Consider the following 51,145-nt stretch of genomic DNA (forward strand, 5'->3'; position numbering starts at 1 on the left):
CCGATGCAGGCGATGTCCCGATGGCCCAGCTCAAGCAGGTGGCGGGTCGCCAGGTAGGCGCCCTCCTCATGGTCGATACGCACCAGATCGACATCAATGCCGTCCAGCGCCCGGTCGACAATGACCATCGGCGTGCGCACCGCGCTCAAGCCGGCGGCAAGGCCACTGTCGTCGCCGCCCACCGAGGTCACGATCAGGCCATCGATGCGTTTCTCCAGCAACACGCGTAGATAGCTGCGTTGTTTTTCCGCGTTGTCATCGGAATTGCACAGGATCACGCAGTAGCCGTTACGCTCGCAGTAATCCTCGATGCCCCGCGCCAACTCCGCAAAATACGGGTTGAGGCTGTTGGGCACCAGCAGGCCGATGGTGGCCGTGGTCTTGGCCTTGAGCGAGCGCGCGACGGCGCTGGGTACGTAGTCGAGCTGCTTGATCGCCGCTTCGACCTTGATCCGTACCGGCTCGCTGACCGGCCGCGTCTTGTTCACCACATGCGACACCGTGGTGTAGGAAATACCTGCAAGCGCGGCCACATCCTTGATCGTTGCCATGGTTCAGGCCCGCCGACTGGCGCGCTGGCTGCGGTAGGTGTCGAGGACCACGGCGATCACGATCACGGCACCCGTGATGATGCGCTTGGTCGGTTCCGTCGCGCCGATCTGCGCCAGGCCGGCGGCCAATACCGAAATAATCAATACACCGAAGAACGTGCTGATCACCGAACCGCGCCCACCCATCAGGCTGGTGCCGCCGATCACCACGGCCGCAATCACTTGCAGCTCCAGGCCGGAGCCGGCGTTCGGGTCCGCCGCTTCCAGGCGCGAAATCTGGAACAGCGCCGCCACACCGGCGAGCAGCCCCATCAGGCTGAACACCAGGATTTTGTAGGGCTTGGGGTTGATCCCGGCGAGGCGCACGGCCTCTTCGTTGGTGCCGATGCCGATCAGGTAACGGCCGAACACGGTGCGGGTCAGCACCAACTGCGCGGCGATAATCACCAACAGGGCAATGATGAACGACGGCGAAATGCCGAAGGCAATCGGGTTAGACAGCCAGGCAAACGAATCACCGATATAGGCAGTGCGCGAGCCGGTCATTTGATACGCGACGCCACGGGCCATTTCCAGCACGCCCAGGGACACGATGAACGACGGAATCCGCCACGCCACGGTGATCGAGCCGGTAATGGTGCCGGCCAGCGCCGCGCAGCCCATGCCAAGCACAGCGGCCGGCAATACGCTCCAGCCCCAGCCGAGGATCGCCACGCTGACGGCCGAGGCCGCCAGCGCCAGCACCGAGCCCACCGACAGGTCGATGCCGCCGATGATCAGGATGAAGGTCATGCCCACCGCCAGCACCATCAGGTCCGGGATCTGGTTGGCCAGGGTACTGAACGTGTCATAGGACAAGAAGTGATCGCTGAGCACCGAGAACAGCGCAATCATCGCCAGCAGCGCGCCCGCCAGCCCCAGGTAGGTGCCCAGGCCGTAGAAGTTGCCGCCAGTTTTACCGGGGGAAGTTGTAGTTTTCATGGGGTATCCCTAAGCGCTGCGTCGTTGAGCAGCGCATCACGTTTCTGATAGCCGGCAAAGGCGGCGGCGAGCAATTCGTCCTGGGTCCAGCTGTCGCGCTCGAAGGTCTCGATCAGACGCCCGGCGGAAAGCACGCCGATGCGGTCGCAGATCAGCATGAGTTCACGCAGGTCGCTGGACACCACCACCAGCGCTTTGCCCTGGCGGGTCAATTCGCCGAGCAGTGCATAAATGTCGAACTTGGCGCCTACGTCGATGCCACGGGTGGGCTCGTCGAACAGCATCACTGAGCAATCACGCTCCAGCCAACGGCCGATCACCACTTTCTGCTGGTTGCCGCCGGACAGCTCCGACACCAATTGCGCCGGGCTGGAACTGCGGATGCGCATGGCGTCGATCTGACGCTTGGCCAAGGCCGTTTCGTCGCGACGGTTAACGACGCCGCCGCCGGAAATTTCCGGCATGTTGCCCAAGGCGATATTGGCGCTGATCGACTGGGTCAACAGCAAGCCTTCGCCCTTGCGGTCCTCGGTGATCAGCGCGATGCCATGACCGACTGCGTCCACCGGCGAGCGAATGCTCACCACCTTGGCCGGCGAGCCGAGCGCCACGGTGCCGCTGTCGGCCAGGTCGGCGCCGAAGATCAGGCGCAGCAATTCAGTGCGACCGGCGCCGATCAGGCCGGAGATGCCATAGATCTCACCGGCGCGCACTTGGAAGGACACGTCGCGAACCTTGTCCGAGCGGGTCAGGCCTGTCACCGTCAGGGCCGGGCCGCCAATGCTGCGCGGGCCGAGGTCCATGTGTTCGCCCAGCTCGCGGCCGACCATCAAGGTCACCAGTTGCTCGCTGTTGTAATTGGCCATCGGTTCGACGCAGACCAGCTTGCCGTCACGCAGTACCGCAATGCGTTGGGCAACACGAGCCAGCTCTTCGAGCCGGTGCGAAATATAAATGATCGCCACGCCCCGGGCCTGCAGGCGGGTGATTTGTTCAAAGAGCATCTCGACTTCACGGGCGGTGAGCATGGCCGTGGGTTCGTCGAGGATCAGTACGTGGCAGTCGCCGATCAGGTTGCGGGCAATCTCGACCATTTGCTGATGCCCGATACCGAGGCTGCCGACCAGGGTATCCGGGTCGATGGCGTCCAGGCCGACCTGGGCCATGGCCTCGATCGCAGCTTTGCGCAATTGCTTGCGGCTGATCCAGCCACCGTGGTTGGGCAGGTTATCCAGGAACAGGTTTTCGGCCACGGTCAGGGTTGGCAGCAGGTTCAGCTCTTGCATCACCATGCGCACGCCCAACTGCTCAGCCTGGGTGCGGCTGCCGGGGCGAAAGTCCTGGCCGTTGAACTGCATGTGCCCGGTAGTCGGCGTGACCAGCCCACCGATGATCTTCGACAAGGTACTTTTGCCGGCGCCGTTTTCTCCGGTAAGCGCCAGCACTTCCCCGCGATTGAGCGTCAGGGTGATGTCGGACAGAACCGGTTGGGCATAGGTCTTACCGATACCGCTGACCGAGAGGACAGCGTTCGGGGCGGAAGATGACATAGGAAAATCTCCAGGCGCCCGCCCAGGACGGGCGGACGCTGTTGGGTGCAGCCAGGATTACTTCTTGAGGACGAGTTCGACCGGGGTTTCGATCACGCCATCCTGGGCATCGACTTTCTCACCCTTGACCAGCTTGAGCGCGTTCTGGATACCGAACACCGCTTGCTGGGCGGCTGCCTGATCGGCGGTCGCGAGCACGCGGCCGTCCTGCAGCATTGGCTTGATCGCTTCGATGTTGTCGTAGCCCACCACCAGCACTTTGCCGGCCTTGCCTGCCGCACGCACGGCGGAGACAGCGCCCAGGGCCATGTTGTCGTTACCGGCCAACAATGCCTTGAGGTCCGGGTATTCGCTCAGCATGGCGGACGCGACTTTCTGGCCCTGGTCGATTTCCCAGTTGCCGGATTGGGTGGAGACGATCTTCATCCCGGCAGCATCCATCGCATCCTTGTAGCCTGCGGTGCGCTGCTGGGCATTGGTGGTGGTCGGGACGCCTTCGATGATGCCGACCTTGTCACCCGCAGCCAGCTGCTTGGCGAGGTAGTCACCCACCAGCTTGGAGCCTTTGCGGTTGTCGGGACCTACGAAGGGGATATCGAGGTTTTTGCTTTTCAGCACGCCAGGGTCCAGGCGGTTGTCGATGTTGACGACCTTGATGCCGGCATCGGAGGCTTTCTTCAACACGGTAACCAGCGCCTTGGAGTCGGCCGGGGCGATGACGATGGCGTTGACTTTGGCGAGGATCATCTGGTTGACGATATCAATCTGCGCGCTGGTATCGGTTTCGTTCTTGATCCCGTTGGTGATCATGTCGAAATCGGCGGCGTGGTCTTTCTGGTACGCCTTGGCACCGTCTTGCATGGTGACGAAAAATTCGTTGGCGAGGGATTTCATGACCAGGCCGACCTTGGGTTTGGCGGCCTCATCAGCAAATGCGGAAGAGAGAGGTAAAGCGGCGGATGCGGCAGCAAGCACAGCGACAGCAAGAAGACGTCCAGCGAATGGCAGCTTCATGGGTTCACTCCGATCTTATGATTATTGTGAGCAACGCTTGCGCTCGTGAAACATCTCGCAAACGTTTGCGTTAGCCAAACTATGAGAACCTTGCGGGGATTTGTCAACGGTAGAAAACAGCCTTTCATCCAAGCCCATCCCCCTCCTTGCGTGCAAGCCGTTACAGCGCCGTGATTAAACATCGCCCTTCCCCAGCCGTTCTTTAAAACGACAGGCTGCGAGGCGCTCCTCATGAGAATTCCGTAAGAGTTTTCGGACAACCGAACGCAAAACTACTCGCCTGTTCGGAAAGCCGGACGGAAACGTCGACGAACAGTTTATAAGCACATTTAAATTTGTTTTAAATCAACACGTTAATTCATAAACACCAACATCATGAGCTTGGTACAAATCCTGCTCTTTCTCAGCACCTCGAGCGTTCAGAACCGCCCGGGTGTTCTAGATGAACCTGCTACAGCACTCATCAAAAACCAGAGAGAAAAATAATGAAATCTGCACTGAAGACTTTTGTTCCGGGCGCGTTGGCCCTCCTGCTGCTGTTCCCCGTTGCCGCCCAGGCAAAGGACGTTGAAACCAAGACCAAACTGTCCAACGTGGTGATTCTCGCCACCGGCGGCACCATTGCCGGCGCCGGCGCCAGCGCGGCCAACAGCGCCACGTACCAGGCGGCCAAAGTCGGCATCGAACAATTGATTGCCGGTGTTCCTGAGCTTAGCCAGATCGCCAATGTCCGCGGTGAGCAAGTGATGCAAATTGCGTCCGAAAGCATCAACAACGACAACCTGCTGCAACTGGGCCGTCGCGTCGCCGAACTGGCCGACAGCAAGGATGTGGATGGCATCGTGATCACCCACGGTACCGATACCCTGGAAGAAACCGCCTACTTCCTGAACCTGGTGGAAAAGACCGACAAGCCCATCGTTGTCGTCGGCTCCATGCGCCCAGGCACCGCCATGTCGGCGGACGGCATGCTTAACCTGTACAACGCCGTGGCCGTGGCCGGCAGCAAAGACGCGCGCGGCAAGGGCGTGCTGGTGACCATGAACGACGAGATCCAGTCGGGTCGCGACGTCAGCAAGATGATCAACATCAAGACCGAAGCGTTCAAGAGCCCTTGGGGCCCGCTGGGCATGGTGGTTGAAGGCAAATCCTACTGGTTCCGCCTGCCAGCCAAGCGCCACACCATGGACTCCGAGTTCGACATCAAGAACATCAAGAGCCTGCCGGACGTCGAAATCGCCTACGGCTATGGCAACGTAAGTGACACTGCGTACAAGGCCCTCGCCCAGGCTGGCGCCAAAGCCATCATCCACGCTGGCACCGGCAATGGGTCGGTGTCGTCCAAGGTGGTCCCTGCCCTGGTGGAATTGCGTAAGCAAGGCGTGCAGATCATTCGCTCTTCCCACGTGAATGCCGGCGGCATGGTGCTGCGCAATGCCGAACAGCCTGACGACAAGTATGACTGGGTCGCCGCCCTCGACCTGAACCCACAGAAAGCCCGCATCCTGGCGATGGTCGCCCTGACCAAGACCCAGGACAGCAAAGAGCTGCAACGGATGTTCTGGGAATATTGATTCCTGGTGACATCTGGGCAGGGGCGGATTCATCCGCCTCTGCCCAGCGCGCAAAATCCTCCGACACACACGCCTTCGCCCTACACCAATCTGCCTCAAAAGCCGTCAGACGAACTTCTTGAAATTTAAGCAGTTGCGAAATCGCCCACAGTTAAATACTGTATGTGCGTACAGCTTATCAAGGAATACTCCGTGGCAAAGTCCTCTTCCGCAGCGCCAACCCCGCCTGATGCTTACGCACGCCTGGCTATCCGCGTGCAAAAGATCATCAACTCAACCAACGCCCAGAAGGCCAAGGCCGCCTTGATCTTCCGCTTGCCGGACGAACCGGAGGATGAATGGGCGCGCTTGCTGGAAGAAATCGCAGAGAACGATAACGTCACCCTCGCCTATCGGGACGACGGCGGCGTGCAGATTTTTTGGGTTGTACCGAAGGAAGACTGATGCGATGAGTGCCCGTTTTATCGCTGTGTGCTGTGTGTTTTTTGCCGTCACCGCACACGCCCAAGCGCCTCGCACATTCAGCGAAGCCAAGAAAGTTGCCTGGACGCTCTATGCCCCTCAGTCCACCGAGTTCTATTGCGGCTGCAAATACACCGGCAACCGCGTGGACCTCAAAGCCTGCGGCTACATCCCGCGCAAAAACGCCAGCCGGGCCGCGCGCATAGAGTGGGAGCACATTGTTCCGGCCTGGCAAATCGGGCATCAGCGCCAGTGCTGGCAGAACGGCGGGCGCAAGAACTGCACGCGCCATGATGACGTGTTCAAGCGCGCCGAAGCGGACCTGCACAATCTGGTACCGAGCATTGGCGAGGTCAATGGCGACCGTAATAACTTCAGTTTTGGCTGGCTGCCGGTGCAAAGCGGGCAGTACGGTTCATGCCTGACCCAGGTGGACTTCAAGGCCAAGAAGGTCATGCCGCGCCCGTCCATTCGTGGAATGATCGCGCGCACCTATTTTTACATGAGTAAACAGTACGGCTTGCGCCTGTCCAAGCAGGATCGCCAGTTGTATGAAGCCTGGAACAAGACCTACCCGGTGCAGACATGGGAGCGTCAGCGCAACCAGACCGTGGCGTGTGTGATGGGGCGCGGCAATGAATTTGTCGGCCCGGTGAACCTGAAAGCCTGCGGTTGAAAATGGGCGGAGCTGCCGCCCATCCAGCCCGTTACTGCGCGACGTTATGTTCGATGATCTCCGAGACGGTGTCGGTTTTCTTGGCTCGCGCCATTTTTTCGTTCAGCAATGCCTGCTTGGCCTCGGCCTCGGCCCTGGTTGCGAACGGCCCCAGCAGCACTTCGTCCTTGCCGTCCATTTTCACGATATAGAAATTGAAGCCATGCTCGAGCAGCCAGGCCGTGAGGTCGGTGATCGCCTGCAACTTGTGATCCGGTGGGCCGACCAGGATATCCCACTCTGGAGCCGCGATTGCGCCGGTTTGTGACTGGCTTTCGACCACGGCAGGCTTGGCCTTGGGGGCATCGACAGGCTTACCTTCACCGCAACCGGCCAACGCCAACACCACAATTGCCATTGCTACTTTACGCACAGCCCTGCTCCTTTAAGGATAAAGAGGCAACTTTATCATTCACTGTCTATTCTGGCCGTCATAAACGTTGGCTTAAACAATGCGAATGATGTATCGCAGACCTGTATGATGCCGCCATGGGAATTAATGTCGCCTCTATGCGTCCTAAAAGAGGCAGTCACAGGGAAGCGCTTAGCAGTAAGCTACACACATCCGACATCTGCCCTGTCTGAAACATGTGTCCTTAAAAGTAATCAAGGAGAAGTCCATGCTTATACTCACCCGCAAAGTCGGTGAAAGCATAAACATCGGTGATGACATCACGATCACCATCCTGGGCGTCAGCGGCCAGCAAGTACGAATCGGCATCAACGCACCCAAGGATGTTGCCGTGCATCGCGAGGAGATCTACCAGCGCATCCAGGCCGGCCTGACTGCTCCGGACAAAAACCAGACGCCTTGAAGCACCTCAGTAGCCAGCCCTTTCGTTCACTGTAACGGCTGGCGAAAACCCCTTCGCACTGCTCTTGTGCCTGTTGCGTGATCGACTTCACCCATGCGTTCATCTTCGCGGCAAGATGAAACTGTCTTCACGCTCGGAACTTGTCGCGCCATTCTCAGCCGAATCTCTGACTGACACCATGCCACCCGTGTGCGCTCAGGAGCACGTCGATGCGGCCCAGTACTGCGCAGCCATTTCTCTCCACGTCCTGGACCATCGCCCTGCTGATCGGTCTGGCCTTTGTGGGCCTGGAATATGGCCTCAGGCTTGAACTCGCAGGTGCTGATTCCGCGGATCCGCGTTCCTGGCTGGACCTGGCATTGTTACTGGCTGGCTACCTGTTCATGTTCTGTCTCAAGCCCATCCAGAAAGCCGTGCAGCGTAAGTTATGCCAGCACGCCACGCAGAAATCCGCACCGTGATGGCAAACCTTTGGCTATCAGATCGCCGGTATTTACAGGCCTATAACACGGCCTATGCTTTTCTCTGCACGGTCACTGAGAGGCGCTGAAGCAGATGGACACCCTGACCAAAACCCAAATCGAATCCGAACTGGCAGCCCGTCTGCCCAGCTATACGGTCAGTTGCACATTGCACGCCGACGGCACCCTTTCGGCCGTGCTCAGCGGCCCGGAAACCGACCATTTCGCAATCACCGGAATCGTCCGCGCGCATTATCGCGGCGCCGAGGCGATTGCCAGGCTGGCCAATGAAATCCTCAGGGAGATGGTGCTGTCGCGCCAGGGCATGAGGAATGATCGGATGCAGCCGCCGCCTGCCAGCGCAACCTGCGAACAAGGCTAGGACCGCTAGCGCTGCGTGTCAGCCCGCCTCGTTGTGCAAGGACAACCCACCATCAGCGGCGCGCTGCGCGCGTAGCCGCTCATACCCGTCAATCAATGGATGCTCGGTGAGCATGGGCTTGAGGTGTGTCGCGGTCACAACCATCACATCCGCCCCGGCCGCTTCACCGGCGCGAATCCCCACCGTCGCATCTTCAAACACCAGGCAGTCCTGCACCGCCACGCCCAGGCGCTGCGCGCCCAGTACATAACAGGCGGGGTCCGGTTTGCCGACGGCGACATCCTCAGCCGTGACCAGCACCGCCGGCGGCGCGATGCCGGCCGCTTGCAGCCGACGCAACGCCAGCTCCCTGGGTGCAGAGGTGACCAACGCCCATTGATCGCCCGGCAGGCTGTTCAGGAATGCGACCGCACCGGGAATCGCCACCACACCTTCGACATCATTCAGCTCGGCTTCGGTGATCCACTGCGCCTCAGCCTCAGGGTCGACGCCGGGCAGCGCCTGACGCCTGATGGTATCGATCGCACGGGCGCCGTGAATCGTCTTCAAGAAAGCCGCTACATCCAGGCCATGGCGTTCGGCCCAGATGCTCCATACCCGCTCGGCGGCAGCGATGGAGTTGAGCAGGGTCCCGTCCATATCGAACAGAAAGGCGCGGTAAGGGCGGGCAAAAACGGCTGAACCTCGGATGAACACTGCGTGGCTTCCTCGTGGGCGATAACAAATATTCGGCCCGATGCAATCTACGGATCACCTCGGTGCTTGTAAACGTTGCCGACTGCATTACAGCTTTGTAATCAAGCTGTCAGTCTGCAGAGCCCCCTCGCTTCATACAGTGGAGTCGTCAGTCAGCCACACCGGTTGACGCCACTTCCCACTGATGAAAAGGGTCCACCCATGAAACCTGCAAGCACACTCTGCCTGATCGCCGCCAGCCTGCTGATGCTCGGCACCGGCAGTGCCATGGCCGGCACCGTCGCCCCGGTCAAAGCCAATAACGTGGTACTGGTACACGGCTCCTGGGCAGACGGGTCGAGCTGGTCCGAGGTGATCACCCGCCTCCAGGCCGCCGGCCTGCACGTGACCGCCGTGCAAAACCCGCTGACCTCAGTCGCCGACGATGTCGCCGCCACCAATCGCGTACTGGATCAACAGAATGGCCCTACCGTGCTGGTCGGCCATTCCTACGCCGGCACCGTGGTAAGCGACGCCGGGGTCAACCCTAAAGTCAGTTCCCTGGTGTACGTGGCCGCCCGTGCGCCGGACGCCAATGAAGACTTTGTCGCGCTCTCCGCCAAATACCCGAGCATGCCTGTGCGTGCGGGAGTGGAAGACCACGACGGCTACCTCACCCTGAGCCAGGACGCGTTCCTCAAGTACTTCGCCGCCGATGTGCCCCATGCCAAGGCGCTGGAGCTGTACGCCGTGCAGCAACCCATCACCAAGACCCTGTTCAGCGGCCGCACCGTGAATGCCGCCTGGCACACCAAGCCATCCTGGTACGCCGTGTCGACCAACGACCAGACCATCAACCCGGACCTGGAACGCTTCCTCGCCAAGCGCATGAACGCCAGCACCATCGAGCTGCCATCGAGCCACTTGTCGCTGGTGTCCCACGCCAAGGAAATCACCGACCTGATCCTCGAAGCGTCCGGCCGCCAGCCTTAAACCCTGCATTACAAACTTGTCATCAACCTGTTGGTTGGCTGTTCGGGTCGCCTGGTTACCGTGGACTCACTGCCACGACCTGGCAGCCAACCCCTTCAAGAGAGATGCCGTCATGAAACTGTTTATCCTGGGCTTTGCCGCTTTGCTCGCCACCGGTTCCGTGTTTGCTGCCGAACCTGTGATCCACGACAAAACCGGCTTTTTCGTACACCTGGACGTCGCCAAGGTGCTGTCGAGTACCGACACCTACGGCCAATGCGGCATCGTTCCGGCGCAACTCAACTACCTCGACAGCCAGGGCCGCGAACACGTGCTGGACTACCAGGTGCAGGGCATGGGTTGCGCCAGTGACAATTGATCGGTCTACACTGGCGCCACGCATTGAGACAGGGCACTTCCCATGAACATCCTCGTAGTCGAAGACGAACCCAAGGCCGGCAATTACCTGCTTAACGGCCTGCAGGAACTGGGTTACTCCGTGAGCCTGGCCCGCGATGGCGTGGACGGGTTGCACCAGGCGCTGGAAACGCCGTTCGACGTGATCGTGCTGGACGTGATGATGCCGAAAATGGACGGATGGGAAGTCCTGCGCCGCCTGCGCAAGGAAGCCGACACGCCGGTGCTTTTTCTTACCGCCCGCGATGACATTGCCGACCGCATCAAGGGCCTGGAACTGGGCGCCGATGACTACCTGATCAAGCCCTTCTCGTTTGCCGAACTGGTCGCACGCTTGCGCACCCTGACCCGTCGCGGCCCCAGCCGGGAAGAGGAACAGCTGCAGATCGCCGACTTGCAGATCGACGTGCTCAAGCGCCGCGTCACCCGTGGCGGTACACGCATCACGCTGACCAACAAGGAGTTCGCCTTGCTGCACCTGTTCGCCACGCACCAGGACCAGGTGCTGTCCCGCTCGCTGATCGCCTCCCGGGTGTGGGACATGAACTTCGACAGCGACACCAACGTGGTAGACGTGGCCGTGCGGCGCCTGCGCCTGAAAATCGACGACCCGTTCCAACTCAAACTGATCCACAGCGTGCGGGGCATCGGCTACCGCTTCGATACGCAGCCATGAGCAACCGTCGCCACTATTCGCTGACCCTGCGCCTGGCGCTGATTTTCGCCTTGCTGGCATTCGCCCTGCTCGCCACCCTGGGCGTGGCGCTCTACCGCGAGCTGGAGCGCGAACTGATCAAACGGGATGACGCCGCGCTGATCTACCGCGCCGACCAGTTGCGCAACCTGCTCAACGACAGCAACACCCTGGACCTGATCAAGACCAAGCCGGAGCTGTTCCAGAACATGCTGGGCAACAGCGAATCAGTGCTGAGCATCGCCGCACCAGGGCAGAAGCCGTTGCTGCTGGTCAACCCTGGCAATATTGAAATGCCCGCCGTGTCGCCCGTCCCTAAAGACCACGCGCTGGGCTTTGCCGACGTGCACCATTTGCCTGGCATCAATGGCGTACCGTTCGCCACCATCGCCGCGTCCATCGACTCCGGCGACTTGGGCAGCCTGCAAGTCACCACCGGGCGCCTGATGACAGAACGCACCGCAATGCTCGCCAGCTATCGCCTGAGCGTGTTTTTCCTGGCCAGCATTGCGGCCGTCATCCTCGCTGTGGTCAGTTACCTGCTGGTGCACCGTGGCCTGGTGCCGCTGCGGCGCCTGGCCGCGCACACCCAAGGCATTGGCGTGGGCAACCTGGCGGAACGTCTCGACAGCCACGGCACACCCAAAGAGCTGCTGCCGATGATCGACTCGTTCAACACCATGCTCGAACGCCTGGCCAAGGGGTTTGTGCAACTGGGCCAAGTGTCCACCGACATGGCCCACGAACTGCGCACGCCGATCAATAACCTGCTGGGCGAAACCCAGGTCGCCCTGCAACAGCAGCGCAGCGTCGAGAGCTATCAACAACTGCTGGCGTCCAACGTCGAGGAGCTGGAGCGCCTGGCACGCATGCTCGACAACATGCTGTTCCTGGCCCGCACCGACCCCGCCAGCGCCTTGCGCCAACGCCAGGAACTCAGTGCCGCCGAGGAAGTGGAACGCATCGCCGATTACTTTGAAGGCTTGGCCGGCGATGTGGATATGCGCATTCAGGCCGAGGGCGAAGGCGTGATCTGGGCCGAACCGATGCTGTTGCGCCGGGCACTGGCGAACCTGTGTGCCAACGCCATTAAATATGGTGCACCGCGTTCAGAGCTGGTGATCCAGGCCATCCCCAATGCCGAGGGCATCCACCTGAGGGTCAGCAACCACGGCGAAACCATTGCAGCCGAGCATCTGCCACGCCTGTTCGAACGGTTTTACCGGGTGGATGAGTCGCGGGAACGCTCGGCCCAGTCCAATGGGTTGGGCCTGTCGATTGTGGCGACCATCATGCAGTTGCATAACGGGCGCTACGGCGTGAGCAGCGAGGCGGGGGTGACGTGTTTCGAGTTGTTCTTTCCCCGGCGTGAGGACTGAGCAACCTAAGCGCGGTGTTATTTTGCAAAGGTTTGCTTATGACTGCCGGCCCGCACTCGCACTATTCTGCCCCCTGAAGATCCGGCTCAAGGTAGAGGCGGCAGCGGTAATCAATCAGGGAGATTCGGGCATGGAAATACGGTTGGGTTCACTGGAAAAGGGGCTGGCTGAAATGAAAGAAAAGCTGATCACCGTTTCGAGCAAGGCAGACTCCATGGAAAAACACTTTGCAACCAAGGCGGACCTTACGACCACTGAAGCAAACCTGATCAAGTGGTATTTGGCGACGGCATTTGCCATGACCGGCCTGGGCGGCGCCATCACGTTCGGGCTTACCCGGTTGTTTGCGACCTGAGGCTGATCAGGCAGGTCAACTGACCTGCCCGCCCGCTTCAACGACATCCACGGATGTTTGCCACGCAGCCAGCATCGCTACCTTCAACGCCTCGACCACTGTGGCCACCGCCATCGAAGGCTGACCCGAAACAACCACCTGTTCCGGCAAGTAGGGCACATGGATAAACCCACTGCGCACTGCAGTGGCAGCGAGTGCATGTTGCAACAGGTAGAACACCTGGTTGCACACAAAGGTACCCGCCGTTTGCGAAACCGACGCTCCGATCCCCGCCTCGCGCACCGCCTTGACCATCGCCTTGATCGGCAGCGTCGTGAAGTACGCGGCCGGGCCGTCTGCCACGACGGGCGTATCGATCGGCTGCTCACCCAGGTTGTCGGGGATGCGCGCATCATTCACGTTTATCGCCACGCGCTCGAAGGAAATCACACTGCGCCCCGGGCCCAACCCGTTGGCAATCACCATGGCGGGTTGCAACGCGTCGATCAATTGGGTCAGGCACTCGCCCACCGTGGCAAAGGCACAGGGCAGTTGACGCGCAACCACCCGCACATCGACGGCCAGCTGCACGCCATCCAAGCGGCGCACAGCTTCCCACGAAGGGTTTACCAGGTCTTGATCAAAGGGCTCGAACCCCATCAGCAGTACAGTTTGCATCCTGGCCTCACATCAACAGGTAAAGCAGCACAATATTAACCACCAGCATCATCAACGCAGTCGGCAGTTGGGCCTTGATCACCGCGTTCTTGTCCGGCAACTCCAGCAGCGCCGCCGGCACAATATTGAAGTTGGCGGCCATCGGGGTCATCAGCGTACCGCAGTACCCGGAGAACATGCCGATCGCGGCCATCACCGCCGGGTTGCCGCCATAGATCCCGACCAGCACCGGCACCCCGACACCGCCGGTCATCACCGGGAACGCCGCGAAGCCGTTACCCATGATCACCGTGAACAGCGCCATGCCCAATACATAGACCATCACCGCAACCAGCTTGAAGTCCAGGTTGATGTAGGTGGTCGTGACGTGTGCCACGGCCGTGCCCACCCCGGCTTCGTTGAACAGCAGGCCCAACATCGCCAACATTTGCGGCAGCACCATGGCCCAGCCCAGGGCTTCAGTCAGGCGACGCGATTCACGCAAGGCTTGAACCGGCGTATCACGGGTCAACCAGCAGGCTAGACCAAGGGCGATCAGGCAACCGATGCCGAGGGAGACGAAGGTGGTGTTTTTCGGGTCCAGCAGCGGTACACCGCCGATTTCGGTGTGCTTGAGCAATACCGAGCCGATCACCGTGGTCAGCGGGATGGCCAGCGCCGGGATAAACAGCTTGTGCCCAAGGCGGCCGGCACTGGCACGCGAGTCCTTGTCATGCAGCTCGGCATGCGTGCCACGGCCGACGCCGCCAAAACCGGCGATCAACGCCATCACGACCACGCCCGCACCGATGACCACCGACGGCAGGCGCTCACCCACCAAAAACGGAATCGCGAACAGCAGCCAGAACAAGGCACTCGACCAGCGCTTGGGATGGGTGCGATCCAACACGATCATGCCCGCCGTGATCAGCAACAGAACGCCGGCCAGCCAGTACAAGTATTGAATGGAGATGATCATTGCGCGGCCTCCACAGCGGTGGCGACAGGCGTCATCTCGCGGGTCAACCTGCGGTCGAATCGATGCAGGCGAATGGCGTGGATGATAAACGCGCAGATCGCCGTAGGAATGCCCCACACCGCAATGTGCAACGGTTCCACATCAATCCCCGAGCCCAGCAGGAAGGTGTGCATCAGCGCAATCGCACCAAAGGCAACGAAAATATCCTCACCAAAAAACAGCCCGACGTTGTCGGTGGCCGCGCACATCGCCAGCACCTTGTGGCGCAGTTTGTCCGGCAGTTTGCCGTAGCGTTTTTCTGCCGCGCCCTCGGCCATCGGTGCCAGCAGCGGGCGCACCATCTGCGGGTGCCCACCCAGGCTGGTCAAGCCCATGGCGGCCGTGGACTCGCGCACAAACAGATACATGATCAGCAAGCGCCCTACCGTGGCGCGCTCGAACCGTGCGATCCAGTTCTGCGCATGCAGGCGCAAGCCATGGCGCTCCAGCAAACCGATGACCGCCAGGGGTAGCAACAGAATCAATTGCAGGGCGCGGGTCTGAAGGAAACCATCACCCATGGTCTCGAGTATTTTTTCCAGCGGGAAGTGGGCAGCAAACCCGGTAGCGATAGCGGCGGCGGTAACCACCAACAGCGGATTGAAGCGCAAAACAAAGCCAACCACGATCACAAGTACGCCGATCAACGGCCATAAGTTCACAACAGTTTGCATGGCACAAAGGTCCTTTAGTGCGCGCTGCGGCGCCATTACAGCAGGATGTGAACAAAGGGTTCACAGCAGAAGTGGCGTGCAGTCGGCTCGGTTTTTTATTGTTGACCCGGAAGGTCGAGCGTCAGTGGTGGCAACTGTGCTGCCTGGGGGCGGGAGGTGTCCAACAAGAAAAATTGTTGCTGCGGACCAATAAATTTTGTGGCTGATTGAGGGGAGAAACGTGAAATGCAAAAAGGGCCAACCGCTCGGTTGACCCTCCTGCCCCGTACCTGACCGCGTTAGAGGTGCCTGGCGGTCTGCTGCGACACTTCCTGAAGATTCTGCTCGGTGATTTTCTTCCAGTCTTTTTCCATCACCACCTGCATGCTCTGGTTTTGCAGGGTGACCACGTCGAACGTCTTGGCCCCCGGCATTTCGATACGCACAAGCGACTTGCTGCTGACGTCAACCATAAAGAAACCCGGAGTGAACCAGGACCAGAACTCGACGATATGCACCTTCACCTTAGTATCAGCAGCACTTGGCTCGGTCACGACTTCATAGCCCGCTTGCTGGTAGGCCGAGGCTACCGACTCATTGACCAATTGCGCAAGGGTGCGGCCGGAAGGCAACAATACGTCGCCGAGCGCCATGCCGTAACCATTACGCTTGCGAGCGATGGCGCGTTCAGTAATGGATTTATCGGTGACTTCGTCATTTTTCAGCGACGGCGTTGCCGGGTTACGCGGGCTTACCTGGAAGACGCGCTCATCCACCGTACTGATCAGCACCTTCTTGCCATTGCTCGCGTTAGCCTGCACGTTCGCCGGCGGCACAAAATTGACCGCAACCTCCGACCGGCTGGTGACACACCCCGACAGCACCAGCAACGCCGCAATCCCCACCGCTAACCGAACACTCATACACACCACTCCCTAGCGCCATCATGGCTTGACCGGATATCGGCCGAGGGCAATTGTACCTAGATGATGGCATTTCGGTATCGCTAACTATTTAATCAAAACGCCCGCCCCCGCACGTGTACGTTCCTGCCTTAGCCGGTATCTTCGAGGTCAGCGACCTTCACTGAACAAGGGGCAGTACCGGTGACCTCTCCCGCCACACCCACCGCCGAAACCGGCCTTAGCGTACAAACCCGCTTGATCGCCCTGGTGGTTGCCGTGACCTTCTTCATGGAGAACCTCGACGCTACGGTCATCGCCACAGCGCTGCCAACCATGGCGACGGCGTTTGGCGTCACCCCGGTCGACATGAACATCGGCATCACCGCCTATATCCTCGCCGTGGCGATCTTCATTCCGCTGTCCAGCTGGGTCGCCGACCGTTTTGGCGCACGCCGGGTATTTGCCGGCGCAATCATTGTCTTCACCCTCGCCTCGCTGCTCTGCGGGCTGAGCCAAAGTCTTGAGATGTTTGTGTTCGCGCGGATACTGCAAGGCATCGGCGGCGCGCTGATGGTGCCCGTGGGGCGCTTGGCCGTACTGCGTAATACAGACAAGAAAGACCTGGTAAAAATGATCGCGATCATTACCTGGCCCGGCCTGGTGGCGCCGATTCTCGGGCCACTGGCCGGCGGGTTGATCGTCACCCACGCCTCGTGGCCGTGGATCTTTTACGTGAACATTCCGCTTGGCCTGCTGGCGTTGGTCGCCGCCCTGTGGCTGGTGCCGGAAGGCCGCGAAGCGCAGGTGCGCAGGTTCGACGCCAAGGGCTTTGTATTGCTGGCAGGCGCCTGTGTGGCCTTGCTCGGCGGGCTGGAATGGCTGGGCAGCCAGAGCGGCGAAAGGCTCATCCCGGGCTTCGGGGTGGTCGTCGCGGGTTTGGTGCTGACAGTGTGGGCCGTGCACCATTGCCGGCATTACCCCGAGCCGTTGCTGCCGCTGGAAACCCTGCGCATCAATACCTTTCGCGTGAGCATCTATGGGGGCTCACTGTTCCGCCTGGCCATCAGCGCCCTGCCATTCCTGCTGCCGCTGCTGTTTCAAGTCGCCTTTGGCTTATCCCCGGTGGATGCAGGCTTGCTGGTGCTCGCGGTGTTTGCCGGCAACCTGGCGATGAAACCCTTCACCACCGCGATCATGCAGCGTTATGGGTTTCGCAAGGTGCTGCTGGTGAATGGGGTGATTGGCGTGGTGTCGATTGCCGCGTGTGCACTCTTTACCGCGCAGACGCCCTTTGCGCTGATTGCGACCGTGTTGTTCGTGGGCGGATTGTCACGCTCGATGCAATTCACCTGCTACAACTCCATCGGCTTCGCAGACGTGCCCAAACCGCGCATGAGCGAGGCATCGGCGCTGTTCAGCATGTCGTTCCAGCTGGCGATGGGCATGGGCGTGACGGTGGCGGCGCTGTTGCTGCGGGCGTCCATGAGCGTGCAAGGGCATGAGATTCAGGCGCAAGCGGCGGATTTTCGCGTGGCGTTTATCGGGGTCGCGTTACTGGGGATGTTGGCGCTGGTGGATGTGTATCGGTTGCCGGCGGGCGCCGGGGAGAGTGTGCTGACACGCGGCTGAGCGCAGCGCTCGATGCGTCAACACACTCATCGATGAATCAGGCGGTGGTGCTGACCAGAGAGCCCGTGCCGCTGTTGCCCTCATCAGTCACGGCTTTCAACAAGGCCGACGTTACCGTCTGCAAGGCCGCTGAAGTGCTCGCGATCTGCGATTGAGCCGCCGCTACCGCGACGGCCTTGGCGTCTGGGTCCTGGGTGCCAGACTGGGCTTTTTGCAACGCTTGTTGCTGCTGCTGAAGCAGTTGCTGCAACTGTTCAATCTGCTTTTTCAGCTGCTTGACAGTCTCGGAGTCCTGCTTGAGCGGCGCCTCGCCGCCGCCTACACCACCAGCACCTTCAGCACCGGCGTTCATATTGACCTTCAAGCCATCTGCGCTGCTGGTGCTATCGGTTGTTGTGGAATCAACCGGGGCGGCAACGCTTTGACTGCTGGATACAGCGGGAGGATTGCTAATATTGATGAGCATTGCCATAGGTCCGATGCCGAAAGAGTACTGACTGCATCGGCTTGACTGCCAGTTACTTTAGTCGGGGTTTTGCAAAAGCTTTTCAAATCGCGGACAACAAAAAAGGGCCCACCTTTCGGTGAGCCCTTCTAGACCGCCCAGCAGAGCGGATTTTGTTTGGTAGGCGCGATTGGACTCGAACCAACGACCCCCACCATGTCAAGGTGGTGCTCTAACCAACTGAGCTACGTGCCTGCTGTGAGGCGGCATTCTACGGAATTTCGAAGGGGTGTCAACCTCTTTTTTGCAGCTAACCCTATGAATATGCGAATTTTTTATTTTCGGCCGGCACATGCGCCTTTTGCAGGTGGCTGGCAGGCAATTTTCAACTCAGGTAGGATCGGCGCACTCGTAAAAAATATAAAACAGAGGTTCCAGGATGGCGAACACCCCCTACCCCCAGTCGTATTACGCCGCTTCCGCGAATGCCGTTCCGCCTCGCCCGATGCTGCAAGGCGAAGTCGAAACCGATGTGTGCGTGATTGGTGCCGGCTATACCGGCCTTTCCAGCGCGCTGTTTCTGCTGGAGAACGGTTTTCGCGTGACGGTGCTCGAAGCCGCCAAGGTGGGCTTTGGAGCCTCTGGCCGTAATGGCGGGCAAATCGTCAACAGCTATAGCCGCGATATCGACGTGATCGAGCGCAGTGTCGGCCCCCAGCAGGCACAGCTGCTCGGGCAGATGGCGTTTGAGGGCGGCAGGATCATCCGCGAGCGGGTTGCCAAGTATCAGATCCAGTGCGACTTGAAGGATGGCGGCGTGTTTGCTGCACTCAATAGCAAGCACATGGGCCACCTGGAATCGCAGAAGCGCTTGTGGGAGCGCTACGGCCATACGCAACTGGAGCTGCTGGACGAACGCCGTATCCGCGAAGTGGTGGCGTGCGACAACTACGTAGGCGGCCTGCTGGACATGAGCGGTGGCCACATTCACCCACTTAATCTGGCACTGGGCGAAGCGGCGGCCGTGGAGTCGCTGGGCGGCACGATCTACGAGCAATCGGCAGCGGTGCGTATCGAGCGCGGCGCCAACCCGGTGGTGCACACCGCCGAGGGCAAGGTCAGGGCCAAGTTCATCATCGTCGCCGGCAATGCCTACCTGGGCAACCTGGTGCCGGAGCTGGCGGCCAAATCAATGCCATGCGGGACACAGGTCATCACCACGGCGCCACTGGGCGATGAACTGGCCAAAACGCTGCTACCCCAGGATTACTGCGTCGAGGACTGCAACTACCTGCTCGACTACTACCGCCTCACAGGCGACAAACGCCTGATCTTTGGCGGCGGCGTGGTGTATGGCGCGCGCGACCCGGCCAACATCGAGGCGATCATTCGCCCAAAGATGCTCAAAGCGTTCCCGCAGCTCAAGGATGTGAAAATCGACTACGCCTGGACCGGCAACTTCCTGCTGACCCTGTCGCGCCTGCCACAGGTGGGTCGCCTCGGCGACAACATCTATTACTCCCAGGGCTGCAGCGGCCACGGCGTAACATACACGCACCTGGCAGGCAAGGTATTGGCAGAGGCCCTTCGAGGCCAGGCAGAGCGTTTTGATGCGTTTGCCGACCTGCCGCACTACCCGTTCCCGGGCGGCCAACTGTTGCGCACCCCATTTGCGGCGCTGGGTGCCTGGTATTACGGGTTGCGGGACAAGTTGGGGTTCTGACAACAGCGCAAGAGCCGGTGCGCCGGCTCTTTCAACGGTTTTGCCAAATCGCAGACACAAAAAACCCCGGTCTTTCGACCAGGGTATTTGCTATCGGATCAAAGTAGCCAGCGGCTTGCTTTGTGCTTCAAGGCGTTCAGTGGGCCTTGAGGCAGATATGGCGCAGCGGACGGGACTCGAACCCGCGACCCCCGGCGTGACAGGCCGGTATTCTAACCGACTGAACTACCGCTGCGTATCGCTTGACCGGCTGAGCGCAAAACCCTCAACCGTCTTTAAACATCTGATCAATCAGCCTTGGCTGTTCGATCTCAAGCCCGACGAGTCAGACCTGGAAAATATGGCGCAGCGGACGGGACTCGAACCCGCGACCCCCGGCGTGACAGGCCGGTATTCTAACCGACTGAACTACCGCTGCGCGTCGGTGCAACCTTTAACGTTGCGTCTTGCCCCAGGGCAAAACTCTCAAGAAGTGGTGGGTGATGACGGGATCGAACCGCCGACCCTCTGCTTGTAAGGCAGATGCTCTCCCAGCTGAGCTAATCACCCTTTGCTTCGTTGAGGCCGCGAAATTTACGCAGGTAACGAACCTAAGTCAATAGCCTGCTTGAAGTTTTTCTGAAAAAGACAAAATTGCTTCAAGACGGCCACCGGCCCTACTCGCTGTAAATCATCTTCTTGCTCATGCCACCGTCCACCACAAACTCTTGCCCGGTGACGAACCCCGCCTGGCGCGACAGCAACCACGCCACCATCGCTGCCACATCCTCCACCGTGCCCACCCTGCCCGCCGGGTGCTGGGCATGATCGGCATCGCTCAGCGGCTCGGCACGCCGCGCCGCAGGATCACGCGCATCGATCCAGCCCGGGCTCACGGCATTGACCCGCACCTCCGGCCCCAGGCTGATCGCCAACGCGTGTGTCAGGGCCAGCAGGCCGCCCTTGCTCGCCGCGTAGGCCTCGGTGTCGGGCTCCGATTGACCGGCCCGGGTCGACGCCAGGTTGACGATCGCCCCACCATGGGCGCGCAGGTACGGCGCACAGTGCTTGGCCAGCAACATAGGCCCGCTGAGGTTCACCGCCAACACACGGTTCCAGTACGCCAGGTCGAGACTTTCCAGGGTGGTATTGCGCGGGTCGGCCACCGCCGCGTTGCACACCAGCGCATCCAGGCGGCCAAACTGCCCCAGCACCTCGGCAACACCTTGGGCCACTTGTTTTTCGTCGGCCACGTCCATGCTGATAAACCAGGCGTTTTCGCCCAGCACCTTGGACACCTTGGAACCGCGCTCGCGGTCCAGGTCGGTCAACACCACCTGCCAGCCTTCGCTGATCAGCCACGCGGCAATCCCGAGGCCAATGCCCCGCGCCGCGCCTGTCACCAGTGCGACGCGCCCGTTACTGGCGGTTGCAGCTTCCATGGACCACTCGATCACAAGGCAGCCAACCCGCGAGCCAGGTCAGCCTGCAAATCGGCCACATCTTCCAGGCCGACCGCGATGCGGATCAGGCTGTCGCGGATACCGGCGGCTTCACGCTCCTGTGGCGCAAGGCGGCCGTGGGACGTAGTGCTCGGGTGAGTGATGGTGGTTTTGCTGTCACCCAGGTTGGCAGTGATGGAGATCAGGCGCGTCGCATCGATAAAGCGCCAGGCGCCCTCTTTACCACCCTTCACTTCAAAACTCACCACAGCACCAAAACCGCGCTGCTGGCGCTGGGCCAATTCGTGCTGCGGGTGGCTCTTGAGGCCGGCGTAATGCACCTTATCGATACCGCCCTGCTGCTCCAGCCACTCGGCCAGGGCCTGGGCATTGGCGCAATGGGCCTTCATGCGCAGGCTGAGGGTTTCCAGGCCTTTGAGGAAGATCCAGGCGTTGAACGGGCTCAGCGTCGGGCCGGCGGTGCGCAGGAAGCCGACGATTTCTTTCATCTGCTCGCTGCGGCCCGCGACCACACCGCCCATGCAACGGCCCTGGCCGTCGATGAACTTGGTCGCCGAGTGCACGACAATATCTGCGCCCAGCTTCAACGGCTGCTGCAACGCCGGGGTGCAGAAGCAGTTGTCGACCACCAGCATCGCGCCCTTGGCGTGGGCCACTTCGGACAACGCGGCGATGTCCACCAACTCGGCCAACGGGTTGGACGGCGACTCGACAAACAGCAACTTGGTATTGGCCTTGATCGCCGCATCCCAGCCAGACAGGTCCGCCAGGGGCACGTAGTCCACTTCGATGCCGAAGCGCTTGAAGTACTTCTCGAACAAGCTGATGGTCGAGCCGAACACGCTGCGCGACACCAGCACGTGGTCACCGGCGCTGCACAGGCTCATCACCACTGCCAGGATGGCCGCCATGCCAGTCGCCGTCGCTACCGCCTGCTCCGCGCCCTCCAGGGCCGCGATGCGTTCTTCGAAGGCACGCACGGTCGGGTTGGTATAACGCGAATACACGTTGCCCGGCACCTCACCGGCAAAACGCGCGGCGGCGTCGGCGGCGGTGCGGAACACATAGCTGGAAGTGAAGAACATCGGGTCACCGTGTTCGCCTTCCGGCGTGCGGTGCTGGCCGGCACGCACAGCCAGGGTATCGAAAGCTACGCCATCGAGGTCGCTGTCCAACCGACCGGCATCCCATTCCTGACTCATGCTGCCACTCCTTACTCAATTCTTTATTTAAGATACAAAACCGGCCCCTCAGGGCCGGTGTTTACTCAGTTGTTGTACAGGTCGATGATCGCGCTGACCGCCTGGGTCTTGATCTTCGAGGAGTCGTTACGCGCCTGCTCGATCTTGTTCAGGTAGGCCTCGTCGACATCCCCGGTCACATACTTGCCGTCGAACACGGCGCAGTCGAACTCGGCGATCTTGATCTTGCCACCGCCGACCGCTTCGATCAGGTCCGGCAGGTCCTGATAGATCAGCCAATCGGCGCCGATCAGGTCGGCAACGTCCTGGGTCGAACGGTTGTGGGCGATCAGTTCGTGGGCGCTCGGCATATCGATACCGTACACGTTCGGGTAACGCACGGCAGGCGCTGCGGAACAGAAGTACACGTTCTTCGCACCGGCCTCGCGGGCCATCTGGATGATCTGCTTGCAGGTGGTGCCACGCACGATGGAGTCATCCACCAGCATCACGTTCTTGCCACGAAATTCCAGCTCGATCGCATTGAGCTTCTGGCGCACCGACTTCTTGCGCGCAGCCTGGCCGGGCATGATGAAGGTCCGGCCGATGTAGCGGTTCTTCACGAAGCCTTCGCGGAACTTGACGCCCAGGTGGTTGGCCAGCTCCAGCGCGGCGGTGCGGCTGGTGTCCGGGATCGGGATGACCACGTCGATGTCGTGCTCAGGACGCTCGCGCAGGATCTTCTCGGCCAGCTTCTCGCCCATGCGCAGGCGTGCCTTGTACACCGAAACACCGTCGATGATCGAATCCGGACGCGCCAGGTAGACGTGTTCGAAGATGCACGGGGTGAGTTTCGGTGCTACGGCGCACTGACGGGTGTGCAGCTTGCCATCTTCGGTGATGTACACCGCTTCGCCCGGCGCGAGGTCGCGGATCAGGGTGAAGCCTAGCACGTCCAGGGACACGCTTTCGGAAGCGATCATGTACTCGACGCCTTCGTCGGTGTGGCGCTGGCCGAACACGATCGGACGGATGCCATGGGGGTCGCGGAAACCGACGATACCGTAGCCGGTGATCATCGCCACGACCGCGTAGCCACCGACGCAACGGTTGTGCACGTCGATCACGGCGGCGAACACGTCTTCTTCGGTCGGCTGCAGCTTGCCGCGCTGGGCCAGCTCGTGGGCGAACACGTTGAGCAACACTTCCGAGTCGGAACTAGTGTTGACGTGGCGCAGGTCAGATTCGTAAATCTCCTTGGCCAGCTGTTCAACGTTGGTCAGGTTACCGTTGTGCGCCAGGGTGATGCCGTAAGGCGAGTTGACGTAAAACGGTTGAGCTTCTGCCGAAGTCGAGCTACCGGCAGTCGGGTAACGCACATGGCCAATGCCCATGTGCCCGACCAGGCGCTGCATGTGACGCTGATGAAACACGTCACGTACCAGCCCATTGTCCTTGCGCAGGAATAACCGGCCGTCGTGGCTGGTCACAATACCGGCAGCGTCCTGGCCGCGGTGCTGGAGGACGGTTAGCGCGTCATACAGCGCCTGATTGACGTTCGACTTACCGACGATACCGACGATGCCACACATGCGACGCAACCCCTACTTAATGAATCTTGACTGAACACAGCTTACTGAGGCGTTTTGGCCGGTAAGAGGTGTTCCTTGAACGGAAGATCAGCGGGTACGCTGATTCCGCTGGCCAGCCACTGACTGCTCCACCCCAAAATGAGGTTTTTGGACCAATCTGCAACCAATAGAAATTTAGGCACGAGTACCGACTCCTGCCACCACGAATCCTGCTGTACCGGCCCCAGGCTCAACAGCCCGACCGCCACAACCACCAGCAACGCGCCACGCGCAGCGCCGAAGGCCATGCCGAGAAATCGATCGGTCCCGGAGAGGCCGGTGACACGTATCAACTCGCCAATAAGATAATTGACCATTGCCCCCACCAGCAGCGTGGCGATGAACATGATGGCGCAGCCCGCGATGACGCGAGCCGAAGGTGTCTCGATGTATCCGGCCAGGTAGACAGACAGTGAACCACCGAACATCCAGGCTACGACTCCTGCGATGATCCAGGTCAGCAACGACAGTGCTTCTTTTACGAAGCCGCGGCTTAGACTGATCAAAGCGGAGATGGCGACGATTGCAACAATCGCCCAATCAACCCAGGTAAATGGCACGTTTGAGCCTACGGACAGATAAGGCGGCGCATTTTAGCAGAGCGCCGGGCTATCGGTAAGCGGTGATTACGACCGCTTTGCAAATCAGTAGTTTGTGGCGAGCGAACCCGATTTCAACCCCACCACAAACCAATGTGGGAGGGGGCAAGCCCCCTCCCACATTCGATTGCATTCCAGGCTGAAACCCTGCGAACTCAGCCGCGCTCAGGCTGGAATCGGGTCACGAAACCCTTGAGGTTCTGCTGGCGATCCAGCAAGTCCCGCAGGCGATCCGCCTCGGCGCGCTCGATCAGCGGCCCGATAAAGACGCGATTCTTGCCATCGGCGCTGCGGATATAGGCGTTGTAACCCTGGCTACGCAGCTTTTTCTGCAGCGCGTCCGCCCCCTCACGGCTGCCCAGGCTAGCGACTTGAATCGACCAACTGATCGGCAGCCCATTCGGATCGATTCGGCTTTGACCCACATCCGGCTTGCCCGGTGCGGCAGGCTGTGGCGCCACCGGCTTGGGCGCCGGTGCTGGCGCAACGGGCTTGGCAGCCGCGACTGGCGCAGTCGGAGCCGGCTTGACCACCGGCACGCTTGGCTGCACCGGCATCGACGGTGCCTGCTGCGCAGCCACTTCGTCGTCGCTCGGCACAGGCTCTTCTTCCGGCAGGGCCTGGGGCTCGGGCACCACCACTGGCTCAACCTGCACTTGCGGCACTGCTGGCGCCTGGGGCGCAGCCGGTGCTTCAACCACTACCTGGCGCTCTTCATCCTGACGAGAGAACAGCATCGGCAGAAAAATCACCGCCAATGCCACCAGAACCAGGGCTCCGACCATTCGCTGCTTATATGCGCTATCCAGTAATGCCATGTGCAGCTTCCTCCGTGGAGCGCCGGGCCAACCATTCGAGCGCCTCGGCAACACAATAAAATGATCCGAACAACAGAATCTCGTCGTCGGCCGTTGCCACCGCACACTGTGCCTCAAGGGCAGCCGTTACGCTTGCATACGACGCCACCGGCGCACCAAGGTTCTGCAAGGCCACGTCCAACTCGGCGGCCGGGCGGCTGCGCGGCGAATCCAGGGGGGCCACTGCCCACGCCTGGACGCTGCCCAGCAACGGTGCGACCACGCCCTCCAGATCCTTGTCCGCGAGCAGGCCGAATACCGCAAGGCGACGACCGACCGGCGGCGTGCGCGCCAGGCGCTTGGCCAGGTACTCGGCCGCATGTGGGTTGTGGCCCACGTCCAGCAGCAGGTTCAGGCGCTTGCCTTGCCATTCGAATGCACGACGATCCAGGCGCCCGACCACGCGGGTTGCCAGCAATGTCGCCGCAATCTGGTCGGCATCCCACGGCAGATCCAGCAACAGGTAGGCCTGCAGCGCCAGCGCGGCGTTTTCCATCGGCAGGTTCAACAGCGGCAGGTCGCGCAGCTCCACGGCCTGACCGTGCGCATCACGCCCGCGCCACTGCCAGTGCTGGTCACCGATATCGAGGCTGAATTCACGACCGCGAAGGTAGAACGGGCAACCCAGCTCGCGCACCTTGTCCAGCAGGGTGTGCGGCGGGTCGATATCGCCGCAGAGGGCAGGCTTGCCCTGGCGGAAAATCCCGGCCTTTTCGTAGGCCACGGATTCGCGGGTGTCACCCAGGTAGTCGGCATGGTCCACGCCGATGCTGGTCACCAGCGCCAGATCGGCATCCACTACATTGACCGTGTCCAGACGCCCACCCAGGCCCACTTCCAGAACGACCACATCCAGCTGCGCGCGCTCAAACAGCCAGAACGCCGCCAGGGTGCCCATCTCGAAGTAAGTCAGGGAAATCTCGCCCCGGCCCGCATCCAGTGCGGCGAAGGCTTCGCAGAGCTGCTCGTCAGTGGCTTCGACGCCATTGAGTTGCACCCGCTCGTTATAGCGCAGCAGGTGCGGCGAGTTGTACACGCCCACCTTCAGCCCCTGGGCCTGCAGCAGCGCCGCGACAAAGGCACAGGTAGAGCCTTTGCCGTTAGTGCCGGTCACCGTGACGACGCGCGGTGCCGGACGCCCCAACCCAAGGCGGGCCACTACCTGTTGCGAGCGCTCCAGGCCCATGTCGATGGCTGACGGATGCAACTGCTCAAGGTAGGCGAGCCATTCGCCAAGGGTACGTTGGGTCATAGGTTTGCAGGCACCGGCGGCACGACGATCGGCTCGACTTTAGGTGCAACGTACACCGGCGTCGGCAGGCCCATCATTTGCGCCAGCAGGTTACCCAGGCGTGGGCGCAGTTCGCCGCGTGGCACGATCAGGTCGATCGCGCCATGCTCCAGCAGGAACTCGCTGCGCTGGAAGCCTTCCGGCAGTTTTTCGCGCACGGTCTGCTCGATCACGCGCGGGCCGGCAAAGCCGATCAGGGCTTTTGGCTCACCGACGATCACATCACCCAGCATTGCCAGGCTGGCGGAAACGCCGCCGTAGACCGGGTCGGTCAGCACGGAGATGAACGGGATACCCTCTTCACGCAGACGCGCCAGTACCGCAGAAGTCTTGGCCATTTGCATCAGGGAGATCAGGGCTTCCTGCATACGCGCACCACCGGAGGCGGCGAAGCAGATCATCGGGCAACGGTTTTCCAGGGCGTAGTTGGCGGCGCGCACAAAGCGCTCGCCGACGATGGCCCCCATGGAACCGCCCATGAAGGAGAACTCGAACGCCGAGACAACAACCGGCATACCCAGCAGCTTGCCGCTGACGCTAATCAGTGCGTCTTTCTCACCGGTCTGCTTCTGGGCGCCGACCAGGCGGTCCTTGTACTTCTTGCTGTCGCGGAACTTGAGACGGTCAACCGGCTCCAGGTCTGCGCCCAGCTCGTTGCGGCCGTCGGCGTCGAGGAAGATGTCGATGCGGGCGCGAGCGCCGATACGCATGTGGTGGTTGCACTTGGGGCAAACATCCAGGGTCTTTTCCAGCTCGGGGCGGTACAGCACCGCGTCGCAGGATGGGCACTTGTGCCACAGACCTTCAGGAACCGAGCTTTTTTTCACCTCGGAACGCATGATCGAAGGGATCAGTTTGTCTACTAACCAGTTGCTCATGCTTTCTTTCTCCAGTACCGGTGGCTTGAACTCAGCCCCGCGTATGCCCTTGAGCTAAATTCATATGTGGCGATGACGCATGCTGGACGGGGTCAGACGTTCGACCGGCCATTTCCCGCATGCCTCCTCAGCCTTCCAGACAACCTGCCAGTGCAGGGTTGCCACTTCGTTTCCAGGCCACCCACAGGCGGCGCCGGGCTGTTTTACACAGTGGTAGTTATGGACGGCGGCAGACTGCCAGCCGTCACATCACGCGCACAGCCTGCATAAATGCGCGAATCTTGTCGTGATCCTTGATGCCCTTGCCTTGCTCCACTCCGCCGCTGACATCCACGGCATACGGCCGAACCTGCTGGATCGCCGCCGCGACATTTGCGGGGTTGAGGCCACCGGCCAGGATGATGGGCTTGCTCAGCCCCTCGGGAATCAGCGACCAATCGAACGCCTCACCGGTACCACCGGGCACGCCTTCGACATACGTATCCAACAGAACCCCCCGCGCACCACTATAAGCGGCGCATGCAGCGGCGATGTCGTCACCGGCCTTGACCCGCAACGCCTTGATGTACGGGCGCTGGTAGCTTTCGCATTCGTCCGGGGTTTCATCACCGTGAAACTGCAGCATATCCAGCGGCACGGCATCCAGGGTTTCGTTGAGTTCACAACGGCTGGCGTTGACGAACAGGCCCACGGTGGTCACGAACGGCGGCAACGCGGCAATGATCGCCCGAGCCTGCAACACATTCACCGCCCGTGGACTCTTGGCGTAAAACACGAAACCGATGGCATCGGCCCCCGCCTCGACTGCCGCCAGCGCGTCTTCTATGCGGGTAATCCCGCAAATCTTGCTGCGAACGGCTGGCATATCGTAGAAACCTCAGGGGTTGAACCGAGAAAGTCCCGGATGGTAACAAAAGCTTTTCCGGGCGTCAGCCGCCAAGTTCGCTGAAACCTGTGAGGAAGTGTGGCCCGATGAACCGCTCGGGCAGTTCGAACTCATCGCGATACTCCACATCCACCAGGTACAGGCCGAACGGATGCGCCGTCACCCCGCCGGTACGGCGTACGCGACTTTCCAGCACTTCCTTGGCCCATTCGACCGGACGCTCACCGGTGCCGATGGTCATCAGCACGCCGGCAATGTTTCGTACCATATGGTGCAGGAATGCCCCGGCGCGGATATCCAGCACGATCATCTTGCCGTGGCGGGTTACACGCAGGTGGTGGACTTCCTTGATCGGCGACTTGGCCTGGCACTGGCCGGCACGGAAAGCACTGAAATCATGCACGCCGACCAGATGTTGCGCGGCCTCGGCCATGCGCTCGGCATCCAGCGGGCGGTGGTTCCAGGTGATTTCTTGGTTGAGGTGCGCCGGGCGGATCTGGTCGTTGTAGATCACATAGCGGTAACGCCGGGCGATGGCCTTGAAGCGCGCATGAAAATGCGCAGGCATGACCTTGGCCCAACTGACGCTGACGTCATGGGGCAAATTGATATTGGCGCCCATCACCCAGGCTTTCATGGTGCGCTCGGCCTGGGTGTCGAAGTGCACCACTTGACCACAGGCATGCACGCCGGCGTCAGTGCGCCCGGCGCACATCAGCGACACCGGTGAGTCGGCGACTTTCGACAGGGCCTTCTCCAGGGTTTCCTGCACCGTCAGCACGCCAGACGCCTGACGCTGCCAGCCGCGATAGCGCGAGCCTTTGTATTCCACGCCGAGGGCGATGCGATAAAAGCCTGCGGCCGCCATTTCGGCGGCCGCGTTATCTATATTTGCCAAGAACTGAGAGCCTGATGAGTTGCGCAAAGGCGGCCATTATAAAGGCGGCGACTGCATGGCGGGCGCTTTTGTTAAGGATTGATGCGATGCAAATGTGGGAGGGGGCTTGCCCCCGATTGCGGTTTGCCAGTCGACACATCATTGACTGTGCTGCCGTCATCGGGGGCAAGGCGAATCGTCGCACCGCCCCTCCCACACTGGTCCTGCAATGCGCATCAAATGCGGCCGAGCATTTCCTTGGCTTCGCCGCGCTGTACCTCGTTACCTTCGGTCAGCACTTCGGAGAGGATATCCCGCGCACCGTCACTGTCGCCCATGTCGATATAGGCCTGGGCCAGGTCGAGCTTGGTGGCGACTTCGTCGGTGCCCGAGAGGAAGTCGAATTCCGGCTCATCGCCGCCCATCGCTGCGTCTTCAGCGGTGAACGACGGCTCGATAGGCGGATGCTCCAGGCTCTGGGACAGACGATCCAGCTCGGCATTCACATCGTCCAGCTCCGACGCAAAGGCGTCAGGCTCGGCGGCGGTTTGCGGCTCGTCGGCCAGGGACAGATCGAAATCCTCCGGCAGCTCGAAGTCATCGGGTGCCGCAGGCGTCAGGGTCGGTGGCTCGGCCGCCGGCACGTCCTTCATCTGGTCTTCAAGACCCGAGAGGAAGTCGTCGTCGGACTGCGAAGACGTCGGCGCATCCAGCTGCAAGTCCAGGTCGAAGTCCGACAGCTCATCCGGGGTGGCCTTGGCTTCGGTCTGTTCCTGCAGCAGCGACTCGAACGTCGGCTGATCGTCCTTGACCTCGGCTGGTGACGCCGCTTCCAGATCATCCAGGCTCAAATCAAAATCGGTGTCGAACGCATCCGGCTCAGCGGCAGCCGGCTTGTCTTCGAGCAAGTCCTTCACGTACTGGGCGTCGAGGGCAGCCGCGGCGACGGCGGCACTGACACCCGCCGCCAGCACGGCCATGGCTGGGAAGCGGCTCTTGAGCTGCTCGACCTGGGCATGGTTTTCACCATTGGCCACCAGTTGACGCTCCTGGGTGACGAAGCCGTCCTTATCGTTTTGCAGACCGTAGACTTCCATCAGCTTCAAACGCAGGTCGCTGCGCTTGGGCTCATGCTTGATCGCCTGCTCCAACACGTCTGCGGCCTGGTTCAAATGGCCACGGTCGATAAGCGACTGCGCTTGCGCCAGCGCATCGTTGGCGTTTTGCGGCGCAACGGCGACAGCCAGCGGCGCGAGCACGGAAGCAACGGTCGGCACCACCACTGCCGGCTCAATCACCGGTGCCGGCGACGGTGCGGCAGCCAGCTTGACGCTCGGCGGCGGCACTTCCAGGCCTTCAAAGCTGTCTGGCGGCAGGTCGTGGTCGATATTCGAGGTGAACACCGGCTCTTCCGCCAGCGCCCGCGCCATGCGCAGGTGTTTTTCTTCCTCGCGGCGGGCATTGCGATGGCGCGCCCACAACAGCAGGAGCAACAGCACCAGCAGGCCTGCGGCACCACCCACCACACCCAGTACGACTGGATTGGTCAGCAGGTCGTTGAATTTACCTTCAGTGGCAGCAGGTGCGGCGTCCGGCTTGATCGGCTCCGGCGCGGGGGCGGCTGCAGCCGGTGCAGTTTCGGGCGCTGCCGGAGTGCTCGTTGCAGGTGCGCCAGCCAATTGAGCGGGCATTGCCGCTGTGGCCTGCCCAGCAGGGTCAACTTTTTCCGCTTGCAGACGGGCCAGTTGATCGTTTTTCAGTTGAATCAGTTTTTGCAGTTTGTCCAACTGGCTTTGCAGGTCGGCCGCGCGGCTTTTCAGCTCGGCGTTGTCACGGCGAGTGGTGTCGAGTTCTTCCTGGGTCATTGCCAGCTTGTCGCTCAGGGCCTGGCTGTCGCCGGCATTGCCCTTCGCGCCCTTCTTGGCCGCTTGTGCCGAGACCAGGCTCAGGTTGTCCTTGGCATTGGTAGTGGCCGGTGCATTGCCGGCCTCGGTGCGCCGGGTGGCGTCGAGTTGCTGCTTGCCCGCCACTTGGTTGGTCGCCGTGCGCCGGCCCTGACGCCAGGCGGCGTTCTGCGCGGAGACTTCGGCAATCGCCTCGGGTTGCGGCAGGCTGGTGGCTTGTACGCGATCGGGGAGACGCAGCACCTGACCGGTTTTCAGGCGGTTGATATTGCCGTCGATAAAGGCATCCGGGTTAAGCGCCTGGATAGCCAGCATGGTTTGCTGGACCGACGCACCGTTGCGATTCTTTTCAGCAATTTCCCACAAGGTATCCCGAGCAGTCGTGGTGTGCTGGGCAGGTTTGGCGGCGGCCGGCGCAGTCAAACGCGGTGCCGGCGCCGAAGCGCTGGCGGCAGGAGTGGGTGCCGATGCAGGTGCCGACTGATCAAACTTGGCCGGATCAAGCAGCACGCTGTAGTCGCGCATCAGGCGGCCATTGGGCCATTGCACCTGCAGCAGGAAACGCACATAGGAATCGGGGAGAGGCTTGCTGGAGGTGACGCGCACCACGCTACGGCCGCTGGGGTTGACCACCGGTGTAAACGTCAAGTCATTGAGAAACGCCTGGCGGTCCACACCTGCATCCACAAAGGCCTGGGAGGACGCCAGGCTCGGCGTGATCTCGGCAGCCGTGAGGCCACCGACATCGAGCAATTCGATCTCCACCGACAACGGCTGGTTCAACTTCGACTTGAGGGTCATCTCCCCCAGCTGCAGCGCCTGCGCCATACCGGAGGACAGCGCCGAGGCGGCCGCTATTGCTAACACCAGTTTGCGAACTTGAACCATAGCCTCATCCTTTGTTTGAACACTCCCCGGCCTGCGAGAAGGTTGGTAACCGCTGCCATAAGGCATGGCGAGCCGATAGGTCACCGACACGCTTCTGTTCCGCTTCCGGCCAAGCATAGCGCCTGGCTAGAATCAATCTACAAATTGCCGCCAAGTATCTTTTACGCAAGGTCTTTTATCAACAACTGCGCCAGCTGCACAGCATTAAGGGCTGCACCCTTGCGTACGTTATCTGACGTCAGCCACAGATTTAGTTCCGCCGGGTCATCCACGCCTGCGCGCACCCGGCCAACATAGACTACATCCTGGCCGACCGCATCGCCCACGGCGGTGGGGTAATCACCCTCCTCCACCCGTTCGATACCCGGCGCTGCATCAAGTACACGGTTGACGGCGACCAGGTCGACCGCCTGGCCCAATTGCAATGACACAGTCAGGCTATCGCCAAAAAACACCGGGGCTTGAACGCAAGTTGCGGAAATCTTTAGCAAAGGAGTTTCCAGCACCGCGCGCAGTTCGTGAATCAGACGTTTCTCAAGAGAGGTATGGCCTTGGGCATCTGGCGTACCGACTTGGGCCAACAAGTTGAAGGCCATCTGCCGATCGAAAAATTGCGGCTCCAGCGGACGCACATTCAGCAACTCGGCCGTTTGCCGGGCCAGTTCACTGACTGCTTCACGGCCTTGGGCCGACACCGCCAGGTTGGCGGTGACGCTGACGCGCTGGATATCCAGCAAGCCGCGCAAGGGCGCCAGGACCACCGCCAGGTTGGTGGCGGACGGGCTTGGGCTGCTGAGCTGGAACGGTTTTTTCAGACCTTTGAGCACGTGCGCGTTGGCTTCCGGCACCACCTGGGGTGCCTGTTCGGCAGGCAAGGCGCCAGACAGGTCGATCACCGAACAACCCGCTGCGGTGGCACGCGGCGCGAAGCTCAAGGTCACCGCCGGGCCGGCGGCGAAAAACGCCAGCTGCACTTTGCTGAAGTCGAACTCATCGACTTCCTTGACCCGCACGTTCTTGCCGCGAAATGGCACCGACGCGCCGGCGGAGTTGTTGCCGGCCAGCAGGTACAGGGTGCCCACCGGGAACGCCAGCTCTTCGAGAATCTGCACCAGGGTTTCACCGACGGTGCCGGTGGCGCCGATCACGGCGATTTCAAAGGTCTGGGTCATGGGAGCTGCCTCGGGCATTGCGGGGGGAGCGGCACTTTACCGGGTGGTTGGGGGTGAGGCAATTAAGCTGGGTTTTGTGGTGGGGCTGAGGGCCCTATCGGGGGCAAGCCCCCTCCCACACTTGAAGGTATTTACAATTCAAAATGTGGGAGGGGCGGTGCGACGATTCGACTTGCCCCCGATGAGGGCCTCAAGGGCAATAAAAAACCCCATGCCTGTCACCAGAGCACGGGGTTCTTCAAAACCTGGCAGCGATCAACGCTCCAGCAAAATCCGCAGCATGCGACGCAACGGCTCAGCCGCGCCCCACAGCAGTTGGTCACCCACGGTGAACGCACCGAGGAACTGGCTGCCCATGTTCAGCTTGCGCAGACGGCCAACTGGCACATTCAGGGTACCGGTGACCTTGGTCGGGCTCAGCTCCTGCATGCTGATATCGCGGTTGTTCGGCACCAGCTTGACCCATGGGTTGTGCTGGCTGATCAGCCCTTCGATATCGGCGATCGGCACGTCTTTGTTGAGCTTGATGGTGAGCGCCTGGCTGTGGCAACGCATGGCGCCGATGCGCACGCAGATGCCATCCACCGGGATCGGGCTCTTGAAGCGACCGAGAATCTTGTTGGTCTCGGCCTGGGCCTTCCACTCTTCGCGGCTCTGGCCGTTCGGCAGTTCTTTGTCGATCCACGGGATCAGGCTGCCGGCCAATGGCACGCCGAAGTTCTCGGTCGGGTAGGCGTCGCTGCGCATGGCTTCGGCCACGCGACGGTCGATGTCGAGGATCGCGCTGGCCGGATCGGCCAGTTGATCGGCGACAGCGGCGTGGGTCGCGCCCATCTGCTTGATCAGCTCACGCATGTTCTGCGCGCCGGCACCGGAAGCTGCCTGATAGGTCATGGCGCTCATCCACTCGACCAGGCCGGCTTCGAACAAGCCGCCCAGGCCCATCAGCATCAGGCTGACAGTGCAGTTGCCGCCGACGTAGTTCTTGGTGCCAGCATCCAGCTGCTGGTCGATGACCTTGCGGTTCACCGGGTCGAGGATGATCACCGCGTCGTCCTGCATGCGCAGGCTCGAGGCGGCGTCGATCCAGTAACCCTGCCAGCCGGCTTCGCGCAGCTTGGGGAAGACTTCGCTGGTGTAGTCGCCACCCTGGCAGGTCACGATCACGTCGAGGGTCTTGAGCTCGTCAATGCTGTAGGCATCCTTGAGCGGAGCAATGTCCTTGCCCACGGACGGCCCTTGGCCACCCACGTTCGACGTGGTGAAAAACACCGGCTCAATAAGATCGAAATCCTGCTCTTCCAGCATCCGCTGCATGAGCACGGAACCGACCATACCGCGCCAACCGATCAGACCTACACGTTTCATCGCAACTACACCTTGTTAAAAAGTGGGCCGCCTTGCAGCAACATCTGCAAGCGGGCCCGAGAGATTACAGATTCCGCAGCGCGGCGACTACTGCGTCGCCCATTTCTTGCGTACCCACCTTGGTGCAACCCTGCGACCAGATGTCGCCGGTGCGCAAACCCTGGTCCAGCACCAGGCTCACGGCCTTCTCGATGGCGTCGGCCGCTTCGCTCAGGTTGAAGCTGTAACGCAGCATCATCGACACCGACAAAATCGTCGCCAGCGGATTGGCAATGCCTTGGCCCGCGATGTCCGGCGCCGAACCGTGGCAAGGCTCGTACATGCCCTTGTTGTGGGTGTCCAGGGACGCCGACGGCAGCATGCCGATGGAGCCGGTGAGCATCGAGGCCTGGTCGGACAGGATGTCGCCGAACAGGTTGTCGGTGACGATCACGTCGAACTGCTTGGGCGCACGCACCAGTTGCATGGCGGCGTTGTCGACGTACATGTGGCTCAGCTCGACGTCCGGGTAGTCCTTGGCGACTTCTTCAACGATCTCGCGCCACAGTTGGCTGGAGGCCAGTACGTTGGCTTTATCCACCGAGCAGACTTTCTTGCCACGCACGCGCGCCATGTCGAAACCGACACGGGCGATACGGCGGATTTCGCTCTCGCTGTACGGCAGGGTGTCGTAGGCCTGGCGTTCACCATTCTCCAACTCGCGCACGCCACGTGGCGAGCCGAAGTAGATACCGCCGGTCAGCTCACGCACGATGAGGATATCCAGGCCCGCGACCACTTCCGGCTTGAGGCTCGAAGCATCAGCCAGTTGCGGATAGAGGATCGCCGGGCGCAGGTTGCCGAACAGGCCCAGTTGCGCGCGGATTTTCAGCAGGCCGCGCTCAGGGCGGATGTCACGTTCGATCTTGTCCCACTTCGGGCCACCCACGGCGCCGAGCAGCACGGCGTCGGCCGCACGGGCGCGGTCCAGGGTTTCGTCGGCCAGGGGCACGCCGTGCTTGTCGATGGCCGCGCCACCGATAACGTCGTGGCTCAGTTCGAAGCCCAGGCTGTACTTGCTGTTGGCGAGTTCCAGGACCTTGACCGCCTCGGCCATGATTTCCGGACCAATACCGTCGCCAGGGAGAATCAGAATCTGCTTGCTCATGGGTTCCTCATTTCATCAAGCGACCCGCCCGTGGGCAGGCCGGAAAAATTGATCAGCGCTCAGCGAAGACCACCAGCACGTCGGTGCTGAAGGTGCCGTCGGCCTGAATTTCGTAGTAGTCGCGTACTTCCTGGCCCATCGCCTTTTGCAGCTCGAGGATTGCTGCGCGCAATACCTCGGGCGTACGCATGCGCTCGACCCAAGAGGTGTATTCCAGGCGCAGGCGCTGACGACTGCTGGTGCGCACATGCAAGCCGGATTCGCTGAGCTGCTGCATCCATTCGGCGGCTGAGTAATCGCGCACGTGGCTGGTGTCGCGCAGCACTTCGACGGTTTGCAGGTAAGTGTCCAACAACGGGCTGCCCGGTGACAACACGTCGACGAAGGCCGCCACGCCGCCCGGCTTGAGTACCCGGCGCACTTCACGCAGGGCCAGGCCGAGGTCGCTCCAGTGGTGGGCCGAGTAGCGGCTGAACACGAAGTCGAACTCGCCATCGGCAAACGGCAGGCGTTCGGCGGCGCCGTTCACGGTGCTGATGTTGGTGAAGCCGCGATCCTGTGCAGCCCCAGCCACTACGTCGAGCATCTGCTGGGACAGGTCGTAGGCCACCACTTCTTTAACCAGCGGCGCGACGTGAAAGCTGACATGCCCGGCGCCGCAGCCCAGATCCAGTAGCCGTGCACCGCTCTGCCCGGCCAGTTCGGCCTGGAGCAGCGCGAATTCGGTGCCTTGGGCGTGCACGGCACTGCTCAGGTAGGCCGAGGCTTGCTCGCCGAATTGCTTTTGCACGACTTGGGTGTGGGCGGTGGTGGTCATGGTGGTTTTCCTTGGGTTTTGTGTTGTTAACACTGGCCTCATCGGGGGCAAGCCCCCTCCCACAGGAGAGCGCATTTCAACTGTGGGAGGGGGCTTGCCCCCGATAGCGGCCGTCCTGCCTACATCAATCGCGAAACAACCAAGGCTGGCTAGCCCGGTGCCTGGTTTCAAACGCAGCAATCGCATCGCCGTCCTGCAAGGTCAGGCCAATATCATCCAGGCCATTGATCAGGCAGTGCTTACGGAACGCATCCACTTCAAAGTGATACACCTTGCCATCCGGACGGGTCACGGTTTGCGCGGCCAGGTCGACGGTCAGCTGGTAGCCCACATCGGCTTCCACCTGCTTGAACAGTTCATCGACTTCTGCGTCGGTCAAGATGATCGGCAGCAAGCCGTTCTTGAAGCTGTTGTTGAAGAAGATGTCGGCGTAGCTCGGCGCGATGATGCTGCGAAAGCCATATTCTTCCAGGGCCCACGGCGCGTGTTCACGGCTGGAGCCGCAGCCGAAGTTTTCCCGCGCCAGCAACACGCTGGCGCCTTGGTAGCGCTCGGCGTTGAGCACGAAATCCTTGTTCAGCGGGCGCTTGGAGTTGTCCTGATAGGCGTAGCCCACGTCCAGGTAGCGCCACTCGTCGAACAGGTTCGGGCCGAAGCCGGTGCGCTTGATCGACTTCAAGAACTGCTTGGGGATGATCTGGTCGGTGTCCACGTTGGCACGGTCCAACGGCGCGACAAGACCTGTGTGTTGGGTAAAAGCTCTCATCGGGTATTCCTCAGATCAATTCGCGAACGTCGATGAAACGACCGTTGACGGCAGCCGCAGCGGCCATGGCCGGGCTGACCAGGTGGGTACGGCCACCGGCGCCCTGACGCCCTTCGAAGTTACGGTTGGAGGTGGACGCGCAATGCTCGCCCGACTCCAAACGGTCCGGGTTCATCGCCAGGCACATGGAGCAACCCGGCTCGCGCCATTCAAAACCGGCTTCGAGGAAGATCTTGTCCAGGCCTTCTGCTTCGGCTTGCGCCTTGACCAGGCCCGAGCCCGGCACCACGATGGCTTGCTTGATGGTCGAGGCCACCTTGCGACCCTTGGCGATGACGGCTGCGGCGCGCAAGTCTTCGATCCGCGAGTTGGTGCAGGAACCGATGAACACGCGGTCCAGCTGAATATCGGTGATCGCCTGGTTGGCTTTGAGGCCCATGTACTTCAAGGCGCGCTCGATGGAACCGCGCTTGACCAAATCAGCCTCTTTGGCTGGGTCCGGCACGTTCTGGTCCACCGCCAAGACCATTTCCGGGGACGTGCCCCAGCTGACTTGCGGCTTGATCTGCGCGGCGTCCAGCTCAACCACGGTGTCAAACACCGCGTCGGCGTCGGAGACCAGGTCTTTCCAGGCTTCAACGGCGGCATCCCAATCGGCGCCAGCCGGTGCGAATGGGCGACCTTTTACGTATTCAACGGTTTTCTCATCCGCCGCGACCATGCCCACGCGGGCACCGGCTTCGATGGACATGTTGCAGATGGTCATGCGGCCTTCGATGGACAGGTCGCGAATCGCGCTGCCGGCGAACTCGATGGCATGGCCGTTACCGCCGGCGGTGCCGATCTTGCCGATCACGGCGAGCACGATGTCCTTGGCGGTCACGCCAAAGGGCAACTTGCCTTCGACTTTAACCAACATGTTTTTCATTTTCTTGGCGACCAGGCACTGCGTGGCGAACACGTGTTCAACCTCGGAGGTACCGATGCCGTGGGCCAGGGCACCAAAGGCGCCATGGGTGGAGGTGTGGGAGTCGCCGCAGACCACGGTCATGCCCGGCAAGGTTGCGCCCTGCTCCGGGCCGATCACGTGGACGATGCCTTGACGCACGTCATTCATCTTGAATTCGGTGATGCCATATTCGTCGCAGTAATCGTCGAGGGTCTGCACCTGCAAACGCGACACGGTGTCGACAATGGCGTCGATCCCGCCCTTGCGCTCCGGGGTGGTCGGCACGTTGTGGTCCGGGGTGGCGATGATCGAGTCGACGCGCCAAGGCTTGCGCCCGGCCAGTCGCAGGCCTTCGAACGCTTGGGGCGAGGTCACTTCATGGATGATGTGACGGTCGATATAGATCAGCGACGACCCATCATCGCGCCGTTTCACTTCATGGGAATCCCAAAGCTTGTCGTAAAGCGTTTTGCCGGCCATCAGTCGGTCCTCATCAGCGGTATTTCATGCGCCGGGCTTTTCAATAACCCTTTGGCTTGTGAGGCTGATGGTATGGCGCTACATTAAATAACTCAAATTCATATTTTTTATGCTTTGGATTACCAACTGGAATACCACCATGGACCTGGCCAACCTTAATGCCTTTATCGCCATCGCCGAGACCGGCAGCTTCTCCGGCGCCGGTGAGCGCCTGCACCTGACCCAGCCGGCGATAAGCAAACGCATCGCCGGCCTGGAGCAACAATTGAAGGTACGCCTGTTCGACCGCCTGGGCCGCGAAGTGGGCTTGACCGAGGCCGGCCGTGCCCTGCTGCCGCGTGCCTATCAGATCCTCAACGTGCTGGATGACACCCGCCGCGCCCTCACCAACCTCACCGGCGAAGTCAGCGGCCGCCTCACCCTGGCCACCAGCCACCATATCGGCCTGCATCGCCTGCCGCCGGTGCTACGTACCTTTACCCGGGAATACCCGAATGTGGCGCTGGATATTCAGTTTCTCGATTCGGAAGTGGCCTACGAAGAAATCCTCCATGGCCGCGCCGAGGTGGCCGTGATTACCCTGGCACCCGACCCGCACCATCTGGTGCGGGCAACCCCGGTGTGGGACGACCCGCTGGATTTCGTGGTGGCGCCGGAACACAGCCTGACCCTCAATGGCCGCATCAGTCTGGCCGACATTGCCGGCCACCCGGCGGTTTTCCCGGGGGGCAACACCTTTACCCACCATATTGTGAGCAAATTGTTCGAGGCTCAGGGCCTGACGCCGAACATCGCGATGAGCACTAACTACCTGGAAACTATCAAGATGATGGTGTCCATCGGCCTGGCCTGGAGCGTTTTGCCGCGCACCATGCTCGATGACCAGGTGGCAAGTATCGCTTTGCCGGGCATACAACTCAGTCGCCAGCTAGGCTATATCGTGCACACCGAAAGGACGCTGTCGAACGCTGCGCGGGCCTTCATGAGCCTATTGGATGCACAGGTCGATCTGCCAGGGATACCGGCATGAAGCTGTGCGGCCTCAAGTTCTGAATAAAACCGCGCCGAACGCCCATTGAGCGAAGGCCCTTTGATAATGCGCAACCCCGTCGATTCCGTCCCACCCTTGCCCCGCATTTACGCCCTTGACCCCCAAGAGGCGGAGCAAAGCTGGGACAGCGCCCCGCAGCTGCTGGCCGCCCTGAATGCTGCCCGGCTGGGCGCCTGGTGCTGGGAAATCGACAGTGGACGCATCAGTTGGTCACGGGGTACCCAGGCGTTGTTCGGCTACGACCCGCGCCAGCCGCTGCCCAAGGACCTCGACTACCTCGACCTGCTCGCACCGCAGGACCGCGCCCGCGTGGTGCGGGCCTTTCACGCCGTGCTGGCGGGTGAGCCGTTCGAGCAGGCCATGCATCACCATATCCAGTGGCCGGACGGCACTCATCACTGGCTGGAAATCAACGGCAGCCTGGCGCCGGACAAGGCCGGCCGGCGCCGCATGATCGGCGTGATCCGCGAAACCACGCGCCAGCGCGAGCGCGAGCACGCCCTCAGCCACTCGGAAAAACGCTTCGCCACGCTGTTTCACCTGTGCCCCAACATGGTCCTGTTGACGCGCCAGTCCGACGGGCTGATCAGCGAAGCCAACCAGTATTTCGAGATGCTCTTCGGCTGGCCGCTGGCCGATGCCATCGGCCGCACCACCCTGGACCTGGGCCTGTGGCGCCACCCCGAGCAGCGCGCGCAACTGGTCAAGGCCACCCAGCGCAAGGGCCAGCCCATCACCATGGAGGTGCAGTTTTGCGCCAGTAACGGGCAGATCCACGATGGCACCCTCAGCGCGCAAAAGGTCGAGCTGGAGGGCCAGGCGTATTTGCTCAGCACTTTCCTCGACACCACTGAACGCAAAAACGCCGAGCAGGCCCTCAAGGACAGCCAGGAGCGCCTCGACCTGGCCCTGGACTCCGCGCAACTGGGCACCTGGGACTGGCACATCCCCAGCGGCATGCTCTACGGCTCGGCCCGCGCCGCCCAATTGCATGGCTTGCCCGCCGAGCCCTTCCACGAATCCTTCGAGGCGTTTTTCGAGGGCATGCCCAATGAAGAGCGCGAAAACATGCGCAACGCCTATCGCACCCTGCGCGAAGGCCCGGCCGGCAACTACCAACTGACGTACCGCGTGCAAATGGAAGATGGCGCCTCGCGCTATCTGGAAAGCCGCGCCCGCCTCTATCGCGACGACCAGGGCGTGCCGCTGCGCATGGCCGGCACCCTGCTGGACATCACCGACCAGGTCGAGCGCGAACAACGCCTGAGCGCCTCCGAAGAGAAATTCGCCAGCCTGTTCCAGGCCAGCCCCGATCCGATCTGCGTGACCTGCCTGGGCAGCGGCGAATTTATCGAGATCAACCCCGCCTTTACCCAGACCTTCGGCTGGACGGCCGCCGAGGTGATCGACAAGAGCGCCGAGCAGATCGGCCTCTGGGACGAGTCCAGCAAACGCCTGCAACGCATCGAACGGGTGATTCGCGAACAGGCGCTCGCCAATGTCGCCATCGTGGTGCATCACAAGGACGGCCAGGCGCTGACCTGCGTGATCTCCAGCAGAATGATAAAAGTGGGCGACCAGCCCTGCATCGTCACCACCCTGCGCGATATCACCCAGCAACAGCGCTCGGAGGCGGCGCTGAAGGCCAGCGAAGAGAAATTCGCCAAGGCCTTCCATTCCAGCCCCGACGCAATTTCCATCACCGAGCGCGACACGGGCCGCTACGTGGAGGTCAACGACGGCTTCTGCCGCCTGACCGGCTACCGCGCCGACGAAGCCATCGGCCTCACGCTCTACCAGATCGGCATCTGGGCCGACGAAAACCAACGCTCGGCGCTGCTGGCCGAACTGCAGATCAAGGGCCGCATTCATCACCTGGAAATGCTCTGGCACAACAAACGTGGCGACGTGCTGGCGGTGGAGGTCTCGGTGGAGCCCATCACCCTCAACGAAACCCCATGCCTGCTGCTGACCGCACGGGACGTGAGCCTGCTGAAAAACGCCCAGGCGCAGATCCGCCACCTGGCCTACCACGACCCGCTGACCAACCTGCCCAACCGCGCGCTGTTGATGGACCGCCTGAGCCAGCAGATCGCCTTGCTCAAGCGCCACAACCTGCGCGGCGCCCTGCTGTTTCTCGACCTTGACCACTTTAAACACATCAACGACTCCCTCGGGCACCCGGTGGGCGACAGCGTGCTGAAAATCGTCACCGCGCGCCTGGAAGCCAGCGTGCGCATGGAGGACACCGTGGCGCGCCTGGGCGGCGACGAGTTCGTGGTCCTGCTCAGCGGCCTGGACGGCACACGCACCGAGGTCAGCCACCAGGTGCAGGAACTCGCCGATACCCTGCGCGAGCTGCTCTCGGAGCCGATGTTCCTCGATGGCCACCGCCTGCAAGTCACACCGAGTATTGGCGTGGCCTTGATTCCGGACCATGGCTCAACCCCGGCCGACCTGCTCAAGCGCGCCGACATCGCCCTGTACCGCGCCAAGGACTCGGGGCGCAACACCACGCAGATGTTCCACAACAGCATGCAAAAAACCGCCAGCGAACGGCTGCGCATGGAAACCGACCTGCGCCTGGCCCTGGCGCGCGGCGAGTTCAGCGCGCATTACCAGCCACAGGTGGATGCACGCGGCAATCGGATCGTTGGCGCCGAAGCCCTGGTGCGCTGGCAGCACCCACAGCTGGGCGCGCAGTCGCCGACTGAATTTATCAAGGTGCTGGAGGACAGCGGGCTGATACTGGAGGTGGGCACCTGGATACTCGACGAGGCCTGCGCCACCTTCGCCCAGCTGATCGCCGATGGCCTGGTGGACCCGCTGAATTTCAGCCTGTGCGTCAACATCAGCCCCCGGCAGTTTCGCCAGAACGACTTCGTCGAACGGGTGGAACGCAGCTTGCGCACGCACCACTTGCCCTTCAGCCTGTTAAAGCTGGAGATCACCGAAGGCATCGTGATTCAGAACCTGGACGACACCATCAGCAAAATGCGCCGCCTGAAAAAGCTCGGCATCAGTTTTGCCATGGATGATTTCGGCACCGGTTATTCGTCACTGACCTACCTCAAGCGCCTGCCGGTGGATGCACTGAAGATCGACCAATCGTTCGTACGTGACGCGACGCACGACCCGAACGACGCGGAAATTATCCGCGCCATCGTGGCCATGGCCCGCAGCCTGAACCTTGAGGTGATTGCCGAAGGCGTCGAGACGCTGGAGCAACTCGCCTTTCTGCAGGGGCTTGGTTGCCATTTGTATCAAGGGTATTTGCACAGCCGGCCGTTGCCTGTGGAAGGTTTCAGGCGGCTACTGGTATAGCGCCTCCCACCAGTTTTATCGCCCGGTAGCCGGAGTTGTTCCACTGCGACGCCGCCAGCGCCATTTTGTCGCCATATAAGTCAAGTTTGCCGTTGATCACCGCCACCGAGTGTTCGCTGCTTGCCAAGGTGCCCAACGCACCGTCGGCCAGCTCCTGGGCGGTACTCGGCCGAGTGAAGGCATATAACCCCAGGCGCCGAAAGGCCTCCCCCGGATACTCGCCATTGTTGAGCGTCTCCATCGCCACCTCAAAACTCTCTTGGGCACGGAACTCGTGATTCTCCCGCTGGGCCCGCTTGGCACTCACGGCATACAAGAAGTTCGCATCCTTGATCAGCTGTTCGTCAGAGCCTTTGAAGTTGGAACCTTGCTCGGCTTGTTTCAGCTCATCGTGAGTCAGACGCAGCGAGTAGCCATCACGCATGGTCACTTCGTAGCCGTCGGCGGTCTCGCGGATGTGTTTATAAATACTGGTCGGGTTCTGCCCGAACTTCATCATCGCCGCCTTGATCGCCGATATGGTCACGCAATTGCCTTCGAACCCCTGATAGAAGCCAACCCAGATATCCGTTGGCGGGACACCCACCGCCACCCCGGATACGCTGACGCTGCCGGGCGCAATCGAGCGGTCATCATCGACAACATCATCCCCTGTGAGCATGTAACCGTAAGTGCGCCCCAGCAGCTCGGGCTTCCCGCGGTCATGCTTGACCCCCTCCAACACCAGCGCGGCGGCGAAGCTTTGGGTATCAACCACGCCCACCGCGCCTTTGGCGCGCATCTGGTCGGAGCCGACGTGCTGCATGAAACCCACCATGCCCATGCCCTTGAGGACTCGCTGGGGCGTTTCACCCTCAAGTGTCTTGGCCAGGGCCGCATCGAAACCATTGCTCATCGAGGGGCGAGGCCCTTCCAGCTGCTTGCGCTTGACGAACGCGGCGAAGATAAAATTGGCGTCATTTATCGCAGCAGGGTCATCGCCGTCGAACCTTGAGGCTCCCGTTGCAAGCTCTAGCTCATCTTGAGTCAGATGCACTTTGAAACCGTCCTTCATGATCACCTCATACCCTCCCGCAACAGGCGTGACGTGATCAAATACATCCACTGGGCTTTGACCGAACCTGAGCATCATCATCTTGATAACTGCCGCGTGGGTACTGACATCAAAATACTCGCCAAAACGGCGTTCAGTGGCGGTAAATGCATTAATGATGCCTTCGGGGTATTCCCTGTTTCCGCGAGCAGAAGCATGCAGCGCCAGAACATTCCCATTGGGACAATTTGCCCCACCAACACCCGGGTTGTTATCAGTCGATAGCGAGCCTTCGGTATTTATTATTTTTATTACAGGCGCAAGGCCGGCTGAAATAGAACTCATCATTTCCAATACTCTTACGTAAAAGTTAATGAACACACACCCGCGACGGGTATTACTTCAATGCAATGGCTTCACCGCGCCTCGGCGCCCTGCCCTTTTTTCCATAAATCTCTTCAACACCGTCGATCACAGCCACTGAATGACCCAGCCGATTGACCATACCCACCATTCCTTTGGCTAAAGTACCCACAGGAACTCGGGTTATGTGCTGCTTTAATCCCAATCGCAATAAACCTTCACCGTTGCGATATTCATCTTCACCGTCGTTCAGGCTATGCAGTGCAGCCCGGAAACCAGTCCTCGCATAACCGTCGTTATTTTCCAACTGGGCTCGTTTGGCGCTTACAGCAAACAAAAAATGCGCGTCCTTGAGCATTTCTTGATCACGGCTGACAAACTTCGAACTTCGCGCGCCTTCGGCCAACTCGCGACGGCTTAAATGCAGGGTGACCCCGTCGCGCATAACGACCCGATAACCATCCCCCTCTTTCTTAACCTCCTTAAAGATATCCGTCGGACTTTGACCAAACTTCGCCATGGAAGCCTTAATGGCTGAAACCGTCACGCAGTTACCATTCGGGCCCTGGCGAAAACCTTTCCAAATGTCATCGGGCTTGGCGCCATTACGCTTGCTCGAGAGATCGGGAAGATCGCTTTCCTGGGGATCCGTTTTTGGCAGGCTGGCTGGCAGTGTCTGCACCGTTGGGCTGGGTACAGGGGAAACCTGAGGCTCGACGCATGACTCTCGGCCTCCCCACACACTCCGCAGCCAGGTAAAAATCGGAGTGAGGCGGTGAAAAAAGCTCTGGAACACAGTCAAAATGTCCGCGCCGCCAGCAGCGCCGGCGTGTACCTGAGGCGCATTGTTGCCGGTTGATATATTGACCTCCCCGGGGGCACGCTTAACTGTTATCGCGGGGCAGGCATCAAGTGGTTGATAGCCGTGACCGCTCACTGATCCACTATTAATCGTCAGACCGGACATACACTCCTCCTTATAAAGTCCCCCCTCGACAATGGCTGCCAAAAGGGGACCTGATCAAGACCTGGCCAACTTAAGCCGGAGTCCGGCGACCGCGGCTGGAACGCTCGAACGTGTCGAACCTGTTGCGGTTGCGACTATTGAAAACATCGTTCGAACTGTCATCGGCAGGCCCGGGGGATGTCAGGTCGCGCTTGGGGCGAGTGCCTGGCGTTACATCAGGCTGTGGGGTTGCAGGCGTGGTATCCACCTCAGGCGTAACCGGCGAGCGTGACGCTAGCGGGGTTTTGCTCTCGGGTTTTGGCGTATCCGGCGTGTTTGGCACGATCGCTGGTTGGCTGCCGGCCTTGGATTTATCCGGCGTGCTCACCACCAACGTGGGTTGGCCGTCGGTCTTGGGTTTATCCGGCGTGCTCACTACCAACGAGGGTTGGCCGTCAGTCTTGGCTTTGTCCGGCGTGCTCACCACCAACGAGGGTTGGCCGTCGGTCTTGGGTTTATCCGGTGTGCTCACTACTAACGTGGGTTGGCCGTCAGTCTTGGCTTTATCCGGCGTCCTCACCACCAACGAGGGTTGGCCGTCGGTCTTGGGTTTATCCGGCGTGCTCACCACCAACGTGGGCTGGCCGTCAGTCTTGGCTTTGTCCGGCGTGCTCACCACCAACGAGGGTTGGCCGTCGGTCTTGGGTTTATCCGGCGTGCTCACCACCAACGTGGGCTGGCCGTCGGCAGTGTGTTTGTGCCGAGTCACATTCACCTCAGGATGATGCAAACCACAATTAATCACCTGGACCGTCATATTAATGTCGGACTTCTGTTCGTTCCGCCGCCCAGCATCCTGAGTTATTCCTGGCACGTCGCGGGGCGATGTTTTTGTCGCCCTGGCGTCCTCTGGACGCAGTGTGAGGTCGTTGCGTGGGACATCCGCCGATTGAGGCTTGGCCCCTGGCAACACCTTCGGCAGCGCACCTGCCGGCGAAAGCACTGTGGATTTAATTTCCGCCGGCCGCTTCAGGTCAGGCTTAGTCTCCGTCGCGACCTTCGGCAACACCGGGGCTGTCGTCGCGGCTTTTTCCGGCGTCGCCGTTTCTGGCAATGTCGCACCAGGCTTGCCCGCCAACGAAGCCTTCGGCTGCTTACCCGCATCGGTGGGCAGGCTCGACACAATATCCTTGCGTAACTGCGCTTTAACCTCGGCTTTTGGCGCGCCTTTCAATTGCCCATCGGCTTCTGGAAGTTTTTTTGCCGCAGGGTCTGAAGCCAATGTCGAAGCAGGGCTGGCTGCAGGCGTCGATTTAGACAAAGCCCCCGCGTCAGGCATCGGCTGGGGCAGTGCACCCTGGCCCGTCCAATAGCGTCGGAGCGCCCGGAAAACCGACTCAATCATGTCGAACAACTGATTCAGTGCCTCCCTGCTCACCACAACCTTGCCATCTTTCGAGCCGTCGCCTTTATCAATAATCAGTGTATTGGCAAATGCCTGGGCCAATAGCGGGTCCCGCGCCTTATCAACTATGGGCTTCTCCTGAGCCTGAGCCTGGGGCAGATAGTTAGGGTTCATGGAAACGGAATTATTAATGGGCAGATTAGACATACAGTTTTCCTTACTAAGTGTCTCTCCAAGCCGGCGAACGACCTGAGAAACTTCGACGCCATAGGGATTTAAAAACAAGTACGAGTGTTCGTACTCCCTACTTTCGTGGGCCCTCAGGACTTTGAGTTCCGACAATTCCACTTCACATCAGGAAACCAATACAGAACCCGGGAAACCTTCCTTATGAACAAGCGCTAAAAACCCGGAACCGCCTTGCTGCGCGAACAAGCATCGACGATATAACAAGTAACACTCAGCTAGAACGAAATTTACTGAAACCAGTAAAACCCAATAACCCAACACACCTATGTTAGTTATCGCGTGCGCACATAGCGCATTCCGACACACACTTAAAAACCCATAAAACTCTTGCATCAGTAAAACCGCTACAACACCATTTATTACACACACGAAGAAACCACTCAACCCTCAAGCAACGCCGAACAGCTTATTCCAGACATGAAAAAGGGCGCCTAAGGCGCCCTTTAAGTTAAGCATTGAAACGTAGGTATATATAAAGTAAGTATTACGACGTAAGCGCTTCGGGTTGTTGAGCATCCAACCCCAACAAACGTCCTACCTGCATCAAGTCCGTTTCGCGGCGCATCGCAGTAAACAACTCCACCGCCTCGGGATAATTACGCGTCAACATCGCCAACCACTGCTTCAACCGGCCAGGCGCTTGTCGCTCCGTCAGTTGCTCCACTGACTGGCGCCAGAACTCTTGAAGCATCGGCTGCATCTGCGCCCACGTCATCTCCACGACTTCTTCCCCAGCCCGGGCCGCAGCGATCTGCCGGGCCAGGTCCGGGCGCGCCACCAGGCCGCGACCGAGCATGATGTCTTCGACACCACTGATCTCACGGCAGCGTCGCCAGTCTTCAACGCTCCAGATATCACCGTTGGCGAACACCGGCACCTTGACCACCTCCTGCACGCGCGGGATCCACTCCCAGTGCGCCGGCGGCTTGTAGCCATCGGCCTTGGTGCGCGCATGCACCACAATATGCGCCGCGCCACCTTCGGCCAGGGCCGTGGCGCACACCAGCGCACCGTCAGGGCTGTCGAAGCCCAGGCGCATCTTGGCGGTCACCGGAATATGCGCCGGCACCGCACGGCGAACATGCTCGACGATCTGGTTGAGCAGCTCCGGCTCCTTGAGCAGCACTGCACCGCCCCGGGACTTGTTGACGGTCTTGGCCGGGCAGCCGAAGTTCAGGTCGACCACCTGGGAGCCCAGCTCGCAGGCCAGCGCGGCGTTTTCCGCCAGGCACACCGGGTCGGAACCGAGCAACTGCACGCGCAGCGGCACGCCGGCAGCGGTTTTGGCACCGTGCAGCAATTCCGGGGCGAGCTTGTGGAAGTAGGCAGGCGTCAGCAAGCGGTCGTTGACACGGATGAACTCGGTCACGCACCAGTCGATACCGCCCACGCGGGTCAACACGTCCCGCAGGATGTTGTCGACCAACCCCTCCATGGGCGCCAAAGCAATTTGCATGGAAAACACTCAACAAAAATCGTGGCGCAGTTTACTGGGTTTCCTACGGCAACCGTTAACCCCCTGTCAGGGCGGGGCCGTAACCGTCGAGAAACTCTGCGGGCATGCGCTTGGGTTTGCCGGAGGACAGTTCGATGCAGACGAAGGTGGTTTGCGCGCGTAGCAGGGTCACGCCGTCACGCGGTCGCACCAACTGGAAACGGCGGGTCATCTTCAGGCGCTGGTCCCAGTCGACGATCCAGGTGGCCAGTTGCAGCTCGTCGCCTTCGTAGCCCGCCGCCAGGTAGTCGATCTCATGGCGCACCACGGCCATGGCACGGTCCAGGCGACGGTATTCGGTGAGGTCCAGCCCCAGGCGCTGGGAGTGGCGCCAGGCGCAGCGCTCCAGCCAGGACACGTACACCGCGTTGTTGGCGTGCCCCAGCCCGTCGATGTCTTCAGGGGCGACCTGCAGATCGATGATAAACGGCGTTGCCAAATCCCAGCCCATGCGGTGCTCCCAGTCGATTAATGTCGGCGGGGGGCAGTGTATCAGGCGGTTTGCCGCGCCTGTAGACGACAACCGGCCAACAGCACAAGCACAGCGTCGATCACTCGCGGGTCGGCCAGTACTTTCTGGTGCCCGCCCTGCTCCAGGCGCAGCAGGCGGCTGTCGAACCAGGCGTCGTGAATGGCCTGGGAGGCCTTGACTGGCACGAAGGTATCGTCTTCGGCATGCACGATCAGGCCGGGGATGTTCATTTGGTAGTGCGCCACGTCCAGGTGCTTGAGCGGCATGCCGAAGGTGTGTTCCACCTCCTGGATAAACGCCGAGCGGGCCCGCGCCGGCAAACCGACCATGCGGGTGAAACCGCGCAGCACATCGAGGAAACGTGACGGCGCGGCGATACTCACCAGTGCCTCTGTACGCAACCCCAACTGCACCGCCAGCATCGCACTGGCGCCGCCCATGGAATGGCCGATCACGGCGTGCAGTGGCGGCAGCTCGGCAGCCGCTTCCAGCATCGCGCGGGCAAACAGCAGCACATGCGCTTCACGCCCCGGCGAGCGACCATGGGCCGGGCCATCAAGGGCAATCGCCGAATAACCGTTATCCACCAAGGCAGTGATCAGGCTGGCGAACTGGGTGGGCCGTCCTTCCCAACCGTGCATCAAGAGCACCGCCGGCCCCTGGCCCCAGCGCAGCGCCGAGAGGCCGAAACGCAAGGTAATGCGCTCCGATTGCGCCAGCAGCGGCAATTCCCAGTCACGCGGCGGCAGGTCGCGCGGGGTCATGAAGGCACGCCGCATCTTGTTGGCCACCGCGTGCGGCGCCAAGTGCCCCAGCGTGCCGTTGAAACGACGAACCCAGGTTAACGTGCCCATGGTGCAAGCCCTCTGTTAGCGTACGGCCGACTTGGCGGCGCGCAATACTCGGTCCGACAGCTCGCCCGGCCCCAAGGCGCGGGCCAATGCCAGGCCACCGATCATCAGCGCCATGTCCGCCAGGGCCTTGTCGGTGTCCTCGGGGCTGGCGGCGAGCTGGGCGGCCATCAGCTCAACGTGTTCGTTGAGTGCTTCACGGAAGGCGTCCGGCAGGCGCGCCATCTCGCCCACGGTGGCCGGGATCGGGCAGGCCTGGGCGGTTGAGTCGCGGTGCTTGCGCGACAGGTAAAACGCCGCCACCAGGCCCCGACGCTCTTCGCCGGTCAGCTGGGCGTCCATGTCGTCGATGGACGCACGACGCCGGGCCAGCAACTGCGTGAAGGCTTCCAGCATCAGCGCGTCTTTACTCTCGAAATGCGCGTAAAACCCACCGACCGTCAGCCCCGCAGCACCCATGACTTCACCTACGCTCGGCTCGGCCGGGCCACGCTGGATCAACGCAGCGCTGGCGGCCTGCAGAATACGTTCGCGGGTTTGCGCTTTTTTATCGTTCATCATTGCCTCCGTGTTTCATGGGTTGAATATTATTACCATAATAATATTTCGCAAGCGAGAAGCATGACCGCCGGTCAGAACAGAAGATGGGGATTGAGGAGGGAGTTGGCCAAACGCCAGACAAACAAAAGGGCCATTCAATAATTGAATGACCCTTAAAAATCCCGCAGAGCGGGTAATCGTGGCGTCCCCTAGGGGACTCGAACCCCTGTTACCGCCGTGAAAGGGCGGTGTCCTAGGCCACTAGACGAAGGGGACA

General features: G+C 61.0%; 49 protein-coding genes and 5 tRNA genes (1 of these 54 cut by a window edge). 15 read left to right on the top strand and 39 right to left on the bottom strand.

All coding sequences use genetic code 11. The features are described 5' to 3' along the window. The 4 genes in view from AC0IYH_RS07065 to AC0IYH_RS07080 are tightly spaced (at most 57 nt apart) and all read right to left on the bottom strand, a layout consistent with a single transcriptional unit that may run on beyond the window. Positions 1-551, bottom strand: the 5' portion of a protein-coding gene (locus tag AC0IYH_RS07065) for a LacI family DNA-binding transcriptional regulator (RefSeq protein WP_116626436.1). It extends 472 nt beyond the left edge of the window; only the first 551 of its 1,023 coding nucleotides appear in the window; its start codon is at positions 549-551; the stop codon falls past the left edge of the window. A 3-nt stretch (positions 552-554) separates the two neighbouring features. Beyond that, a complete protein-coding gene (locus AC0IYH_RS07070) occupies positions 555-1,532 on the bottom strand; it encodes an ABC transporter permease (RefSeq protein WP_116626435.1) in 978 nt (325 codons plus the stop codon). Then, a complete protein-coding gene (locus AC0IYH_RS07075; RefSeq protein ID WP_116626434.1) occupies positions 1,529-3,082 on the bottom strand; it encodes a sugar ABC transporter ATP-binding protein in 1,554 nt (517 codons plus the stop codon). Before AC0IYH_RS07075 ends, AC0IYH_RS07070 begins: the two co-directional genes overlap by 4 nt. A gap of 57 nt (positions 3,083-3,139) precedes the next feature. After that, a complete protein-coding gene (locus AC0IYH_RS07080; RefSeq protein WP_101272107.1) occupies positions 3,140-4,096 on the bottom strand; it encodes a sugar ABC transporter substrate-binding protein in 957 nt (318 codons plus the stop codon). A gap of 485 nt (positions 4,097-4,581) precedes the next feature. Here AC0IYH_RS07080 and AC0IYH_RS07085 point away from each other — a divergent pair, with 485 nt between their 5' ends. The 3 genes from AC0IYH_RS07085 (at position 4,582) to AC0IYH_RS07095 (ending at position 6,808) form a co-directional block, all read left to right on the top strand. Then, a complete protein-coding gene (locus AC0IYH_RS07085) occupies positions 4,582-5,670 on the top strand; it encodes an asparaginase (RefSeq protein ID WP_116626433.1) in 1,089 nt (362 codons plus the stop codon). A 192-nt stretch (positions 5,671-5,862) separates the two neighbouring features. Next, complete coding sequence (locus AC0IYH_RS07090) at positions 5,863-6,114, top strand: DUF1654 domain-containing protein (protein ID WP_177409923.1); 252 nt, start codon at positions 5,863-5,865, stop codon at positions 6,112-6,114. A 4-nt stretch (positions 6,115-6,118) separates the two neighbouring features. Continuing rightward, positions 6,119-6,808, top strand: a complete 690-nt coding sequence (locus tag AC0IYH_RS07095) for an endonuclease I family protein (RefSeq protein WP_116626432.1) — start codon at positions 6,119-6,121, stop codon at positions 6,806-6,808. A gap of 31 nt (positions 6,809-6,839) precedes the next feature. On the opposite strand, the gene AC0IYH_RS07100 is transcribed toward AC0IYH_RS07095, so the two are convergent. Then, on the bottom strand, positions 6,840-7,220 hold the full coding sequence (locus AC0IYH_RS07100; protein WP_122773359.1) for an SPOR domain-containing protein: 381 nt from the start codon (positions 7,218-7,220) through the stop codon (positions 6,840-6,842). Positions 7,221-7,467: 247 nt separating this feature from the next. Between AC0IYH_RS07100 and csrA the strand changes: the two genes are divergently transcribed. The 3 genes from csrA (at position 7,468) to AC0IYH_RS07115 (ending at position 8,505) form a co-directional block, all read left to right on the top strand. Then, positions 7,468-7,662, top strand: coding sequence for a carbon storage regulator CsrA (csrA, locus tag AC0IYH_RS07105; protein WP_003192511.1), 195 nt, complete (start codon positions 7,468-7,470; stop codon positions 7,660-7,662). A 209-nt stretch (positions 7,663-7,871) separates the two neighbouring features. After that, on the top strand, positions 7,872-8,123 hold the full coding sequence (locus tag AC0IYH_RS07110) for a hypothetical protein (RefSeq protein ID WP_116626430.1): 252 nt from the start codon (positions 7,872-7,874) through the stop codon (positions 8,121-8,123). Positions 8,124-8,217: 94 nt separating this feature from the next. Beyond that, positions 8,218-8,505 carry a hypothetical protein gene (locus AC0IYH_RS07115; RefSeq protein ID WP_471833578.1) on the top strand — a complete coding sequence of 96 codons (288 nt, stop codon included), beginning with the start codon at positions 8,218-8,220 and terminating at the stop codon, positions 8,503-8,505. Positions 8,506-8,523: 18 nt separating this feature from the next. Here the strand turns inward: AC0IYH_RS07115 and AC0IYH_RS07120 are convergent, their stop codons facing one another. Then, positions 8,524-9,201 (bottom strand): HAD family hydrolase, encoded by a 678-nt coding sequence (locus tag AC0IYH_RS07120; RefSeq protein WP_471833580.1) that lies wholly within the window; start codon positions 9,199-9,201, stop codon positions 8,524-8,526. A 201-nt stretch (positions 9,202-9,402) separates the two neighbouring features. Between AC0IYH_RS07120 and AC0IYH_RS07125 the strand changes: the two genes are divergently transcribed. The 5 genes from AC0IYH_RS07125 to AC0IYH_RS07145 all read left to right on the top strand — a co-directional run bounded on the left by AC0IYH_RS07125 (position 9,403) and on the right by AC0IYH_RS07145 (position 12,997). Next, positions 9,403-10,173: an alpha/beta hydrolase gene (locus AC0IYH_RS07125; protein ID WP_122773360.1), complete on the top strand. Its 771-nt coding sequence runs from the start codon at positions 9,403-9,405 to the stop codon at positions 10,171-10,173. Between the two features lie 112 nt (positions 10,174-10,285). Further along, positions 10,286-10,531, top strand: a complete 246-nt coding sequence (locus tag AC0IYH_RS07130) for a DUF2790 domain-containing protein (protein WP_116626426.1) — start codon at positions 10,286-10,288, stop codon at positions 10,529-10,531. 42 nt (positions 10,532-10,573) lie between these two features. Beyond that, positions 10,574-11,245: a heavy metal response regulator transcription factor gene (locus AC0IYH_RS07135; protein ID WP_116626425.1), complete on the top strand. Its 672-nt coding sequence runs from the start codon at positions 10,574-10,576 to the stop codon at positions 11,243-11,245. Beyond that, a complete protein-coding gene (locus tag AC0IYH_RS07140) occupies positions 11,242-12,642 on the top strand; it encodes a heavy metal sensor histidine kinase (protein WP_471833582.1) in 1,401 nt (466 codons plus the stop codon). Before AC0IYH_RS07135 ends, AC0IYH_RS07140 begins: the two co-directional genes overlap by 4 nt. 130 nt (positions 12,643-12,772) lie before the next feature. After that, positions 12,773-12,997: a hypothetical protein gene (locus AC0IYH_RS07145; RefSeq protein ID WP_116626423.1), complete on the top strand. Its 225-nt coding sequence runs from the start codon at positions 12,773-12,775 to the stop codon at positions 12,995-12,997. 15 nt (positions 12,998-13,012) lie between these two features. Here the strand turns inward: AC0IYH_RS07145 and pcp are convergent, their stop codons facing one another. The 4 genes from pcp to AC0IYH_RS07165 all read right to left on the bottom strand — a co-directional run bounded on the left by pcp (position 13,013) and on the right by AC0IYH_RS07165 (position 16,227). Then, positions 13,013-13,654, bottom strand: a complete 642-nt coding sequence (gene pcp / locus AC0IYH_RS07150; RefSeq protein WP_471833584.1) for a pyroglutamyl-peptidase I — start codon at positions 13,652-13,654, stop codon at positions 13,013-13,015. A 7-nt stretch (positions 13,655-13,661) separates the two neighbouring features. After that, entirely contained in the window at positions 13,662-14,612 is a 951-nt protein-coding gene (locus tag AC0IYH_RS07155) for a DUF979 domain-containing protein (protein WP_471833586.1), read from the bottom strand. Next, complete coding sequence (locus AC0IYH_RS07160) at positions 14,609-15,325, bottom strand: DUF969 domain-containing protein (protein WP_471833588.1); 717 nt, start codon at positions 15,323-15,325, stop codon at positions 14,609-14,611. The genes AC0IYH_RS07155 and AC0IYH_RS07160 overlap by 4 nt, the downstream gene beginning before the upstream one ends. 278 nt (positions 15,326-15,603) lie before the next feature. Continuing rightward, positions 15,604-16,227, bottom strand: coding sequence for a flagellar biosynthesis protein (locus AC0IYH_RS07165; protein ID WP_177411943.1), 624 nt, complete (start codon positions 16,225-16,227; stop codon positions 15,604-15,606). 183 nt (positions 16,228-16,410) lie between these two features. On the opposite strand from AC0IYH_RS07165, the gene AC0IYH_RS07170 reads away from it, so the two are divergent. Further along, positions 16,411-17,838: a DHA2 family efflux MFS transporter permease subunit gene (locus tag AC0IYH_RS07170; RefSeq protein WP_471833590.1), complete on the top strand. Its 1,428-nt coding sequence runs from the start codon at positions 16,411-16,413 to the stop codon at positions 17,836-17,838. Between the two features lie 37 nt (positions 17,839-17,875). Here the strand turns inward: AC0IYH_RS07170 and AC0IYH_RS07175 are convergent, their stop codons facing one another. Continuing rightward, positions 17,876-18,304 (bottom strand): hypothetical protein, encoded by a 429-nt coding sequence (locus AC0IYH_RS07175; protein ID WP_122773367.1) that lies wholly within the window; start codon positions 18,302-18,304, stop codon positions 17,876-17,878. 157 nt (positions 18,305-18,461) lie between these two features. Further along, a tRNA-Val gene (locus tag AC0IYH_RS07180) sits at positions 18,462-18,538 on the bottom strand. A 184-nt stretch (positions 18,539-18,722) separates the two neighbouring features. Here AC0IYH_RS07180 and AC0IYH_RS07185 point away from each other — a divergent pair. After that, positions 18,723-20,006, top strand: a complete 1,284-nt coding sequence (locus tag AC0IYH_RS07185; RefSeq protein ID WP_122757974.1) for an NAD(P)/FAD-dependent oxidoreductase — start codon at positions 18,723-18,725, stop codon at positions 20,004-20,006. A gap of 158 nt (positions 20,007-20,164) precedes the next feature. Here the strand turns inward: AC0IYH_RS07185 and AC0IYH_RS07190 are convergent. The 19 genes from AC0IYH_RS07190 to leuC all read right to left on the bottom strand — a co-directional run bounded on the left by AC0IYH_RS07190 (position 20,165) and on the right by leuC (position 39,139). Next, a tRNA-Asp gene (locus AC0IYH_RS07190) sits at positions 20,165-20,241 on the bottom strand. A 106-nt stretch (positions 20,242-20,347) separates the two neighbouring features. Next, positions 20,348-20,424, bottom strand: a tRNA-Asp gene (locus AC0IYH_RS07195). 55 nt (positions 20,425-20,479) lie between these two features. Further along, positions 20,480-20,555, bottom strand: a tRNA-Val gene (locus tag AC0IYH_RS07200). 107 nt (positions 20,556-20,662) lie between these two features. After that, entirely contained in the window at positions 20,663-21,427 is a 765-nt protein-coding gene (locus AC0IYH_RS07205; RefSeq protein ID WP_471833592.1) for an SDR family oxidoreductase, read from the bottom strand. 11 nt (positions 21,428-21,438) lie between these two features. Continuing rightward, positions 21,439-22,650 carry an O-succinylhomoserine sulfhydrylase gene (locus AC0IYH_RS07210; RefSeq protein WP_122773369.1) on the bottom strand — a complete coding sequence of 404 codons (1,212 nt, stop codon included), beginning with the start codon at positions 22,648-22,650 and terminating at the stop codon, positions 21,439-21,441. A gap of 65 nt (positions 22,651-22,715) precedes the next feature. Continuing rightward, entirely contained in the window at positions 22,716-24,221 is a 1,506-nt protein-coding gene (purF, locus tag AC0IYH_RS07215; protein WP_065952922.1) for an amidophosphoribosyltransferase, read from the bottom strand. Between the two features lie 41 nt (positions 24,222-24,262). Continuing rightward, positions 24,263-24,820 carry a CvpA family protein gene (locus AC0IYH_RS07220; protein ID WP_003192538.1) on the bottom strand — a complete coding sequence of 186 codons (558 nt, stop codon included), beginning with the start codon at positions 24,818-24,820 and terminating at the stop codon, positions 24,263-24,265. A 194-nt stretch (positions 24,821-25,014) separates the two neighbouring features. Further along, entirely contained in the window at positions 25,015-25,677 is a 663-nt protein-coding gene (locus tag AC0IYH_RS07225) for an SPOR domain-containing protein (RefSeq protein WP_116626415.1), read from the bottom strand. Next, positions 25,661-26,968, bottom strand: coding sequence for a bifunctional tetrahydrofolate synthase/dihydrofolate synthase (folC, locus tag AC0IYH_RS07230; RefSeq protein WP_471833595.1), 1,308 nt, complete (start codon positions 26,966-26,968; stop codon positions 25,661-25,663). The genes AC0IYH_RS07225 and folC overlap by 17 nt, the downstream gene beginning before the upstream one ends. Then, a complete protein-coding gene (accD, locus tag AC0IYH_RS07235) occupies positions 26,965-27,885 on the bottom strand; it encodes an acetyl-CoA carboxylase, carboxyltransferase subunit beta (RefSeq protein ID WP_116626413.1) in 921 nt (306 codons plus the stop codon). Before accD ends, folC begins: the two co-directional genes overlap by 4 nt. A gap of 244 nt (positions 27,886-28,129) precedes the next feature. Further along, positions 28,130-28,750 carry a phosphoribosylanthranilate isomerase gene (locus tag AC0IYH_RS07240; protein WP_471833598.1) on the bottom strand — a complete coding sequence of 207 codons (621 nt, stop codon included), beginning with the start codon at positions 28,748-28,750 and terminating at the stop codon, positions 28,130-28,132. Between the two features lie 64 nt (positions 28,751-28,814). Next, the gene (gene truA / locus AC0IYH_RS07245) at positions 28,815-29,639 is read right to left on the bottom strand and encodes a tRNA pseudouridine(38-40) synthase TruA (RefSeq protein WP_116626411.1); all 825 of its coding nucleotides are present in this window, start codon (positions 29,637-29,639) and stop codon (positions 28,815-28,817) included. 245 nt (positions 29,640-29,884) lie between these two features. Continuing rightward, positions 29,885-32,440 carry a FimV/HubP family polar landmark protein gene (locus AC0IYH_RS07250; RefSeq protein WP_471833600.1) on the bottom strand — a complete coding sequence of 852 codons (2,556 nt, stop codon included), beginning with the start codon at positions 32,438-32,440 and terminating at the stop codon, positions 29,885-29,887. Positions 32,441-32,601: 161 nt separating this feature from the next. Then, complete coding sequence (locus AC0IYH_RS07255; protein ID WP_122773374.1) at positions 32,602-33,612, bottom strand: aspartate-semialdehyde dehydrogenase; 1,011 nt, start codon at positions 33,610-33,612, stop codon at positions 32,602-32,604. Between the two features lie 255 nt (positions 33,613-33,867). Then, positions 33,868-34,980 (bottom strand): aspartate-semialdehyde dehydrogenase, encoded by a 1,113-nt coding sequence (gene asd / locus AC0IYH_RS07260; protein WP_032888280.1) that lies wholly within the window; start codon positions 34,978-34,980, stop codon positions 33,868-33,870. A 64-nt stretch (positions 34,981-35,044) separates the two neighbouring features. Beyond that, the gene (leuB, locus tag AC0IYH_RS07265) at positions 35,045-36,127 is read right to left on the bottom strand and encodes a 3-isopropylmalate dehydrogenase (RefSeq protein ID WP_029294134.1); all 1,083 of its coding nucleotides are present in this window, start codon (positions 36,125-36,127) and stop codon (positions 35,045-35,047) included. Positions 36,128-36,179: 52 nt separating this feature from the next. Continuing rightward, positions 36,180-36,944 (bottom strand): class I SAM-dependent methyltransferase, encoded by a 765-nt coding sequence (locus tag AC0IYH_RS07270; protein WP_116626408.1) that lies wholly within the window; start codon positions 36,942-36,944, stop codon positions 36,180-36,182. Between the two features lie 124 nt (positions 36,945-37,068). Further along, the gene (gene leuD / locus AC0IYH_RS07275) at positions 37,069-37,710 is read right to left on the bottom strand and encodes a 3-isopropylmalate dehydratase small subunit (RefSeq protein WP_471833603.1); all 642 of its coding nucleotides are present in this window, start codon (positions 37,708-37,710) and stop codon (positions 37,069-37,071) included. 10 nt (positions 37,711-37,720) lie between these two features. Beyond that, a complete protein-coding gene (leuC, locus tag AC0IYH_RS07280; RefSeq protein ID WP_116626406.1) occupies positions 37,721-39,139 on the bottom strand; it encodes a 3-isopropylmalate dehydratase large subunit in 1,419 nt (472 codons plus the stop codon). A gap of 139 nt (positions 39,140-39,278) precedes the next feature. Here leuC and AC0IYH_RS07285 point away from each other — a divergent pair, with 139 nt between their 5' ends. After that, positions 39,279-40,169, top strand: a complete 891-nt coding sequence (locus tag AC0IYH_RS07285; protein WP_101272138.1) for a LysR family transcriptional regulator — start codon at positions 39,279-39,281, stop codon at positions 40,167-40,169. A gap of 66 nt (positions 40,170-40,235) precedes the next feature. Further along, on the top strand, positions 40,236-43,514 hold the full coding sequence (locus tag AC0IYH_RS07290; RefSeq protein WP_471833606.1) for an EAL domain-containing protein: 3,279 nt from the start codon (positions 40,236-40,238) through the stop codon (positions 43,512-43,514). Here the strand turns inward: AC0IYH_RS07290 and AC0IYH_RS07295 are convergent. The 8 genes from AC0IYH_RS07295 to AC0IYH_RS07330 all read right to left on the bottom strand — a co-directional run bounded on the left by AC0IYH_RS07295 (position 43,495) and on the right by AC0IYH_RS07330 (position 51,144). Further along, positions 43,495-44,895, bottom strand: coding sequence for a hypothetical protein (locus AC0IYH_RS07295; protein ID WP_471833608.1), 1,401 nt, complete (start codon positions 44,893-44,895; stop codon positions 43,495-43,497). The two genes, AC0IYH_RS07290 and AC0IYH_RS07295, sit on opposite strands and share 20 nt — an antisense overlap. Positions 44,896-44,944: 49 nt before the next feature. Then, positions 44,945-45,877 carry a hypothetical protein gene (locus AC0IYH_RS07300; protein WP_471833610.1) on the bottom strand — a complete coding sequence of 311 codons (933 nt, stop codon included), beginning with the start codon at positions 45,875-45,877 and terminating at the stop codon, positions 44,945-44,947. 70 nt (positions 45,878-45,947) lie between these two features. After that, positions 45,948-47,468 carry a hypothetical protein gene (locus AC0IYH_RS07305; protein ID WP_471833612.1) on the bottom strand — a complete coding sequence of 507 codons (1,521 nt, stop codon included), beginning with the start codon at positions 47,466-47,468 and terminating at the stop codon, positions 45,948-45,950. Between the two features lie 526 nt (positions 47,469-47,994). Beyond that, positions 47,995-48,966, bottom strand: a complete 972-nt coding sequence (locus tag AC0IYH_RS07310; RefSeq protein WP_116626401.1) for a tRNA-dihydrouridine synthase — start codon at positions 48,964-48,966, stop codon at positions 47,995-47,997. 55 nt (positions 48,967-49,021) lie between these two features. Continuing rightward, positions 49,022-49,456, bottom strand: a complete 435-nt coding sequence (locus tag AC0IYH_RS07315; protein ID WP_116626400.1) for an acyl-CoA thioesterase — start codon at positions 49,454-49,456, stop codon at positions 49,022-49,024. Positions 49,457-49,497: 41 nt separating this feature from the next. Then, positions 49,498-50,331: an alpha/beta hydrolase gene (locus AC0IYH_RS07320; protein ID WP_471833614.1), complete on the bottom strand. Its 834-nt coding sequence runs from the start codon at positions 50,329-50,331 to the stop codon at positions 49,498-49,500. Positions 50,332-50,346: 15 nt separating this feature from the next. Further along, positions 50,347-50,886 carry a TetR/AcrR family transcriptional regulator gene (locus tag AC0IYH_RS07325; protein ID WP_116626398.1) on the bottom strand — a complete coding sequence of 180 codons (540 nt, stop codon included), beginning with the start codon at positions 50,884-50,886 and terminating at the stop codon, positions 50,347-50,349. A gap of 182 nt (positions 50,887-51,068) precedes the next feature. Continuing rightward, a tRNA-Glu gene (locus tag AC0IYH_RS07330) sits at positions 51,069-51,144 on the bottom strand. Between the last annotated feature and the right edge of the window lies 1 nt (position 51,145).

This window comes from Pseudomonas sp. AC463 (genome assembly GCF_979253585.1).

Excerpts from the sequence above, each read along its gene's own strand:
- AC0IYH_RS07070 (WP_116626435.1), bottom strand. The coding sequence starts at position 1,532 with ATGAAAACTACAACTTCCCCCGGTAAAACTGGCGGCAACTTCTACGGC.
- AC0IYH_RS07075 (WP_116626434.1), bottom strand. The coding sequence starts at position 3,082 with ATGTCATCTTCCGCCCCGAACGCTGTCCTCTCGGTCAGCGGTATCGGT.
- AC0IYH_RS07080 (WP_101272107.1), bottom strand. The coding sequence starts at position 4,096 with ATGAAGCTGCCATTCGCTGGACGTCTTCTTGCTGTCGCTGTGCTTGCT.
- AC0IYH_RS07085 (WP_116626433.1), top strand. The coding sequence starts at position 4,582 with ATGAAATCTGCACTGAAGACTTTTGTTCCGGGCGCGTTGGCCCTCCTG.
- AC0IYH_RS07095 (WP_116626432.1), top strand. The coding sequence starts at position 6,119 with ATGAGTGCCCGTTTTATCGCTGTGTGCTGTGTGTTTTTTGCCGTCACC.
- csrA (WP_003192511.1), top strand. The coding sequence starts at position 7,468 with ATGCTTATACTCACCCGCAAAGTCGGTGAAAGCATAAACATCGGTGAT.
- AC0IYH_RS07110 (WP_116626430.1), top strand. The coding sequence starts at position 7,872 with ATGCGGCCCAGTACTGCGCAGCCATTTCTCTCCACGTCCTGGACCATC.
- AC0IYH_RS07115 (WP_471833578.1), top strand. The coding sequence starts at position 8,218 with ATGGACACCCTGACCAAAACCCAAATCGAATCCGAACTGGCAGCCCGT.
- AC0IYH_RS07125 (WP_122773360.1), top strand. The coding sequence starts at position 9,403 with ATGAAACCTGCAAGCACACTCTGCCTGATCGCCGCCAGCCTGCTGATG.
- AC0IYH_RS07130 (WP_116626426.1), top strand. The coding sequence starts at position 10,286 with ATGAAACTGTTTATCCTGGGCTTTGCCGCTTTGCTCGCCACCGGTTCC.
- AC0IYH_RS07135 (WP_116626425.1), top strand. The coding sequence starts at position 10,574 with ATGAACATCCTCGTAGTCGAAGACGAACCCAAGGCCGGCAATTACCTG.
- AC0IYH_RS07140 (WP_471833582.1), top strand. The coding sequence starts at position 11,242 with ATGAGCAACCGTCGCCACTATTCGCTGACCCTGCGCCTGGCGCTGATT.
- AC0IYH_RS07145 (WP_116626423.1), top strand. The coding sequence starts at position 12,773 with ATGGAAATACGGTTGGGTTCACTGGAAAAGGGGCTGGCTGAAATGAAA.
- pcp (WP_471833584.1), bottom strand. The coding sequence starts at position 13,654 with ATGCAAACTGTACTGCTGATGGGGTTCGAGCCCTTTGATCAAGACCTG.
- AC0IYH_RS07155 (WP_471833586.1), bottom strand. The coding sequence starts at position 14,612 with ATGATCATCTCCATTCAATACTTGTACTGGCTGGCCGGCGTTCTGTTG.
- AC0IYH_RS07160 (WP_471833588.1), bottom strand. The coding sequence starts at position 15,325 with ATGCAAACTGTTGTGAACTTATGGCCGTTGATCGGCGTACTTGTGATC.
- AC0IYH_RS07165 (WP_177411943.1), bottom strand. The coding sequence starts at position 16,227 with ATGAGTGTTCGGTTAGCGGTGGGGATTGCGGCGTTGCTGGTGCTGTCG.
- AC0IYH_RS07175 (WP_122773367.1), bottom strand. The coding sequence starts at position 18,304 with ATGCTCATCAATATTAGCAATCCTCCCGCTGTATCCAGCAGTCAAAGC.
- AC0IYH_RS07185 (WP_122757974.1), top strand. The coding sequence starts at position 18,723 with ATGGCGAACACCCCCTACCCCCAGTCGTATTACGCCGCTTCCGCGAAT.
- AC0IYH_RS07205 (WP_471833592.1), bottom strand. The coding sequence starts at position 21,427 with ATGGAAGCTGCAACCGCCAGTAACGGGCGCGTCGCACTGGTGACAGGC.
- AC0IYH_RS07210 (WP_122773369.1), bottom strand. The coding sequence starts at position 22,650 with ATGAGTCAGGAATGGGATGCCGGTCGGTTGGACAGCGACCTCGATGGC.
- purF (WP_065952922.1), bottom strand. The coding sequence starts at position 24,221 with ATGTGTGGCATCGTCGGTATCGTCGGTAAGTCGAACGTCAATCAGGCG.
- AC0IYH_RS07225 (WP_116626415.1), bottom strand. The coding sequence starts at position 25,677 with ATGGCATTACTGGATAGCGCATATAAGCAGCGAATGGTCGGAGCCCTG.
- folC (WP_471833595.1), bottom strand. The coding sequence starts at position 26,968 with ATGACCCAACGTACCCTTGGCGAATGGCTCGCCTACCTTGAGCAGTTG.
- accD (WP_116626413.1), bottom strand. The coding sequence starts at position 27,885 with ATGAGCAACTGGTTAGTAGACAAACTGATCCCTTCGATCATGCGTTCC.
- AC0IYH_RS07240 (WP_471833598.1), bottom strand. The coding sequence starts at position 28,750 with ATGCCAGCCGTTCGCAGCAAGATTTGCGGGATTACCCGCATAGAAGAC.
- truA (WP_116626411.1), bottom strand. The coding sequence starts at position 29,639 with ATGGCGGCCGCAGGCTTTTATCGCATCGCCCTCGGCGTGGAATACAAA.
- AC0IYH_RS07250 (WP_471833600.1), bottom strand. The coding sequence starts at position 32,440 with ATGGTTCAAGTTCGCAAACTGGTGTTAGCAATAGCGGCCGCCTCGGCG.
- AC0IYH_RS07255 (WP_122773374.1), bottom strand. The coding sequence starts at position 33,612 with ATGACCCAGACCTTTGAAATCGCCGTGATCGGCGCCACCGGCACCGTC.
- asd (WP_032888280.1), bottom strand. The coding sequence starts at position 34,980 with ATGAAACGTGTAGGTCTGATCGGTTGGCGCGGTATGGTCGGTTCCGTG.
- leuB (WP_029294134.1), bottom strand. The coding sequence starts at position 36,127 with ATGAGCAAGCAGATTCTGATTCTCCCTGGCGACGGTATTGGTCCGGAA.
- AC0IYH_RS07270 (WP_116626408.1), bottom strand. The coding sequence starts at position 36,944 with ATGACCACCACCGCCCACACCCAAGTCGTGCAAAAGCAATTCGGCGAG.
- leuD (WP_471833603.1), bottom strand. The coding sequence starts at position 37,710 with ATGAGAGCTTTTACCCAACACACAGGTCTTGTCGCGCCGTTGGACCGT.
- leuC (WP_116626406.1), bottom strand. The coding sequence starts at position 39,139 with ATGGCCGGCAAAACGCTTTACGACAAGCTTTGGGATTCCCATGAAGTG.
- AC0IYH_RS07285 (WP_101272138.1), top strand. The coding sequence starts at position 39,279 with ATGGACCTGGCCAACCTTAATGCCTTTATCGCCATCGCCGAGACCGGC.
- AC0IYH_RS07290 (WP_471833606.1), top strand. The coding sequence starts at position 40,236 with ATGCGCAACCCCGTCGATTCCGTCCCACCCTTGCCCCGCATTTACGCC.
- AC0IYH_RS07295 (WP_471833608.1), bottom strand. The coding sequence starts at position 44,895 with ATGATGAGTTCTATTTCAGCCGGCCTTGCGCCTGTAATAAAAATAATA.
- AC0IYH_RS07300 (WP_471833610.1), bottom strand. The coding sequence starts at position 45,877 with ATGTCCGGTCTGACGATTAATAGTGGATCAGTGAGCGGTCACGGCTAT.
- AC0IYH_RS07305 (WP_471833612.1), bottom strand. The coding sequence starts at position 47,468 with ATGTCTAATCTGCCCATTAATAATTCCGTTTCCATGAACCCTAACTAT.
- AC0IYH_RS07310 (WP_116626401.1), bottom strand. The coding sequence starts at position 48,966 with ATGCAAATTGCTTTGGCGCCCATGGAGGGGTTGGTCGACAACATCCTG.
- AC0IYH_RS07315 (WP_116626400.1), bottom strand. The coding sequence starts at position 49,456 with ATGGGCTGGGATTTGGCAACGCCGTTTATCATCGATCTGCAGGTCGCC.
- AC0IYH_RS07320 (WP_471833614.1), bottom strand. The coding sequence starts at position 50,331 with ATGGGCACGTTAACCTGGGTTCGTCGTTTCAACGGCACGCTGGGGCAC.
- AC0IYH_RS07325 (WP_116626398.1), bottom strand. The coding sequence starts at position 50,886 with ATGAACGATAAAAAAGCGCAAACCCGCGAACGTATTCTGCAGGCCGCC.